A 57,671-nucleotide genomic window follows, 5' to 3' on the forward strand; every position below is an offset into this window, starting at 1 on the left:
GTTTGCCCTTCAGCGTATCCAGCGCCTCGCGCAGGGTCTTGTCCGACGACAGCTTGCGCATGCCGATCGCTTCAACCTTGTTCACCGGCACGCGCAGGGTCATGCGTTCTTTTTCAAAGCGGAGCACATACAGCTCCAGCTTCATCCCTGCGACTTCCTCGTTCTGCAGTTCGACCACCCGGCCGACACCATGCTTTGGATAAACGACGTAGTCCCCAACATCGAAGGCAAGAGCCTTGGCTGCCATTGCATATCCTTTCGACGCGGCGGAACAAGAACGGGTGCGGATACTGGAGCCGATCGCGCATGCCAAAAATGGCATACACGTTGGCGAAGGGGATATCCCGGGCCCTTTGGGGTGAGGTCCGGCAAACGACCGTCTTACGCGCGGCCCAGCGAAACCCAGCGATCCGTTTGCCGTTTGTCCTGCCTGATTCGTGTTGCAACACGCCGGACAAAATCACGAGAATCCGACGCTCGACGCAGCATATAGCAAGCTTGCAGGAAAATTTCCAGTGGGCAGACCACGTGTATCCGGCCAAAATCGGTCATTTCCCGCAAGCCAGGCCTGCGGGAGCACCGATTATGGCGTGTTTTGCGTGACTTGCGCCCGTGGCGGCGCAAACCGCAGATTAATCAGTCGCCTTCGCCGGGTTCGGCTGAAAAGTACTTGTCGAACTTGCCCGTTTCGCCCTTGTGTTCATCGGCGTCGGCGGGTGCATCCTTCTTGGCGGTGATATTGGGCCAATCGGCCGAATACTTGGCATTCAGCTCAAGCCACTGTTCCAGACCGCTTTCGGTATCGGGCAGGATCGCTTCGGCAGGGCATTCGGGTTCGCACACGCCGCAATCGATGCATTCGCTGGGGTTGATCACCAGCATGTTTTCGCCCTCGTAAAAACAATCGACGGGGCAGACCTCAACGCAGTCCATGAACTTGCACTTGATGCAGGCTTCGGTGACGACATAGGTCATGGTGGCGATTGTCCCTCGGATCTTTGCACGGCGTGTGTGATCGCCGTGCTAGAGGCGTCAGGCCCCTGCCGTCAAGCCCGACCGGTCATCCCCGTCGTGCCCGGGCGTGTCGGTGCTGTGTCCATCGATATGGCGATAGCAGGCCCGGGCTTCGGGTGCAGGCCCGCGGCGGTGCGGCAGGGTGATGATCTGGATCACCCGCACCACGCCGTGAACCGGCAGGACCAGAACATCGCCCGGCCGTACGGCGGCGCTGGCGCGCTCTATACGCCGACCGTTCAGCCGGATGTGCCCCGCCATTGCCCATTCGCGTGCAAGATCGCGCGTCGCGGCCAGACGCATGAACCACAGCAGTTTGTCGATCCGCAAACCTGCCAGCACCGTGGATGGCTGCGCCGCCGCCATCAGCGCAGCAGTCCGGCCAATGCGGCAAAGGCCCCGGTCGCTTCGTGCAGGCTGGGCGCGGGCGGCGGTTCTGCCTCCTTGCGCGGCGGACGCCAGTCCCACAGCGGCGGCGCCAGCGGGCCCGATGCGCCATCGGGCAAGGGGCGCGGCATGGCCACCCGAAACCCGCCAACCCGCAACAGCGCGGCATAGCCTGCGGTTGACAGCCCCATCGATCGCGCGCGCGACGGATCCAGAAACACCCTGCGCGCCGTCGTGCCCAGACGCCGCCGATGCGCCTCCTGCAGCAGCTTGTCGGCAAGATCGACCCGCAAGGCTTCGCGGCCCAGCTTGCGATAGCCGACCGGCACATCGCGCCCGGTCAGCGTCGGGGGCAGTCCGTCGGGCGGGGCGATTGCCGCCAGCCCGCGCAAGGTGGCCAGGTGCAGCCACATCCGCACCGCAGCGGGACGCAGCGCAGCCGGGACAAACAGGTCCAGCCCGCCGATCCGCACACCCAGCCGGCGCAGGGCATCGCGCTGGCGCGGCTCGAGCCGATCGAGGCCGGACCCCGCGCGCATCAGCACCCCGCCATTGTCGATCATCCGCAGCAGCATCGCGCGCAAGTCCGGCCCGCTGTCGTGCGCTTCGCTGGCGCGCGCAAGGCTGCGCAACGGAGCCAGCACGCGGTCAACACGCGCGGCAAACCACGCCCCGATCGCGCTGTTGACGGTATCGCGCAGCGTCTGGTGCAAACCGTCAAGCGCCGGATCAAGCCGCAGCCGCGGTTCGAGCAGGCTGCGCCCCGGCTCAAGCCGCGCGACCACGATATCATCCCACACCACGCCGCGTTCGGACAAGGCCAGGCCTTCGGGCTGGGCTGCGGCGGCAATCAGCGTGGCGGCGCGGCGGGCAAACAGGCCGGGCAGGTGGCGGTCGGCTGCGGCCAGCAGCAATTTGCGATCGCTGGCGCGCGCCAGCGGATCGACAACAAAGCGAAATCCCTCAAGGTGGCCGATCGGTTCATCATCGACAATCACCGCGCCTGCATCCGACAGGCGCACCGGCAGGATCTGGGCATCGGCACCGGCTTTGCGCATCAGCACCGTGGTGCGCCGATTGACGAACCGTTCGGTCAGACGGGCGTGCAGTGCATCCGACAGCCGCGTTTCCACTGCGCGTGCCCGCGCCGCCATTTCGTCGCGCGCCAGCACCCAATCGGGCCGCTGCGCGATGTAGGCCCAGCTGCGAATTGCAGCAACGCGGCCCTGCAGCGTGTGGATATCGCCCGACGGATTGTCGAGCTGCGCGATTGCTTGTGCCACGTAGTCGGTGCCGAGATAGCCGTGCCGCAGATCCTGCCACAGCCGGGCGACAAAGCGCGAATGCGTTTCCGCCCCCTGCTGACGAAAATCGGGCAGGCAGCACACCTGCCAGAACCGCCGTACCGACCCGATGCCGCGCACCGATCCCGCCACGTCTGCATCGGCGGTCAGCAGTCGCAGCACCGACAGATCGACGGCGTCGGGCGGGCTCGCCAATTGCGGGCGGGGTGGCGGGCAGGTCAGATCGGCGATCAGCGTGTCGAGCGAGGCAAAGCGCAGATCCGCCTCGCGCCAGAACAGCCTGGTCAGCGGGGCAAAGCGGTGCTCCTCGATCGCATAGACTTCATCATCGGTGAATTCGGCACCATGCGCGCCCAGCCCGGCCAACGTGCCGAAGGTGCCGTCGCGCTGGTGGCGTCCGGCGCGGCCGGCGATCTGCGCCATTTCCGCAGTGGTCAGCCGCCGCTGGCGATGCCCGTCGTATTTGGTCAGGCCGGCAAACGCGACATGGTGAACATCGAGATTGAGGCCCATCCCCACCGCGTCGGTCGCCACCAGGTAATCGACTTCGCCCGCCTGGTACATTGCCACCTGGGCATTGCGCGTCTGCGGGGACAGCGCGCCCATCACCACCGCCGCGCCGCCGCGAAACCGGCGCAGCATTTCGGCCATCGCATAGACCTGCTCGGCGCTGAACGCGACGATCGCGCTGCGCGGGGGTATGCGCGACAGCTTTTTGGGCGCGACATGGCTGAGCGTGGAAAAGCGCGGGCGGCTGATGACTTCGGCCTCGGGCACCAACGCGCGGATCATCGGTTCCAGCGTGGCCGATCCCAGGATCATCGTCTCTTCGCGTCCGCGTGCGTGCAGCAGACGGTCGGTAAACACGTGTCCGCGTTCGGGATCGGCCGACAGTTGCGCTTCATCGATACCGACAAATGCCAGATCGGGGCGGTGGGGCATCGCCTCGGCCGTGCACAGCAACCATCGGGCACCTTTGGGTTCGATGCGTTCTTCGCCGGTGATCAGCGCGACCTGGCTGGCGCCCTTGATCGCCACTACCCGGTCATAGACCTCTCGTGCCAGCAGACGCAGCGGAAAGCCGATTGCCCCGGACGAATGCGCACACAGTCGTTCGATGGCGAGGTGGGTCTTACCGGTGTTGGTTGGCCCCAGCACCGCACGCACCGCGCCGCGTCCGTCGGCGGATCGGTCACCCTGCAAGAACAGCTGCCCGGTCATGATCCGGGATGTGGCGGTGCACGTGGACATGTGCAAGCGGCCACCGGGGCATTATCCCCGGCGGCCGCTTAAAAAGATGCGATGTTGCAAAAGTGGGACGGCGACGGCTCAGCCGTCGTAGTCGGCACCCAGCGAGGTGTTGCGCACCGGTGCCGCGGCGGTGATGCGCAGCGCTTCGGCCGATTGCGACAGCGAGCCGATTTCATCGACGACGTCGTCATCGTCGGGCAGCACGCGCTGCAGCGACTGGATCACGTTTTCCTTCAGAACCGACGGGCGTACGGTTTCCTCGGCGATTTCGCGCAGCGCGACGACCGGGTTCTTGTCACGATCGCGATCGATGGTCAGTTCCGCGCCACCCGAAATCGAGCGGGCACGTTCTGCGGCCAGCAGCACCAGATCGAACCGGTTGGGAACCTTGTCGACGCAATCTTCGACGGTAACGCGCGCCATCAGGGCACTCCGTAAGTTAATTCGGGATGGGGAGACAAGCGCCCGCCATTAGGTCGCCTGCCGCGCGGAGTCAAGTTTTTGCGGGCTAGTTCCCACGCACATCGTCATACAGGTTCATCGCCCAGATATACAATTCCTGGTTTTCGGTGTTGACGAAGCGGCGCAGCAGCGATCCGGCAGTCCATGATCCGATCACCGTGATGGCCAGCGCCCACACCACGTCGAGCGCACCCGAGGCCAGATGCCACAGCGCCAGCACTGCGATCGGCCAGGCGATCACCGCGATGGCCATGCGTAGATAAAGAAAATGTCCCAACGTGCGGAAAATTGCAGCGCTGGCCAGCATGCCGGCGATAGCTGCAATCAAGGGATGCCAGCCAAGCCTGGCCCAGACCCACCAGCCGGTCGCCACACCGCAAGCAAACCCCGGCAGCACAAAGATGACATGCGCGATCTTGCCACGGAGCAGGTACAGCACGACCAGCGCGGTCACGGTCAGCGTGCCGGAGGGGATTTTGCCGAGCAGCGCCACCCACACCTGCAATTGTGGCGCAATCCGGTCAAACATGTGCAGCAGCCAGATGATCATCGCGCGTTCCCCGATTGGCCTGCGCCAATGCGCCGGGGTGTTATCGCCGGGCTGTGCGTGTCGACAGCACAGCCATATCCGCAATGAACCTAATCGCAGGCCCGCGCGATCGTTTCGAACACCAGCGCGGCATGCTCTTTGCGACAGATCAGCAGATCGGGCATATAAGTATCGCGTCCGTTGTAGATCAGCGGCGATCCATCCACCCGGCTGGCGTGCAGCCCGTGCGCCAGTGCCACCGCGACAGGCGCGCACGAATCCCATTCGAATTGCCCGCCGGTGTGCAGATAGATGTCCGCCTGGCCCAGCACGATCGCCATCGCCTTGGCCCCGGCGCTGCCCATCGGGATCAGCTCTGCGTCCAGCGCCTGCGCCACGGCCACCGCCTCTTTCGCGGGGCGGGTGCGGCTGACCACCAGGCGCAAACGTGCCGGTGCGGGGGGCACGACCCCGGGTTGATCGCTGCGCAGCACCAGTCCCGCATCGGGCAGGGCCACTGCGCCATGCGTGGCTGCGCCGTCCACCGTCAGCCCGACATGGACCGCCCAGTCGGCGCGCGCCTCGCCATATTCGCGCGTGCCATCGACCGGATCGATGATCCACACCCGGCGTTTGGCCAGCCGGTCAAAATTGTCCTTTTCCTCTTCGGACAACAGGCCGTCTTCAGGCCGGTTTTCGCGACACGCGTGGCACAGGAACTGGTTGGCGGCGGCATCGCCCGCGCTGCCCAGCGCCTTCATGGTCAGCAGCCCGCTGTCGCGCACGCACAGCAGCAGCCGACCGGCGGTTTCGGCCAGGTCGGCGGCAAGCTGGGCATCGGTCATGGTCGGGTGTTCCATCAAATGACCGGCATCCAGTGGCCGAGGATATGGTTGACGATGCGTTCGGCGGCATCTTCGGCCGCTTCGCGCGTGGTGTCGACCCGGATTTCAGGGTTTTCCGGCGCTTCGTAAGGGCTGTCGATACCGGTGAAATTCTTCAGCGCGCCGGCCCGCGCCTTTTTGTACAGGCCTTTGACGTCGCGCCGTTCGGCTTCGTCGAGCGGGGTGTCGATGAACACCTCGACGAATTCACCGGGTGCGATCATCGCGCGCACCATGTCGCGTTCGGCGCGGAACGGGCTGATGAACGCCGTGATCACGATCAGCCCGGCATCGGTCATCAGCCGCGCCACTTCGCCTACGCGGCGGATATTTTCGATGCGATCCGCCTCGGTAAAGCCCAGATCCTTGTTCAACCCGTGGCGGACATTGTCGCCATCGAGCAGGAAGGTGTGCTTGCCCATGGCGTGCAGCTTTTTCTCGACCAGATTGGCAATGGTCGATTTGCCCGACCCCGACAGGCCGGTAAACCACAGCACATGCGCGGTCTGGCTGTTGAGCGCGGCGCGCGCCTCGCGCGTGACGTCAAGCGCCTGCCAATGCACATTTTGCGCGCGCCGCAGGCTGAAATGCAGCATTCCGGCGGCGACCGTGGCATTGGTGATCTTGTCGATCAGGATGAACCCGCCCAGCGTGCGATTGTCCGCATAGGCTTCGAACACGATGGGCCGGTCGGCGGTCAGTTCGACCACCCCGATTGCATTGAGATCGAGCGTCTTGGCCGCCATGTGTTCCATGGTGTTGACGTTCACGACAAATTTGGGCTGCTGCACCGTTGCCGAAACGGTCTGCGTGGCCAGTTTCAGCCAATAGGCGCGGCCGGGGATCAGTGCTTCGTCATTCAGCCAGACCAGTGTCGCTTCGAACTGGTCGGCCACTTGCGGCGGCGCGGCGGCCGGGGCGATGACATCGCCGCGCGAACAATCGATGGCGTCAGCCAGGCACAGCGTGATCGACTGCCCCGCCACGGCTTCGTCCAGATCACCATCGCGGGTGACGATCCGCGTGACAGTGCTGGTCTTGCCCGACGGCAGCACGCGGATCGCATCGCCGGGACGCACCGAACCGGTGGCGATCAGCCCGGAAAACCCGCGAAAATCCAGATCGGGCCGGTTGACCCACTGCACCGGCAGACGAAACGGCGTGTCGCGATCAAGCGCGGCATTGACGGCAACGGTGTCCAGATGGTCGATCAGCGCCGGGCCGCGATACCACGGCGTGTTGGCCGATCGGGTGGTGATATTGTCGCCCTGAAACCCCGAAATCGGCATCGCGACAAACCGATCGAGCCCGATCGAGCGCGCAAATTCCGCATAGTCGCGCACGATGGCATCGTAAATCGCCTGATCATAGCCGACCAGATCCATCTTGTTCACTGCCAGAACCACATTGCGGATGCCGATCAGGTGGCACAAGTACGAATGGCGCCGGGTCTGCACGAGCACGCCCTTGCGCGCATCGACCAGGATCACCGCAAGATCGGCGGTCGAGGCGCCGGTGATCATGTTTCGCGTATACTGTTCGTGGCCGGGGCAGTCGGCAACGATGAATTTGCGCCGTTCGGTGTTGAAGAAGCGATACGCGACGTCGATGGTGATGCCCTGTTCGCGCTCTGCCGCCAGCCCGTCGACCAGCAGCGCAAAATCGATCGCCTGGCCCTGCGTGCCCTGCCGCTTCGAATCCGCCTCGAGCGCGGCGAGCTGGTCTTCGAAGATCATTTTCGAATCGTACAGCAGCCGGCCGATCAGCGTCGATTTGCCGTCATCGACGCTGCCGCAGGTGATAAAGCGCAGCATCGTCTTGTGCTGATGCAGATCGAGATAGGCGTCGATATCCTGCGCGATCAGGTCGTCGACCACATACGTCTGGTCGGACATCAGAAATACCCCTGCTGCTTTTTCGTTTCCATGCCCGCGCCGCCCGCGTCCTTGTCGATCGCGCGGCCCTGCCGTTCGCTGGTGGTGGTCAGCAGCGTTTCCTGAATGACCTGTGGCAGCGTGCGCGCGGTGCTTTCCACCGCGCCGGTCAGCGGATAGCAGCCCAGGGTGCGAAACCGGATCGAGCGCATCACCGGCGTTTCGCCCGGGCGCAGCGGAAACCGGTCGTCATCGACCATCAGCAGCATCCCGTCGCGTTCAACCGTGGGGCGCATGTCGGCAAAATACAGCGGCACGATCGGCACCTGATTAAGGTGGATATATTGCCAGATGTCGAGCTCGGTCCAGTTCGAGATCGGGAACACCCGGATCGATTCGCCCTTGTTTTTGCGCGCGTTGTAAAGGTTCCACAGCTCGGGCCGCTGGTTCTTCGGGTCCCAGCCGTGGCTGGCGGTGCGGAACGAAAAGATCCGTTCCTTGGCGCGGCTTTTTTCCTCGTCGCGCCGTGCGCCGCCAAAGGCCGCGTCAAACCCCCAGGTGTCGAGCGCCTGTTTCAGCCCTTCGGTTTTCCACATGTCGGTGTGCAGCGCGCCGTGGTCGAACGGGTTGATCCCGCGCGCCCTGGCCTCGGGATTCTGATACACCAGCAGGTCCATGCCGCTGTCGCGCGCCATCGTGTCGCGCAGATCGTACATCGCGCGGAATTTCCACGTGGTATCGACATGCAGCAGCGGAAACGGCGGCGGCGATGGATAAAATGCCTTGCACGCCAGATGCAGCATCACCGCGCTGTCCTTGCCCACCGAATAGAGCATCACCGGGTTTTGCGCCTCGGCCACGACTTCACGCATGATGTGGATGGCCTCGGCCTCAAGCCGGGCGAGATGGGTCAGGGTCAGCGGGTCGGACATGGGCGGTAGGGGGCCTTGCGCAAAGCGGTCTGTGCCAGATCGGCTGTCGCAATACCGCGCAAACCTCCCATATGGGAGCAAAATGATCAGCGCGGCGGACCCGGGCGTAGAATCCGACCCTTTGCACCCGACGTCAAAGTCCTAGCCTGCGGGTCATGATCACCGGCAACCCGCACAAGGATTTCACCATGAAACGCGCAACCATGACCTCTGCGCTGGCTGTGGCTTTGTTGACTGCCAGCCTGGGCCTGTCGTCCTGCATGGACGATCACCCCGATCGTGGCGACCGGCATGGCGATATGCACGATCACGATCATGACCGCGATCATGACCACCACGATCAATAACACCGCCTGACATTCGCACACGGCGCGGGCACAAGCGTGGCTTGACCCCCGGCGGGGTGTGTGACAGCCAGAATCATGGCCGTCCTGCCCGCCGATCATCGCGAACTGTTTCTGCCGCTGATCGAAGGCATCCACGAAAGCCCGCCGTGGGGCGTGTTTCTGCGCAATCTGGTGGCGCGGATGCAGGCGCGCCGCGGGTTCATGGTCATAACGCTGGCCAACGCCGCGCCCGATCAGCCCCCGTCGGTAATCCCGGTGTCCAGCCCGCGCGCCGCGCACGAAGACCCGATCGATTTTCGCGCGCTCCAGGCGTTGCGGCTTCACCCGCATGGCCCGCTGCGGCCAGGCCGGATCTATGCGCTCGACGAAATGCTCGATTACGACGACCGCGCGCAACTGGCGGTGCAGCGCGCGGCGCTGGCCGCGATGGACATCCGCTATGCCCGGTTTTTGCGCGTGTCGGCCGGTGGCGCTGCCGAAGCCTGGCTGGTCCTGGTGCGCGCGCGCGAAGATTTCAGCGGCTCGGCGGTGGCCGTGCTCGACGCGGTGGCAATCCACCTCGCGGCCGGCTTGCGCACGTTGGCGGCGCTGACCGAGCAACGCCTTCAGACCGCGCTGGCCACGGCCGCTTTGAACCGGATGGGGGTTGGGCAACTGGCCTTTGATGCCGAAGCCCGGGTGATGGCGGCCGATCCGTTGGCCGAAGCAATGGTGACCCTGATGCCCGAGCCGGGCGGACGATCGGGTCGGCGCCTGCAACTGCGCCCCGATGTTGCGCGGCGGGTGGATGCCGCCTGCCAAAGCCTGGCGGCCGATCCCACGGCACCGGGTCAGGTGATCCGGATCGATGAGGCGCGCGCGATCGACCTTTTGCTGCGCCGGTCCGATCTGGTGCTGGCCGAACCCGGCGCGCGCCCGGCGGTGATCGGAGTGGTGCGCAACGGCGTTCGCGAAACGGCGCGCGCGGCGATCCATGCCCTGGCTGCGCGGCACGGTCTTTCGCCCAACGAGGCGGCGCTGGCCCATTCGCTGTCGCTGGGCGAAGGACTGGCCGAGGCGGGTGCGCGGCTGAATCTGACGATCGAGACCACGCGCAATTATTCCAAGCGGATCTATGCCAAGACCGGCGCGCGCGGGCAGGCCGACCTGGTGCGGATCGTGCTGACCGGGCTGGCGCCGCTCGCCTAGAGCACCGTGCAAAAAAGCGGGCGCCGGCTTTTTGCAATAAACGTTGCGAAAACAATGAATTCTAAAGCGTGTCGGGTTTCAGCTTAAACGCAACACGCGTCGCTGGCCTGGTCAGTCATCGCCATAGGCGCTGTTGCCCAGTTCCTCGGGCGCCAGGTCGGAAAAGCGGGTGATGCGCGCTTCAAAGCGCAGGCGCACTTTGCCGGTGGAACCGTGGCGTTGTTTGGCCACAATCAGTTCGGCCAGGCCATAGACACGTTCCATTGCCGCGGCCCAGGCGGCGTGTTCTTCGTGAATTTTGGATTCGTCGCCATCGACCGGTCGCTTGGGCTCGCGCGACTGCACATAGTAATCTTCGCGAAACACGAACCACACCATATCGGCGTCCTGCTCGATCGATCCGGATTCGCGCAAGTCCGACAGCATCGGGCGCTTGTCTTCGCGCTGTTCGACCGCGCGCGACAGCTGCGACAGCGCGATGACCGGCACCGACAGTTCCTTGGCGAGCGTTTTCAGGCCACGGCTGATTTCCGAAATTTCGTTGACGCGGTTGTCGGTGCGGCCCGTGCCCTGCAACAGCTGCAGGTAATCGACCACGATCAGGCCGATATCGTGCCGCCGTTTCAGCCGCCGCGCGCGGGCGCGCAGCGCGCCGATCGTCAGCGCCGGGGTGTCATCGATAAACAGCGGCAGTTCGGCCAACCGCTGGCTGGCGAAAGACAGCTGCTGGAAATCCTCGCGGCTGATCCGCCCCATGCGCAACGCTTCGGAACTGATCCCCGACTGTTCGGCCAGAATACGCGTGGCGAGCTGGTCCGCGCTCATTTCCAGGCTGAAGAACGCGACCGCCGCGCCCACCGAATCCTTGACCGTAATGCCGTCGGCCAGATCGCGGCGCAGGCGATCGGCAGCGTTGAACGCGATATTGGTGACAAGGCTGGTCTTGCCCATGCCCGGCCGGCCGGCCAGGATGATCAGGTCGGATTCGTGCAGACCGCCGATCTTTTCGTTGACCGAAGTCAGCCCCGTGGTCTTGCCCGAAATATGCCCGCCCGACAGCAATGCCTTTTCGATCATTTCGAGCGAGGCGCGCGTGGCGGTGGCAAAACTTTGCGCTTCGCTGCCGGTCTGTGCGCCTTCGGCGACGGCATAGAGCGAGGATTCGGCTGCTTCGATCTGGGCCAGTGGCGAAACACTTTCGCTGGTGTCCATTGCCTGTTCGACCAGCGTGCGGCCCACCGTGATCAATTCGCGCAGCAGCGCCAGATCGTAAATCTGTTGCGCCAGTTCGCGCGGCGCCAGCAGGCCCTGCCCGTCGGCGGTCAGGCGCGCCAGATAGGCGGTGCCGCCCAGTTCCTTCAGCCCATCGTCGGTTTCGAAATAGGGCTTGAGCGTGACCGGGGTTACAATCGCCTTGCGGTCGATCAGCGCGGCAATGCGCGAAAATACGCGGCCATGCACCGCGGCAAAGAAATGCTCTGCGGCAAGCGGGCAGGTCATTTCCTCAAGGATGCGGTTGTCGATCAGCACCGCGCCCAGAAACGCGGCCTCTGCCTCGACATTGGCGGGCAGGGTGCGCGCGGGATCGGCTTCGCGCAACAGGATCGGGGCGGTGTTGGACATGCGCCCTTACTGCCCTGTTCATCCCGCACCGACAAGCCGACGGCGCGCGATCACCCTGTGGATAGCGGGCATGGCATATCGCACTTGCAGCATGGTTGACGCCTATGCCATCACGCGACTGTCATGTCCGACCCGCGCATTGCCCATATCGAACTCGATGAAGCGACGATCATCTGGCGCAATGCCGATATCGAGCAGGAACGGCGAATCGCGATCTTCGATCTGATCGAGGAAAACACCTTCAAACCGTTGCGCGCCTATGCCGCGGGGCACCACGGCCCCTATCGCCTGCGCCTTGCGGTCGACGACGGGCGGCTGTCGCTGATGGTGTTCGACGGTGATCAGCAGGCTTTGGAGACGCTGGTTCTTGGCCTTGGGCGGTTTCGTCGGCCGATTCGCGATTACTTCGCGATTTGCGAATCCTATTACCAGGCCATCCGCCGTGCGACCGCGCAGGAAATCGAAACCATCGACATGGCCCGGCGCGGGGTCCACAACGACGCAGCGACGATGCTTCTGGAACGGCTGGAGGGCAAGATCGAAACCGATTTTGCCACGGCGCGGCGGCTGTTCACACTGATCTGCGTGCTCCACATCAAGGGTTGAAGGAATGTCGATGTGGTAAAGGCTGGGCTGAAACGCTGGCTGCTGGTCCCGGTTGCAGGTGTTGCGCTGGCGGCGCTGGCACTGATGGCGTGGTATTGGGCAGGGCACTGGGTGCCCGATCGTGCGCGCTATCCGGTGCAGGGCCTGTGGCTTGATGCCGGCAACGGTCCGGTCGAATGGGCCACGTTGAAAACCAATGGCCCCGCAGGGCATGGCCCCGATTTTGTCTATCTGACCGCCAGCAGCGGTGCGGACATTCGCGACCCCGGCTTTGCCGCAGGGGCCGAGGCGGCACGCGCGGCCGGGCTGCAGGTCGGCGCGGTGCATGTCTATGATGTGTGTCTGCCCGCCGATGGCCAGGCCAGCAACTTTGTCACCACCGTGCCGCGCGACAAACACATGCTGCCGGCGGCGATTGCGATCGATCTCGATCCCAAGCGTTGCCCCGAACCGCCGGGCGAAGCATCGATCGACAGCGAACTGACCACCTTTCTGAACGAAATCGAACGTCATCTGGGTCGGCCGGTGGTGCTGATGCCTTCGGCCGAAATTGAGGCGCGGTATCACCTGGCCGCGCGGATCGACCGCAATGTCTGGGTTGCAGGTGATTATCGCGTGCCCGGCTATGTCAAACGGCCGTGGGTGCTGTGGACGGCGACGCATCGCCTGCATGTGGCGGGCGTGACCACGCCGGTGCGCTGGGTGGTGGTGCAATGAGCGCCGCATCGATCGATCCGGCCGCGCTGGTTGGGGCTGCGCGCGGTGCCATGGCGCAAGCCTATGCGCCCTATTCAAAGTTTCAGGTGGGCGCGGCCCTGGCGTTTGCCGATGGCACGCTGATTACCGGCAGCAATTTTGAAAACGCCAGCTATGGCCTGTCGCTTTGCGCCGAAACCGTGGCGGCAGCCAGCGCCAGCCAGCAGGGGCACCGCGGCGGATTGATCGCAGTGGCGGTGATCGGCGGGCCGGGGGGCATCGTGGATGCGATCGTCACGCCGTGCGGGCGTTGCCGCCAGATCCTGCACGAACTGGCGGCACTGGGCGGCACCGATCCGTTGATAATCGCGACCGGCGCGCACGAAACCGTGGAAATGCGGCTCAGCACGCTCTTGCCACTGGCGTTCGGCCCGGCCAGTCTGGGGTGAATGACGCCGCGCCCTGATTGGCACCGACACAACAGAAAGTCACACTTTGTCCATCCTGTCCGACCGCTGGATCCGCGAAAACGCGCTGTCCCATGGCATGATCGAACCCTTTGTCGAAAGCCAGCGGCGCGATGGCTGTATCAGCTATGGCCTGTCGTCCTATGGCTATGACGCGCGTGTGGCGGATGATTTCAAGATTTTCACCAATGTCGATTCGGCGGTGGTGGACCCCAAGAATTTCGACGCCAATTCGTTTGTGGATCGCAAGACCGATGTGTGCGTGATCCCGCCCAACAGCTTTGCCCTGGCGCGGACGGTTGAATATTTCCGCGTGCCGCGCGATGTGCTGGTGATCTGCCTGGGCAAATCGACGTATGCGCGCTGTGGAATCATCGTCAACGTCACCCCGCTCGAACCCGGTTGGGAGGGGCACGTGACTTTGGAGTTTTCCAACACCACGCCACTGCCTGCCAAGATCTATGCCAACGAAGGCGCGTGCCAGTTCCTGTTTCTGAAAGGCAACGAACCGTGCGAAGTCAGCTATGCCGACCGTGCGGGCAAATACATGGGCCAGCGCGGGGTCACGCTGCCAAGGATTTGATTGCCCAACCCCGCGCGCTGCCTTAACCGTACGTTTAAACGACACGTACGGGGTGAGGATATGGCACGCATCTATGATCTGATCGTCTATGGCGCGACCGGGTATACCGGACGGCTGGTGGCGGAATATCTGGCACACACGCATGGCGCATCGGGCCTGACATGGGCGATGGCCGGGCGCAGCGAAGCGAAACTGGCGCACGTGCGCGATATGATCGGCGCGCCTGCCGATACGCCGCTGGTGATTGCCGACAGCGACGATCCGGCATCGCTGGCGGCGATGGCGCAGTCGGCGCATGTGGTGATCACGACCGTCGGACCTTATCAGCTGTATGGCACCGACGTGCTGGCCGCGTGTGTCGAGGCGGGCACGCATTACGCCGACCTGTGTGGCGAACCGGTGTGGATGCGCCAGATGATCGACCGGTTCGATGCGCGGGCAAAGCAAACCGGGGCGCGCATCGCGTTCTCGTCGGGGTTTGATTCGATCCCGTTCGATCTGGGTGTGCTGTCGTTGCAGGCCGAAGCCATGGCCCGCTTTGGCAGCCCGGCGCCACGCGTCAAATGCCGCGTGCGCGCGATGCAGGGCGGGTTTTCGGGCGGCACCGCCTACAGCCTGAAGGCAACGCTGGCCGCGATCGCCAAGGAACCCGCGCTGGCGCGGATCATGGCCAGCCCGTTCGGCCTTACCCCCGGTTTCACCGGCCCCGACCAGCCACCCGCCAACCAGCCCGAATTTGACGAGGCCACCGGCAGTTGGGCCGCGCCGTTCGTGATGGCGGTCATCAACACCAAGAATGTGCATCGCACCAATCTGCTGCTGGGCCAGCCGTGGGGCACCGATTTCGTCTATGACGAAATGCTGCTGACCGGGCCAGGCGATCAGGGCAAGGGCGTGGCCGAATATCTGGCCAAAACGCCGATGATCGGCACGCCCAACGATCCCAAGCCGGGCGAAGGCCCCAGCCCCGAAGACCGCGCCAGCGGGCATTATGACGTGCTGTTCATCGGCGAATGGCCCGATGGGCGTACGCTGCACTATGGCGTCAAGGGCCGTTACGATCCGGGCTATGGCTCGACCAGCCGGATGATCGCCGAAACCGGGATCGGCTTGCGCCACAGCGATGCCGCCGGCGGCATCGGCACGCCTGGCGCCATTCTGGGTGCCGCACTGGTCAAGCGGTTACGCGATCATGCGGAGATCCGCTTTGCGGTCGAAGATTGACGGCAGGCGGATCATTTTTTCAAAGCGTTGAACCATCGGTCGATCATCCGCAGATGCCATGTGTGGATGCCGACGAAGATCGCGGCCATGAAAAACACCGCCGGAATCACATCGCCCTCCTGCCCGGACCGGGGTGGGACGACCCAGGCCAGCACAACCATGGCCACCAGCACGCTGGTGGCCAGTGCAGGCATGAAGCCAAGGACGAAGCGGCGCGGCGCAAGCGCGTTGACCGTGCCATCGAAAGACCATTGCATCGGCAACTGCTTGGCATCGTAAAAGCGTTGATTGGCGCGGCGCGACGATTCGACCAGCAGCACCGAGGTCAGTATCGCAATCGTTGCAACGAGCAACCCAACCATCGTCAAACGCCTTCACGTGTTGGCTGCATGCCGGTCAGTTCTTGCGCAAGGCCGTGATGCAGGCCGCGCGGTCGACATCGCGGCCATCGCCGCGCCGGGCATCGACGAATGTGGTCGTCGCCTGGCCGCCCTGTGCTGCGGGGTAGAGATAGGCATCCAGAATACAGGCGGTACCCGACCACTGCAATTTGCGCGCATCGCCGTCGTGAATGTCGAGCCGCGGCGCCCCGAACTGGCGGATCAGCGCTTCGGCATCGGCGCCGATCACGCCTGCTGTGGCGGCATCGTGTGGCTGGGCATGATGCACTGCATGCGGCGCAGGCTGGCGCACAGCGACGGCCGGCGGCGCGATTTCGCCCCCGCCACACGCGGCCAGCAAGGGGATCAGGGCAAGGGGCAACAGCGTCCGCATGACACGCCCAGCCATCGCGCGCGCATCCGATCGTGTCAATCAAGCCATCCGGTGTCTGTCCCGGGCCTGCGGCGGCTTGCCGCAAGCCCCGCTTGCGATTAGTCGCCAAGGCATAGCGCTTTGCCCAAGGAACCCCACGCTCGTGACCCAGCCTTCGACGACTGCACCCCGTTTTGACGTCGTCGCCATCGGCAACGCCATTGTCGATGTCATGGCGCCTGCGCATGATGACCTGATCGTCGCGTTGGGGCTGGCCAAGGGCGGGATGACGCTGGTTGACGAAGCGCGCGCGCACGACTTGTATGCCGCGATGGGCCCCGCGCGCGAAATTTCGGGCGGGTCTGCGGCCAACACGCTGGCCGGGCTTGCCGCGCTGGGTTCAGCCTGCGGGTTTATCGGCCAGGTCAGCCAGGACCAGCTGGGCGATGTGTTTGCCCACGATATCCGCGCAGGCGGCATTGCCTTTGATACCCCTGCACGCGCCGGGCAGCCATCGACCGCGCGCTGCCTGATCTTTGTCACCCCCGACGGCCAGCGTACGATGAACACATTTCTGGGCGCGTCGCAGTTCCTGCCGGCCGAGGCGCTGGACGAAAAGGTGATCGCCGATGCCGCGGTGCTCTATCTCGAAGGCTATCTGTGGGATCCCGAAGAGCCGCGCCGCGCGATGCGCCGCGCGATCGGCGCGGCGCGGGCCGCGGGCCGCAAAGTGGCCTTCACCCTGTCCGATGCCTTTGTCATTGCGCGCCATGGCGATGATTTCCGCGCGCTGATCGCCGCCGGCGACATCGACATCCTGTTTGCCAACGAACACGAACTCGCCGCCCTGACCGGGCAGGCCGATTTCCACGATGGCCTGGCCGCGCTTGCACCGCACGTGCCGACGCTTGTCGTCACGCGCAGCGAACAGGGTGCGCATGCGGTCAGCGGGGGCGAACATGCGCATGTGGCTGCGGCACCCGTGGCGCGCGTGGTTGATACGACGGGGGCGGGTGATCTGTTTGCCGCCGGGTTCCTGTTTGGCCATGTGCGCGGGCTGTCCCTGCATACCTGCCTGGCGCTTGGCGCGGCTTGCGCGGCCGAAGTGATTTCGCATTATGGCGCGCGGCCCGAGGCCGATCTGCGCAATCTGGTTGCGCCGCTGCTGTGAATAGGTCTGCGTGACCGGATATATCGGATTTTCAGGTACCGCCGGTTCTGCACGCGGGGTAACCCCTGGCCATGACCACATTTGACCCGACCGATCACCCGCACCGGCGCCGCAACCTGTTGACCGGCCGCTGGGTGCTGGTTTCCCCGCACCGGGCGAAACGTCCGTGGCAGGGTGAAACCGGCGCGGTGGCGGCGCGCGGCGGGCCGTCATGGGATGCGGAGTGCTATCTGTGCCCCGGCAACACGCGCACCGGCGGGGTGGTCAACCCTGACTATCGCGCGACGCTGGTCTTTCCCAACGATTTTCCCGCTTTGATCCCGACCACGCCCGCACCCGACAGCGCAGACGATCTGTTTGTGATGGCCCCGGCGCGGGGCGAGGCGCGGGTGATCTGCTATTCGCCCGATCACGCCAAGACCCTGCCCGATCTTGATACGCCCGCGGTGCGCGCGCTGGTCGACACCTGGGCCGAGCAATCGGCACAGCTGTCGGCGCACTATGCCTATGTGCAGGTGTTTGAAAACAAGGGCGCGATGATGGGGTGTTCCAGCCCGCACCCGCATGGCCAGATCTGGGCGAGCGATTTCGTGCCCAGTGAGCTCGTCGACGAAGATCGCGAACAGGCCGCCTGGCACCAGCGCCATGGCACGGTCCTGCTTGATCAGGTGGTCACGCGTGAACGTGATGCGGGCACGCGCGTGGTATCGGCCAATGCCCATTGGCTGGCGGTGGTGCCGTTCTGGGCGGCCTGGCCGTTTGAAGTGCTGCTGATTGCGCGCGATCCGGTTGCCCGGATCGAGGCGCTGGATGATGCCGCGCGCGATGCGCTGGCCCGCATCCTGCGCGATATCACCGGGCGCTATGATGCGCTGTTCGATTGCACCATGCCGTATTCGATGGGCTGGCACCAGGCGCCGGGCAACAGCGCCGCACCCCACGCCTGGCGGTTGCACGCGCATTTCTATCCGCCGCTGCTGCGATCGGCCACCGTGCGCAAATTCATGGTCGGGTTTGAGATGCTGGCCGAACCGCAGCGCGATCTGACCCCCGAAATCGCCGCCGCGCGGCTGCGCGCGGTCGCGCCGTCAAACGGCGCGCAGGCATGATGCTGGCCGCGCGGCTGCGTGCCGGGTTCGTCGATGCCTATGGCGCGGCGCCGCACATCAACAGCCGCGCGCCGGGCCGGGTCAATCTGATTGGCGAACACACCGATTACAACGACGGCTTTGCCATGCCGATCGCGATCGGGGCGGAAACGCGGGTGGCCTTTACCCCCGTTGCAGGTGCGGATCTGCAAGTCGCTGCGCTCGATCTGGGCGAATGCGACCGGTTTTCGCCCGCCCGGGTCGGTGCCCTGCCGGGTGGCGGCTGGCGCAATTATGTGCGCGGAACGGTCGATGAACTGACGCGGGCCGGCATTGCCGTGCCAGGCGGGATGCTGGCGATCGCGGGGAATATTGCGCGGGGCACCGGGTTGTCGTCGTCCGCCAGTCTGGAGGTGGCCCTGGTCCACGCGCTGCTGGCCGCAGCGGGGGTGGAATGGCCCGCGCTCGATATCGCGCTGCTGGCGCAGCGTGCCGAATGCGGCTTTCCCGGCGTGCGCTGCGGCAATCTGGATCAGATTGCCAGCGCGGCAACGCGGGCCGGCCATGCCCTGCTGATTGATTGCCGCAGTCTGGCGCTGCGGACCATTCGCATGCCCGACGATGTGGCGGTGATGATCGTACAATCGGGGGTGGAACGCGGGCTGGTCGACGGTGAATACAACACGCGCCGCAGCGAATGCGAACGTGCCGCGGCCTTTCTGGGCGTGGCCGCCTTGCGCGATGCGGATGACGCCATGTTGCACGCGGCAATAGGCCGGCTGGATGATCGCGCCTGGCACCGTGCGCGCCACGTGATTGGCGACAATCGCCGCGCGCTGGACGCTGCACGGGCGCTGGCCGCAGACGATCTGATCGCGACCGGACGCCTGATGCGCGATTCGCACCTGTCGCAGGCGCAAGATTTCGGCATTACCGTGCCGCAGACCGACCGGCTGGCCGACCTGCTCAACGCCGCGATTGGCGTCGACGGCGGCGCGCGCCAGACCGGTGGCGGCTTTGGCGGCGCGGTGGTCGGCGTGATGCGGCGCGATCGGGTCGATGCGGTGCGCGATGCGGTCCTGGCGCATTATCGCACCCCGGCCGGGACCCCGCCCGACCTGTGCATCGAAGTACCCGCCGACGGCGCCGGTCTTGTTGCCGGCTGAACCGGGTCCGCTCTATTCGCCGTCTTCGCGCGCGATTTCGCGCCAGCCGATGTCGCGCCGGCAGAAACCCTGGCCAAAATCGATCGCATCGACCGCGCGATAGGCGCTGTCGCGCGCGGCACGCACGGTTTGACCGCGCGCGCACACGTTCAGCACGCGGCCGCCGCTGGCGCGCAGCACGCCGGCGTCGTCGCGCACGGTTCCTGCATGAAACACTTTGGCGCCCTGGGTTTCGGCGCTGGCAAGATCGGCGATCATCCCGCCCTTGACCGGACTGGCGGGATAGCCGGTGGCGGCCAGGACCACGGTCAGCGCGGGTTCGGGCGAAAAGTCGGGGTGAGGGATTGAGCCCAGCCGGTTGTCGGCCACTGCCGACAGCACGTCGACCAGATCGCTTTTCAGCCGCAGCATCAGCACCTGGCATTCTGGATCGCCGAAACGGCAATTGTATTCGATCAGTTTGGGCCCCTCGGACGTCAGCATCAGCCCGGCAAACAGCACGCCCGAATAGGCCATGCCCGCGTCGGCCATCGCCTTGACCGTGGGGGCGATGATCCGCGTCATGACTTCGCGTTCAAGCGCGGGCGTCAGGACGCGCGCGGGGCTATAGGCGCCCATGCCGCCGGTGTTGGGGCCGGTATCGCCATCGCCGACGCGCTTGTGATCCTGCGCCGATCCGAATGCCACGATCGTCGCGCCATCGGTCAGCGCGAAAAAGCTGGCCTCTTCGCCGGTCATGAATTCCTCGATCACCACTTCGGCGCCGGCATCGCCAAACCCGCCGGCAAACATGTCGGCGATGGCATCGCGCGCGTCTTGTGCGGTCTGGGCGATCACCACGCCTTTGCCGGCGGCCAGGCCATCGGCCTTGATCACCACCGGCAGGCCGAACTGCGCCAACGCCGCCAGCGCATCATCCTGGTTCGACGTGCGCACATAGCCGGCGGTGGGGATTCCGGCGCGCGAACAAAGATCCTTGGTAAAGCCTTTCGATCCTTCCAGCTGTGCGGCGGCCTGGTTCGGGCCGAACACCCTGATCGCCGCGGCGCGCAAGCTGTCGGCCAGACCGTCGACCAGCGGGGCTTCGGGGCCGACCACCACCAGGCCGATGGCATGTTCATGGCAGAACGCCACAACCGCGCCATGATCGGACAGGTCAAGCGCGTGGCACCGGGCATGTTCGGCAATGCCCGGATTGCCGGGTGCCGCATGAAGCTTGCCCAGATGCGCGCTTTGGGCCAGTTTCCACGCCAGCGCATGTTCGCGCCCACCGCTGCCCAGCAACAGGATATTCATGAATTCTCACCTTCCCGGCGATGACGCCGCCATGCCTGGCCTGTTAGCGAGGGAAACCGCGGGCGACAACGCCCCGGCGCTGTCGATTTCGGAACTGTCCAATCTGTTGAAGCGCACGGTGGAGGACAGGTTCGGATTTGTCCGCGTGCGCGGCGAGCTGTCGGGGGTCAAGCGCGCCGCGTCCGGGCACCTTTATCTCAGCCTGAAGGATGAAAATGCCCGGCTGGACGGGGTGATGTGGCGCGGTGGCGTGCAAAGGCTGGGGTTTGCGCCCGCCGACGGGATCGAGGTGATCGCCACGGGCAAGCTGACGACCTATCCCGGCCGGTCGAATTACCAGATCGTGATCGAGCGGATGGAAATCGCCGGCGAAGGCGCGCTGCTGGCCTTGCTCGAAAAGACCAAGGCGCGGCTGGCCGCCGAGGGCCTGTTCGATGCGCAGCGCAAACGCGCGATCCCCTATCTGCCGCGCGTGATCGGGGTGGTGACATCGCCCACCGGCGCGGTGATCCGCGATATCCTGCATCGGCTGCGCGACCGGTTTCCCAGCCATGTCGTGGTCTGGCCGGTTCTGGTGCAGGGCCAGGGTGCTGCCCCCCAGATTGCCGCGGCGGTGCGCGGGTTTTCCGAACTGGCCCCCGGTGGCCCGGTACCACGCCCTGACCTGGTGATCGTGGCGCGCGGGGGCGGTTCGATCGAGGACTTGTGGGCGTTCAACGAGGAAGAGGTGGTGCGCGCGATTGCGGGGTCGACCATCCCGGTGATCAGCGCGGTGGGCCACGAAACCGACACCACGCTGGCCGATTTCGCCGCCGACCGCCGCGCGCCGACGCCAACCGCAGCGGCGGAAATGGCCGTGCCGGTGCGCGCCGAACTGGCCGGCACGCTGGCCGAGCTTGAGGCGCGGCGCCTGCGCGCGATCGGGCGGCAACTGGCGCAGGCGCGCGAACGGCTTGACCAGCGCGCGCGGCGCCTGCCCCAGCCGCAGGCTTTGCTGCAGGCGCAGGCGCAACGTCTGGACGATCTGGGCGATCGGCTGCGGCGTTCGCTTGGCCACCGCACCGAACTGGCCAAGGCGCAACTGGCGCGCCATGCCGGCGCGCTGCGCCCGGCTTTGCTCGAGGCGCGCCTGCGGCGCGAAACCGAACGGCTGGGCGCGTTGCGCCTGCGGCCAGAGGCGCTGTTGCAAAGGATCGCCACCGCGCGCGCGCGGGTCGATGCGCTTGACCGGTTGCGCCGATCGCTCGATCCCGAAGCGCCGCTGCTGCGCGGCTATGTGCTGGTGACCGACGCATCGGGGCACGTGATCAAGACGCGCAGCGTTGCACAGGCCGAGGCCGAACTGACATTGAAATTTGCCGATGGCACGCTGGCGGTGACACCGCGCGGCGCCCGCGCCAAAGCGACGCCTGCCACCGCCCCGCAACAACCCAAATTGCTTTGAACGGAAACCTCGCCTAAAATGCTGGATATGCTGACACCTCCCGCCGGCCGCCTTGCGCGGCTTCATTACCTGCCGGGCACCTTTCGCCAATTGTCCGCGGGCGACCATGTGATCTGCGCGGTGACCGCTGCGCGCATCCCGCTCGATGTGCTGCGCTATTGGAGCGCGGAACGGCAGGAGGCCTATGCCAGTGCCGAAATCGCGACAAAGCGCCTGCTCGAACAGGCTTAGGATTTGCGCCTAACCCGTCGCACGGCCCTGGCCGCCGCAGCCGCCTGGGTGGCCGCGCCGGCCTTGGCCGCAGATGACCGGTTCGCATTGCGCGGGCAGCCCACACAGGGTGGCTGGCTGCGCGGGCGTGTGCCGCAAGGGACGACCGCTCTGCGGCTGGACGATCAGGCGCTGGCGTATGCCGCAGACGGCGCATTCCTGATCGCATTTGACCGCGATGCCGTGCCTGTTGCGACGCTGGTGGCCGAAACACCGGCGGGCCCGGTGCGCCAGGCGCTGGGCATTGCCCCGCGCGCCTGGCCGATCGAACACGTTGATACGCCGATGCACCCCGCGGGCATGCCCGATGCCGAATTCGCGCGCCGGCGCGCAGACGAACTGGCCCGGATCCGCACGGCGCGCGCGCACGACACCGGCGCGCAAGGGTGGCGCCAGACGATGATCCACCCGGCGCGCGGGCCGATGTCGGGGCGGTTTGGCGCGCAGCGGGTGTTTCGCGGTGTGCCGGCGGCGTATCACGGGGGCATGGATATCGCGGCAGGCGCGGGCACGGCGATTGTCGCGCCGGCCGATGGCGTTGTCGTGCTGGCCGCGGTGGCCGACCTGTTCACGCTGGAAGGTCATCTGATCATCATCGATCACGGCATGGGGCTGAACAGTGCGATGCTCCACGCCCGCACCGTGTCGATCGGTCAAGGTGCTGCTGTCGCACAGGGGCAGACAATCTGCCAGGTCGGCATGACCGGCCGCGCAACCGGGCCGCACCTGCATTGGGGGCTGACCTGGCATCGCCGCAGGCTGGACCCGCTGCTGTTTTTGCAGGACCGCTGATACGGTCCGCGACCCGACTGCGACAATTGCGTGACACATATGTGGCAAAAACACTACAGTCACGGCAAATCACCGCAGTGACCCAATAGGCAGGTTGCCGCTGCGGCGCTCACCTGCCAGCTTTCGGCCCTTCCGGGGATGTCACGTCGCGCACCGCTGGTTTTCCGGCCGGCGCTGCGCACCTTTTCATGCGTTGCTCTCCGGTCCTGCGCAGGGGCGCCCGAATCGCCGGGCCCAATCTTGAAAAGGGTTCAATCGGTTATGAAGCATGTGAACACGCTTACCACCGGGGTGGCGTCTGCCGCGCTCGGCCTGGCGATGCTGGCGACGCCGGCGCTGGCCCAGCAGGCCGCGCCTGCCACCGCAGCCGACAGCAAGGACGTGATCATCGTTACCGGCTCGGTGTCGAAGAACCCGGCCACCGCCACGGCTTCGCCGGTGGTGGCGATTACCGCCGAAAATCTTGAAAACCGGGGTATCACCTCGGTGGCCGATGCGCTGCAACTGACGCCTGCGAACAATTCGGGCACTTTGACCAGCAGCTGGTCGGTGTTCGGTTTCGCCACCGGGGCCAGTGCACCGTCGCTGCGCGGGTTCAACGATGGCTATACCCTGACCATCTTCAACGGTTTGCGCAGTGCGATCTATCCGCTGGCCGATGACGGCTATCGCAACTTTGTCGATATCAACACGATCCCCGAATCGATCGTCGACAACGTGCAGATCCTGCAGGACGGCGCATCGGCGGCCTATGGCGCCGACGCGGTGGCCGGTGTGGTCAACGTGATTATCAAGAAGGAAATCCAGGGCCTTCACCTCAACATGTCGGGCGGCATTTCGCAGCTGGGCGATGCGGGCGAACGCCGCATCGACGGCAGCTGGGGCATCGGCAGCCTGAAGCGCGATGGCTACAACTTCTACATCAATGCCGAATACCAGAAGAACGATGCGGTCTATGACAGCACGCGCGGCACATCATCGGACCTGAGCCATATCTGCGACGGCATGGGCGATTGCATGACCAATTTCGCCGCCAACGGCATCCAGGCCGATGGCAGCTATCTGGGCTTTCAGACCACCACCGTGCCCTATGCGCGGCCGTGGGATCCGGTCAACGGCGTGGGCACCGGCCAGTTCCAGCTGCTCAACCCGGCGGCCGGCTGCAGTGGCCTGGCCGCCACCCAGCTGAATGCCACGCAGCAGGCCGCGGGCGCCGCGTCGGGCGTGCCGACCAGCGGCGTGGTCTGTCAGCAGGACGGCGCAAAGCAATACAACATGTATGCGCCGCAGATCATCCGCATCGGTGCCAATTCGCGTCTGACCAGAAACTTTGGCGATGCGCAGGCCTATGTGATGGTCAACTATGCCGAAACCAAGACGTTTTCGCAGGCCGGCCCGGTTGCCTATACCGGCTATGTCAACACGATCGCCAACAGCGTCAATTACGTCAACAACATCGTCCTGCCGACGTATGTCTGCCCGGGCGGGGTCGGCGGCGTCGATGGCAACGGCAATTCGACCACGACTTGCGCCGCCGGCAGCGCGGGCGCCAGGCTGAACCCCAACAATCCGTTTGCCGCCTCGGGTCAGTCGGCGCAGCTGTCGGGGCTGTATGATCGTCCGACGCAGACCCTGACCGATGCCAAGACCTATCGCATTTCGGGCGGCATCAGCGGCGCGTTCGCCGGCGACTGGTTCTATGATATCCAGGGCACCACCTCGTGGATCAACCTGGGCCTGACGTATCTGAACTATATCAACGCGCAGGATCTGCTCAATGCAGTGGCGCAGGGCACCTACGATTTCACCAACCCGGGGGCCAATTCGCAAAGCGCGCGCGACCAGATCGCGCCGACCGTGAACGACGTGGCCCGTTCGCGCGAGACCCAGTTCCTGGGCACGTTGAACCACAATTTCGTCAAGCTCCCGGGCGGTGATCTGAACGTTGCGGTGGGCGCCGAATACCGCTTTGAAGCGGTCAACGAACCGTCGGTCCAGTTTGGCAATGCCAACGCCTATGATGGCGCCTATTCGCTGAATCCGGTGTCGGTGATCGGTTCGCGCCACGTCTATTCGGGCTTTTACGAAATCACCGTGCCGATCCTGGAAAGCCTCAAGGTCAAGGCCGATGGCCGCTACGACCATTATTCCAGCGGCCAGCACGCGTTTTCGCCCAAGTTCGAAGCGACGTTCAAGCCGATCAAGCAGTTCGAGCTGCGCGGTACCTATGGCAAGGGTTTCCACATCCCGACGTTCAGCCAGCTCTATGGCTATCCGACCACAGGCTATGTCGGCGAACAGCCGGTTTGCCCCAACCCCGCATATGCCACGTTCTGCGCGTCGCACCCGGGCAACGCGGCCTATACCACAACCGGCTACAACGTCGGTGAAACCAGCCAGGGCAATCCCGGTCTGGCCCCCGAACGGTCGCAGTCGTACACCATCGGCACAGTGCTGCGCCCGACCCGCAATCTGACCTTTACGGTGGATTACTGGCACACCAAGATCGACGGCATCATTGTCAGCGTGGCGCAGGAAGGCACGCCGGTGATCGACGCGATTGCCCAGTATTATGCCAACAACGGCGTGGTGAATGTGCCTGGCGTCACCGTGCTGCCCGGTCAGAAGGACCCGACCAACCCCAATGCGCTGCCGCTGATCGGGTTCATCGTGTCGAGCTATGTCAACGCCCAGTCCGAAGTCGCTTCGGGCTTTGACTTTGGCGCGGACTTGCGCCTGCCGCTCAGCGACAAGGGCGGGGTCAGCCTGCGCAGCGGTCTGAACGTGTCGTATCTGTCAAAGCTGACCCAATATACCTCGGCCGGTGCCGAAGTCTTTGCCGGTACGCTGGGGCCATGCAACATTACCGCGTGTTCGGGCACGCCGCGCTGGCGCGCGGTATGGCAGAACACGTTCGATTTCCACAACCGCACCAATGTGACTTTGACCGGCAATTTCACCAGCGGCTATTCGGAATACAATGCCGACATCGGCTATCTGGCGACCTGGCAGACCGGGCCGAACGCAACGATGCAGGTGACACCGAGCGTGCGTTCGGTGTTTACCGCCGATCTCGACATCCATCACAAGGTCGACGATCACTTCACCATCTATGCCGATGTGAAGAACCTGCTCAACGCCCGGCCGCCGTTCGATCCGGCGGGCGGCTATGGCGACGGCAGCACGTTCTACATGTTCAACCCCGCGTGGGGCGATTCGGGATATATCGGCCGGTTCTTCCGCATCGGTGCCAAGATCGACTTCTAGGCCGATCGAGAGTCCAGCCGGCACAAGGGCGGTCCGCAAGGGCCGCCCTTTTCGTTGGCGTGCCCTTGCCAGGCGATCGGCCACCGGACGCCGCGGTGGCATGTGTCTGGCGGCGCGCGGACATATCGGCAAATCTTGACAGTTCTGACACCGCGTTTCGGAAAATACTTATAAATGCGGCTTTAATACTTCTTCGGTATAATCGTAAAAATACGTAAATCAACCTCTGGGCTGGACGTTTATTTACCAATTTTAATATAAAAATCAGGCGTTTGTGTTGCGAAATGGTTACATTCGCCACAATTCTGCAAATGATATTGGCTGAACACTTTACGAAACCCGCCTGCTGCTGCCAATCGCTGGCATACCGGGGGTTCCAACATTTGCTCAACGGATTGAAGGGATCGGTTCGCGAACGCGGGCCGGGATCAAACTTCGTTTCGAGTGCTGTTGCCTGGTCCTGCGCGGCGCCGACCTATCCAGGTCCGCCACATCACTGGGGGATGATTCTGTAATGAAGCACATCGGCAAATTGAACACGGGTGTCGCCACGGCGGTCCTCGGTTTCGCCATGCTGTCCGCGCCGGCTTTTGCCGACGAGCAAGCGCCAGCCACCACCGACACGTCGTCGACGATCGTCGTTACCGGATCGCTGATCCGCAACCCGAACATCAAGCTGGCCAGCCCGGTCATTTCGACCTCGGCCGCCGAAATCGAACTGAAGCAGGGCACGAACGCCGAAGAACTGCTGCGCGATGTTCCGGGCCTGGTTCCCGACATCGGCTCGTCGGTGAACAACGGCAACGGCGGCGCATCGTTTGCCAACTTGCGTGGCCTGGGTTCGAACCGCAACCTGGTCGTGCTGGACGGTGACCGTATCGTTCCCGCCAACCTCAGCGGCGTGACCGACCTCAACAACATCCCCGTGGCGCTTGTCAGCCGGGTCGATGTTCTGACCGGCGGCGCGGTGACCACGTATGGTGCCGACGCGATCACCGGCGTGATCAACTTTGTTACCAAGAAGAATTTCACAGGCGTTGAACTGGACCTGGGTGATGACATCACCGGCCACAACGACGGCAACAAGTTCCGCGCCGATCTGACCGTTGGCGGCAATTTCGCCGACGGCCGCGGCAACGCGGTGCTGAGCGTGGGCTACCAGAAGGTCGAGGCCGTCTATCAGGGCGATCGCGACTATTCGGAATACAACGTCGGCAGCTATTCGGGTTCGGGCAGCGGCTCGGGCACGGCCGTTCCCAGCCGTTTCTCGCTGCGCACGGTCAACCCGACCACGGGCGCGCCGCACACCGGCACCTATTCGATCGATCCGACCGGCGGCGGGCTGCAGAGCGGCTACACCCCGTACAACTTCAACCCCTTCAACCTGTTCCAGACGCCGTATGAACGGTACAACATGTTTGCCAAGGCAAACTACGAGGTTTCGGACAACCTCGAAGTCTATGCCCGCGGCATGTTCTCGCGCAACAGCGTGGAAACCATCGTTGCGCCGTCGGGCGTGTTCGGTTCGACCGTGTCGATCCCGCTCAGCAACCCCTACATGTCGTCGACGCTGCGCAACCAGATCTGCTCGGGCAGCCTGAGCGGCGTCTATACCGAGTTCTCGCCGCTGAGCCAGGCGCAGTGCAACGCTGCGGCCACCGCCACCAGCCCGTCGAGCCCCGGTTACCAGACCTGGACGACCGTGCTGAAGCGCCGCATGCCCGAAACCGGCACGCGCAACAGCGATTTTGTCACGCAGATGTTCGATATGAAAATCGGCATGGACGGCAAGATCACCTCGACGATCAACTGGGACGTGCACGCTGCCTATGGCCTGAGCACCAACACCCAGTCGGAAACCGGCTATGTGCTGACCGACCACGTGCAGAACGCGCTGAACGCGTCGAACACGACGTCGTGCTTCAGCGGCGTCGGGTGCGTCCCGCTGAACATCTTCGGCCCCGAAGGCTCGATCAGCCAGGCGATGGCCGGGTATCTGACTTCGCCCTCGACCACCACGATCCAGACCTCGCTGGCTCAGGTTCACGGCCAGGTTTCGGGTGATTTCGGCTGGAAAATGCCCGCCGCAGCCAACCCGGTCAGCTTCGCGCTGGGTACCGAATACCGCTACTACCACGCCACGCAGCAGGCCGACATCCTGGCCCAGACGCCTGGCGAACTGGGCGGTGCCGGTGGCGCCGCGCCGACCATCAACGGCGGTTACAAGGTCTGGGAAGGCTTTGCCGAACTCGTTGCCCCGCTGGTTGAAGACAAGCCCTTCATCAAGCTGGCGCAGATCGAAGGCGGCGCACGCTATTCCAGCTACAAGGTTCCTGGCGGCGCGGGTGAAAACACCTGGTCGTACAAGACAGCCTTGACCTGGGCCCCGTCGAACGGGCTGAAGTTCCGCGGCAGCTTTGCCCACGCGGTTCGCGCGCCGAACATCGGTGAACTGTTCACGCCGGCCACCACCGGTCTGACCAACCTGCTGACCGATCCTTGCGCCGGTTCGGCACCCAGCTCGAATGCCAACCTGCGCGCGGTCTGTCTGGCCCAGGGTGCACCGTCGTCGTCGATCGGCAGCATTGCCAACCCCAGCGCGGCGCAGGCCAACGTCACGTCAGGCGGCAACATCAACGTGCGGCCCGAAACGGCCAACACGTTCACGTTCGGCACGGTTGTCGAGCCGGTTCAGGTTCCGCATCTGTCGTTCTCGCTCGATTACTACCGCATCAAGGTCACCAACGCGATTACCTCGCCGACCGCGACCGACCTGATCAACGCCTGCTTCGGCGATTCGTCGGGTTCGGGCGTTACCTCGAGCAGCGCCAGCAACCCGGCCTGTACCGTTATCCAGCGCAACGCGCTGACCGGCGGTCTTGACGGCAGCTCGGCCGACACCCCGGGTCTCTATGGCGTTCTGGGCAACCTTGGCTACCTCTACACCAGCGGCTTTGATTTCAAGGCTGACTATGACCACACCTTCGGTGCGGTGCGCTGGAACGTGGACGTCACGGCCAACCACACGATCAAGCAGCAGTTCCAGGTCACCCCGACTTCGGACGTGCACGAATGCGCTGGCTATTTCAGCGCTTCGTGCGGCTCGATCCAGCCCGGCTGGCAGTGGTCGGTGCGCAACAGCCTGCATTACAGCAAGTTTGATGTGTCGCTGCTGTGGCGTCACCTCAGCGCGATCAACCAGGAAACGCTGGACGTTACCAACAATGGCGCAGCATACAGCGGCGCTCTGCCGAGCGGTCTGGGTTCGTTGAGCGGCGACAATGTGAACTTCGGTCACATTTCGGCGTACAACTACTTTGACTTCAGCCTGCGTTACGCGATGAATTCGCGCCTGACCTTCGTCGGCACGGTTCAGAACATGTTCAACAAGCAGCCGCCGATCGTCGGCAGCACCATCGGTTCGACGTCGTTCAACAGCGGTAACACGTATCCGTCGACGTACGACACGCTGGGCCGTCGCTTTGCCATCACGGCCAAGCTCAAGTTCTGATCCTTCGGGACTTTGCGAACAACGGGGGCGGGCACACCATCAGGTGTGCCCGCCCTTTCGTTTGCAAGGGGTGGGTAGGCGCGATGCGGGGTCCGTACGGCGCCGGCGGCATGGTCCGGCGGGGTTTTCGGGCCTGATTGTGCCGCCTTGCCAAATCGATCAGGAGGGGGTTGTTGACGATCATGACGCAACACAGGTCTTGCCGGGCAAACCGGGTCGCCAACCATGACTGAACCGTTCGATCAGATGGCCGTCCAAGCGCGCGCGATGATCGACGCGGGCACATCCGATCCGATGCCGTACAATATCGTGGCCTGGCAGCATGCCATGCAGGGCGACGTGCAGGCGGGATTGGCGCTTCTGGCGGTTGCGCTGCGCCTGGCACCGCGCGATCCCAACACATTGACCACCACGGCTGCGCTGCTGCGCCAGGCCGGGCGGATGCGCAAAGCCATCGAATATGCCGATGCCGCAATCGCGATCGATCCCGGATTTGCCGATGCCTGGCTGGAACGCGGCGACATTCTGCTGGCCGGAGGGTCGATGACGTCGGCGCGGTCGTGCTATGATCGCGCATTGGTCCTGCAACCCGACACTGTCGGCGCGCTGGCGGGTGTGGCAACGCTTGCCGCGCGCGACGGCGATCTGGGTGTGGCGCGCGATCATGCCGCGCGCGCGCTGGCGCTTGATCCCGCCAATCTGACTGCGGCTGCGGCTGCGGCGCAGGTTGCCATGGAAACGGATGCGCCTGCGGTTGCGCGCGATCTGCTGGCCGGGCGGTTGCAATCGGGGACTGCACCTGCCGCCGACCGCGCGGTGGCCTGGGCGCTGCTGGGCGACGCGCATGCGGCATTGGCCGAGCCGGCCTCGGCCTATGCGGCCTATGCGCGCGGCAAGCAGGAATTTGCCGCAATCCACGCCGCGCAGATTGCCGGTCGCCAGCCGCATCATGCCTTTATCAACACGATTCACGATGGCCTGGCAGCGTTTGCGCCCGACCGCTGGGATCCACCCGCGCCGCAACCCGACCATGCCGCAGCACGGCACATCTTCGTGCTGGGCTATCCACGTTCGGGGCAGACGCTGCTGCTCAATGTGCTGACGTCGCTGCGCGGCGTGACCGGGCTGGAAGAACGGCCCACCACCCGCATGGCCGACCTTGAGTATCTGGCGGATGCCGATGGACTGGCGCGGCTTGACCGGGCCGATCAGGCGCAACTTGCGCCCTATCGCGCGGCGTACTGGGACAAAGTGGCCCAAGCCGGGATTGATGTGGCGGGGCAGGTGTTTGTCGACATGGATCCTTTGAAGGGCATACGCCTGCCGCTGATCGCGCGGCTGTTTCCCGATGCGCGAATATTGGTCATGCGCCGCGATCCGCGCGATGTGGTGTGGAGCTGTTTTCGCACCAGTTTCGCGCTGTCGAACGCGGCGCTGGAATTCACCACGCTGGAAAGCACGGCGCGGCACTACGATGCGCTGATGCGGTTGACCCATGCGGCGCTCGAACGCCTGCCGCTGCAGGTGCAGTTCGTCGACTATCACCGCCTGGTGGGCGATTTCGATGCCACCACCGCGCAGATCTGCGCCTTTGCCGGGCTGGAGTGGAGCGAAGACATGCGCCGGTTTGCGCAGACGGCACGGCGCCGGGGGGTGTCGACCGCCAGCGCGTCGCAAGTGCGCAAGGGGTTGTACGACGGATCGCGCCAGTGGCAGCCCTATGGCGAATATCTGGCACCGGTCATGCCGGTCCTGCGCCCGTGGATCGAACGGTTCGGCTACGCGGTCTGAAGCGGATTGGGCAAAACCAGCGGCACATCGGCCTGACGCGCGACACGTTCGGCCCACACGCAGACTTTGGCGATTTCGTCGGCATAGGCCAGCCGCGCGGCCGCATAGTCCGCTTTGCGCGTTTCGCCGGAAAACGCCGATTGTGATTTCGAATGGCGGGTAAAAACGGGCCCGGCCACGATGTGCGCAATGGCCGCGCGATCCAGCATCAGGCCATAATGCCGCGCCATGGCCCCAAGGCTTGCCGCCGGATCGTCCAGCAGGCGGGTCGTGTCGATCGTGATCAGCCGGTCGGGCCCCAGCTGGCGCGCCAGGCGGGCAAAGATCTGCTGCTGCGCCAGCCAGCCGACCGCGGCCACTTGCAGATCGCTCTGGCGGAAATAGTCATCCGCGCTAAAGCCCAGCTGCACCGCGCCTTCGTGCAGATATCCCGCCAGCAGTTCGCGCGCCCACAGCCGGCAGGCCAGGCCCTTGCGCGCCACCGAAACCAGAAAATCCTCAAGCGGGGCGTGCAGGAATACCGCCCTGGCTGACGGGCGCACGGCCACCAACAGCGGCGCCAGCGGGTTGATCACGTTGGACGGTTTGATCACCACCGCTTCGTCCGGTGCGAACGGACGCGACAGCAGGCGCAGCGACACATCGGCCAGCCGCGCCACCGCCGCCGGCTGCGCGCCGCGACGGCGATACCCGACAACGTCGTTCAACAGCATCGGCTCGCTCAACCCCATCGCCACGCCGGCGCGGTCGAGCGCGCGGACCACCATCGTCGATCCGCAAAATCCCGAATGAAACAGCAGGCCGGTCCGGCCCGCATCGCGCTGCGCCAGGCACGTCTCGATTGGCAGTTCACCGGCAACCTCGGGGTTGCCCAGGTATTCATCGGTGATGAAGGGAACCGCGGCATGGCCGGCGCGGTCCAGCCGGACGAACCGGATGCGGTCGGTGCCTTCGACATGGCGGTGCGCAAGGAACCGCGCATCGTTCAGCAGAGAGGGTGCATCAGACATCGCCCGACGCTTATGGCCTGCGCCGGATCGGCACAAGCCGCTTGCCAAACCGGAAGGCAATGCAATACCCGCTGCGGGGTGACCGACGATGCAACCACCGCCCTGCCGGCGACCGCCGAGCAGCTCAATCGCCACGCACTGACCGCCTTGCGCGAAGGCCGTTTTGACGAGGCTGTCTGCGGATTTCGTGCCGCACTCGCGCTTGATCCACGGGCTGCGCCTTTGTGGCACAATCTGGCGCACGCCTGCCGCCTCAACGCCGACGATGCGGGCGAAGCCGCGGCGCTTGACCGTGCGCTGGCGATCGATCAGCGCGATCTTCTGGCCCATGTGCGGCGCGCCCAACTGTTGCAGCGCTGCAACGATGAAAGCGGCGCCTTTGCCGCATGGAGCGCGGTGCGCCAACTGACGCAGAATGGACCGCCGCTCGCACCCGCGATGGCCGACCAGATTGCGGCGGGCCTGGCCTATTTCGCGGCTCTTGAGCAGCGTCTGACCGGGCGCGTGGAACAGGCCATGGGCCAGCCCGATGCCGCGCTCGATCCCGCCGAACAGCGCCGTATTGCCGCCTTTGTCGACACGGCCCTGGGGCGCAGGCGCACTTACACCAATGTCTGTGCCGGTCTGCATTACCCGTTTCTGCCGGCCGACGAATTCTTTGACCGGCATCATTTCCCCTGGTTTGCGCAGCTTGAGGCCGAGGCGCCCGCCATTCGCCGCGAACTGCATGCGCTGCTTGACGACGGCGACAGCGCGCTGCGGCCCTATGTGCGCATGAGCGAAGGCGCACCGGCGAACGTGTGGTCCGCGCTTGACGGTTCGCTCGACTGGGGGGCCTGTTTCCTGTGGGAATATGGCGTTGCCAATCAGCCGGTGCTCGACAAATGCCCGCGTACGGCCGCGGCACTGGCGGCGGTGCCTGGCACCATGCTGCCGGGCAGGGCGCCCAACGCATTCTTTTCGTTGCTGAAACCGCACACCCGCATTCCGCCGCATACCGGCGTTACCAACACGCGCGCGATCGTGCATCTGGCGCTGGATATTCCGCCGGACTGCGGTTTTCGCGTGGGCGGTGAAACCCGCCAATGGGTCGCGGGGCAGGCCTTTGCGTTTGACGATACCATCGAACACGAGGCGTGGAATCATTCCGACCAGCGCCGCGCCGTGCTGATTCTCGATTGCTGGAACCCGCACCTGTCGGACCACGAACGCGCGGCAATCGCGCGCTATTGCGCGGTGCTGGACGATACCATGCCCAGCGCGCTGGGCCGGATCTGACGCGCTATTGCGTGCGGGCCGGTTGGGTGTGGCAATTTTGTTACATCTGTAATGGAACCCACCCCCCATTTCAAATGCCCCCTTGAAGCCGACCCACGCGGTCTGCCAATCGCGTATTCATCAGGGTTAATACCTAAGGGGGGTGCGGGCTAGGCGACCCGTCAGACAGCCTGTATCACTATGTCGCTTGTCCGGACCTACCCTGGAATTGACCACGCGCTGAACACCGCAGCAATGAGGGACTTTCTTATCATGCCATATTTGAACACGCTGAACGCGGGCGTCGCCACTGTCGCGCTGGGTTTGGCTTTGGCCGCACAGCCGGCTCTGGCACAGCAGGCCCCTGCCGGCGATGCCGTTACCGCCCTGCCCTCCACCGCCAAATCGACCACCGAGTCGAGCGACACCATCATCGTTACCGGCACGCGTATCGCGTCGCCCAACCTGAAGGCGGTTGCTCCCGTTACGTCGGTTACGAGCGCCGACATCAAGATCGCGGGCACGGCCAAGGCCGAAGACCTGCTGAACCAGCTGCCGCAGGTGGTGGCCGCACAGTCCTCGACGCTGTCGAACGGCGCCACCGGCACCGCGACGATCAGCCTGCGCGGTCTGGGTGATACGCGCACGCTGATCCTGATCGACGGTCGCCGCCTGATGCCGGGCGATCCGACCAGCTCGGCCGCCGACATCAACTTCATCCCGCTGTCGCTGGTCAAGCGCGTCGACGTGCTGACCGGTGGTGCATCGGTGGACTATGGTGCCGACGCGGTTGCCGGCGTGGTCAACTTTGTCCTCGACAAGGAATTCACCGGCTTCAAGATCGACGTCAATGACGGCGTCTATCAGGACAGCGCGCACAGCGCGGTCGTGGCCGGCGCTATCGGCACCGCCAATGCTTCGGGCCTGTCGGGCTACAACTATCCTTCGGGCAGCACGGTCAACGGCAACAACTTTGACGCCACGCTGACCTGGGGCACCAAGTTCGCCGACGGCAAGGGCCATATCACGGCCTATGCCGGCTATCGCAGCGCGGCTGCGATCCTGCAGAGCACGCGCGGCTATTCGGCCTGCACACTCAGCAGCGGCACCAAGTGCGGTGGTTCGGCCACCTCGGCCAACGGCAACGCGCTGTATTTCGTGCCTGGTCAGTCGTCTTCGACGATCGGCACGCTGGGTGCGCACACGCTGACCACCGGCGCGCTGACGCGTTACAACTACGCACCGACCAACTATTTCCAGCGTCCAGACCAGCGCGTGACCGCGGGTGCCTTCCTCAACTATGACGCGAGCCCGGCTTTCCAGCCCTACCTCGAATTCATGTTCATGTCGGACCACTCCGAAGCGCAGATCGCGCCCTCGGGCGATTTCGGCAACACGCTGACGATCAACTGCAACAACCCGCTGCTTTCGGCGCAGCAGCAGTCGACGCTGTGCACCCCGGCCAACACCGTGATCGGTTATCTGGGCTCGTATCCGGTGACCACGGCGTTCTCGTCGACGCTGTCGCCGGCCGTGCTCGGCACGCTGACCCCTGCCGCACCCGGCACTGCCTACTTCCAGCTGCTGAAGCGCAATGTCGAAGGCGGTCCGCGTCTCGATGACCTGAACCACAAGGACTATCGCTCGGTGATCGGCGCCAGCGGCGATCTGGGCAAAGGCTGGCACTACGACGCCTATTACCAGTTCGGCGAAGTCGCCTATAAGGAAGCCTATTACAACGACGTCTCGGTCAACAACCTGACCAATGCGTTGAATGTGATTGCCGGCCCCAATGGCCCGGTCTGCGCCTCGGGCGCGGCGGGCTGCGTGCCCTATGACGTGTTCTCGGGCGCGGGCGTGTCGCAGGCTGCGATCAGCTATATCAGCCAGACCGGCACCAAGACCGGGATCAACACGCAGCATATCGTCGACGCCAACCTGTCGGGCGATCTGGGCGAATACGGCATCAAGTCACCGGGTTCGTCGGATGGTATCCTGCTGTCGCTGGGTGGCGAATTCCGCCACGAAAGCGTGTCGCTGAATCCGAATGCGGAATTTGTCACCGGCGATCTTGCCGGACAGGGCGGCCCCACGCTGCCGATTTCCGGCTCGTTCAACGTGTCGGAATTCATTGCTGAAACCCATGCCCCGCTGATCACCGACAAGGGCATCCACAGCCTGAACTTCGACGGCGGTATCCGCTATTCGCATTACAGCTATTCCGACGACCGCGCCTTCAACACGGTGACGTGGAAACTGGGCCTGACGTTCCAGCCGATTTCGGACATCACGTTCCGCGGCGGGATCAACCGCGCAGTGCGCGCCCCGAACATCCAGGACACGTTTGCGGTTCCGCACGTTCAGCTTGATGGCGCGACCGATCCCTGCTCGGGCATCACCATCACGGCCACCGACTATGGCTGTCTGGCGCAGGGTCTGCACGTCGGTCAGTCGACCGCGGCAAACCCGGCCGGTCAGTACAACGGTCTGGTGGGCGGCAACGAAAACCTGCACCCCGAAGTCGCGATCACCAAGACGCTGGGTGTGGTGCTGGCGCCGCACACGATGCCGGGCAATTCGATCAGCTTTGACTACTACGACATCAAGATCCGCGACGCGATCACCTCGATCGGTGCCGACGCCATCCTGGCGGCGTGCGTTTCCGGATCGACCGCGGCGTCGGCATCGTCGCTGTGCAGCCTGGTCAACCGCAACCCTGCGGGCTCGATCTGGCTGACCAACACCGGCTATGTCACCGACGTGACGCAGAACATCGGTGGCGTGCAGACACGCGGCTTTGACATCAACGCCACGGTCAACCACCGCCTGGGCAACTGGGGTCAGCTGACCGGCGCGTTCGACGGCAACATCCTGACCAACTACAACGTCGATAACGGCGTCTCGGCGATCTACAACTGCGCCGGATACTATGGCGTGACCTGCGGCAACCCGCTGCCCAAGTGGCGGCACAAGGCGCGCGCGACGCTGACCACCGGCGGCGTGGCCACCTCGGTCACGTGGCGCTATTATGGTCCGGTCAACGTCGATTATGCCAACCCCAGCCCGACGCTTGCCTCGTCGTACGCGGCATTCGGATCGCACATCGGCCAGCAGAGCTATTTCGATCTGGCCATCGAAGGGCGCGTTACGCAGAACCTGATCCTGCGCGCAGGCATCAACAACCTGTTCGACGTCAACCCGCCGCTGGTCGCGACGGCAGAATGCGCCGGCACGGTCTGCAACGGCAACACCTACCCGGGCACATACGACGCTCTGGGCCGGAACTTCCACGCCAGCGCGACGCTGAAGTTCTGATACGAAACGGCAGCAATGCCGATGGCGGCAGTCCCCACCCGGGGGCTGCCGCTTTTTCGTTGTATGGGTTAGGGCATTTTCTCGGCCCGCCACGGAGAAGACATGTCGCAATCCAGTCCGCCGGACACCATCGCCCGCATCGCTGCACTGGCGCGCAGCGGCCGGATGGACGAAGCCGCAGCGCAGGCTGCGCTCGCCTTGGGGTCAAGCCCCGACGATGTGGCGCTGCTTGCGCTCAGCGGCGCGATTGCCTGCCACCGTGGCGCGTTCGATCAGGCGGTGTCGCCGTTGCGCCGCGCCCAGGCGATGCGGCCCGATGACCCGGTGATCCGCGCCAATCTGGCCGATGCGCTGTTCCGCACCGGCGATCAGGCGGGCGCGCGGCTGCTGTGCGACGAACGCTCTGCGCGCGCCGATCGCACGCTGCGGCTGGCGCGGCTGGGTGCCTATCTGGCGCAAGAGAATGACGATCCCGCGGCGGCGATCGCGTTTTACCGGATCATTCTGGCGCAAGTGCCCGATGATTGGGCGGCCTGGAACAATCTGGGCAATGTCCATTCGGCGCAGGGCGACGCCGATGCGGCGGTCCGCGCGCTGACCGAGGCGGCGCGCCATGCGCCCGATGCGCCACCGATCCGGGTCAATCTGGGCCAGGCGTTGCTCGATGCCGGGCGCGCGGCAGAGGCAGTGGCGGTGTGGCAGGCCGCATCTGCGCACTTTGCCGACGATCCGCATCCCCAGCTGGCGCTGTTTCGCCATTTCAGCACGACCGGCGATGACGAAGGCGCCTATGCCGCGCTGACCGAAGCGGCTGCGCGCGCGCCCGATCGCGCCGACATACAGGCCGATTTTGGCCATATTGCCGGGCATCGCAACGAATTCGTGCGGGCCGAAACCGCGTTTCAGCGTGCGCTTGCCGTGTCGCCGGGCTTTACCCCCGCCATCGTCGGGCTTGCCGCGGTGCTCGAACGCGTCAACCGCGAGGATGAGCTCGATGCCCTGCGCAGCCGCGCGCTGGCTGAAGGGACCGATGCGCCCGGGATCGCGTTCATCGATGTGCTGCTGCTGAAACGGGCGGGGCAATTCGACGCGGCGCTGGCCGCGCTTGATACCGTTGGCGATGCGGTGATCCCGTCGCGCGGCTGGCAATTGCGCGGCCAGTTGCTCGACCGGTTGGGCCGCCGTGACGAGGCTTTTGTCGCGTTTGCCGCAATGAACCAGGCCTGGCTTGACGATGCCAGCGCCCCGCAGGCGCGCGCCGCCCATTATCGCCGCGATATCGCCGACGCATTGGCGCTGCTCACGCCTGACTGGCTGGCCACATGGACACCCGCGCCGTCACAGCGTCGGCCAAGCCCGATCTTTCTGGTGGGTTTTCCACGTTCGGGCACGACGCTGCTCGATACCATGCTGTTGACCGTGCCTGCGGTCCGCGTGCTGGAAGAAGAACCCTTCATCACCGATATCGAAACCGAACTGGGCGGGATCGCGGCACTGCCGGGCCTGTCGGCAGCGGCGATCGAGGCGGCGCGCGAACGGTATTTCGCGCGTGTTGCCACGGTTACCGACCTCGACGATGCGACGATCGTGATCGACAAGCACCCGATGCATCTGAACAAAGTGCCGGTGATCCGCCGGCTGTTTCCCGATGCGCGGTTCATCCTGGCGCTGCGCCACCCGTGCGATGTGCTGCTCAGCTGTTTCATCACCAATTTCCGCCTGAACGACGCGATGTCCAATTTCCTCGTTCTGGACGACGCGGCGGCGCTGTACGACCTGACGTTCCGCAACTGGCAGGCATCCACCGCGCTGTTTGGCGTGACGCCCGAAACGATCGTGTATGAAGATCTGGTTGCCGATCCCGAAGCGGTGCTGCGCCCGTTGTTCGATGCGCTGGCGCTGCCGTGGGCCGACGGGCAGTTCGATCACCGCGATGCGGCGCGCGCGCGCGGCGTGATTCGCACCGCCAGCTATGCCCAGGTGACCGAACCGATCTATCGCCATGCCGCCGGCCGCTGGCACCGCTATGCCGGCCATCTGGCGGCAATTCTGCCGGTACTGGAACCGTGGATCAGACGCTGGGGTTATGCGCCGCCGGCGTAATTCAATCGAGCGCGCCGCTGGCCTGTTCGGCGGCGATCACTTTGGCCACGCAGTCGCGCTCTGCGTCCGACAAATCGGGGTGCCACACGTCAAAAATCAGCACGACGCGCATCTGGTCGGTGGGATTCAGCGCCTCGTGTTCGATCGTGTCGTCGAATACGAAAGCCTGGCCTTCGTGCCACAGCCGCGTTTCGGCGCCGACACGGAACCAGCAACCGGCCGGCACATCAAGCGGCAGATGGCACACCAGCCGTGCATTGCACACACCCACATGCGCAGGTATCGCGGTGTGCGGCGCCAGCAGCGAAAACATCGCGTTGGGTGATGTTCCGGGGATGTCCGGCTGGGGCAAACGGGCCAGCACCGCCATCGTTTCCGGGCAATGGTCGGCATTGGCATCGATGCGCTGCCCGTTTTGCAGCAGGTGCATCGCGCTCCAGTCGGGATTGTGGTTGAGCGGCCGCCACTGGTCGAGCGTCTGGTGTTCGCCATATTGGATATAAGGCACGCGCTCGGCCTCGCGCCGCGCCAGCAGTGCCTCCATTTCCGCGCGGATCGCGGGTGTGGCCGCTTCCAGCTGTGCCAGCCACGGAAACGATGCCCGCGGGTGGTATTCGCGTTCGCACAGGCCCGGATAGAAGAATGCCACCGGTTCGCTGTGATAGGCGCGCGTCTTGCCCAGCGTGTTGTCGCAGAACCGGCGCATGCGCCAGCCTTCGTCTTCAGGCGCGTGGGCCGAGGCCGCCTGCGCGACCACGCTCAGCTGCGTCTCACGCGCGGCCAGCCACGCGGCGTGGGCCTGTTCGCCCATCGCCACCGCGTCGGCCAGCGGTTTCGGCAGCGCGGTTTCGGGCCGTTGCAGCAGTGCGCGGTGCCACGCCGGGCCGGCCTTGTCGGGGGCGATGCGATCGATGATCGTGGCCCGCATGACCAGCGCCATGAAATCGCGCGGCGCCAGCGCCAGGGCCCGATCCACCGCGGTCAACGCGCGATAGGGTTGGCGCAGCATGCGGCGCAGTCCACCCAGTTGCATCCACGGCATGGCCAGGTCGGCCATTGCCGGTTCGTCGGTCAGCCGCCGTTCGAGCAAATCGGCGGCCGCGGCGATCTGGCCTGCGGCAACCAGCGCATCCACATCGTGCAGAGCGGGGGCGGCCGCCACGGCGTCACCCCCAATTGTCGTGTTTATCCCCATCGATGCCCCCCGGCCTGATGCGACAGACGCTAAACCCCGAACACCGGCGTGACCAGCGGAACATCAAACCCTTTTGCGGTGCCTTGGGGCGATGCCGATCATCCCTTTCGCGCGGGCGCTGCGTCCGGTATAGGGCGGGCATGTCATCCATTCGTCCCTGGCGCGATATCGCGCGTCGTCAAAGCCGCCAGATCATGGTCGGCAGTGTTCCCGTTGGCGGCGATGCCCCGATCACGGTGCAGACCATGACCAACACGCCGACCGAGGACGCGGTGGCGACGATCGACCAGATCCGCCGTTGTGAAGACGCCGGCGCCGATCTGATCCGCGTATCGTGCCCCGATGAGGCAAGCACCGCGGCGTTGCGCCAGATCGTGCGCGCGGCGCGCGTGCCGCTGATTGCGGACATCCATTTCCACTACAAGCGCGCGCTCGAGGCCGCCGATGCGGGTGCTGCGTGCCTGCGCATCAATCCCGGCAACATCGGCAGCGCCGACCGCGTCGCCGAAGTGGTGCGCGCGGCCAAGGCCAATGGCTGTGCCATCCGCATCGGTGTCAACGCGGGCAGCCTGGAAAAGGACCTGCTGGAAAAATACGGCGAGCCCTGCCCCGAGGCGCTGGTCGAATCTGCGCTCGATCATATCAAGCTGTTGCAGGATCACGATTTTCACGAATACAAAGTCGCAGTGAAGGCGTCGGACGTGTTCCTGGCGGTCGCGGCCTATATGGGGTTGGCCGATGCGGTTGATTGCCCGTTGCACCTGGGCATCACCGAAGCTGGCGGTCTGATCGGCGGCACGGTCAAATCGTCGATCGGGCTGGGCAATCTGCTGTGGGCTGGCATTGGCGACACCTTGCGCGTGTCGCTGTCGGCCGAACCCGAAGAAGAAGTGCGCGTCGGCTTTGAAATCCTCAAAAGCCTGGGCCTGCGCACGCGCGGGGTGCGCGTCGTGTCATGCCCGTCGTGCGCGCGGCAGGGGTTTGATGTGATCCGCACGGTCGAGGCGCTGGAAAAGCGGCTGCAACATATCAAGACGCCGATTTCGCTGTCGGTGCTGGGCTGCGTCGTCAACGGCCCGGGCGAGGCGCGCGAAACCGATATCGGCATCACCGGCGGCGGCAATGGCAAACACATGGTCTATCTGTCGGGGGTGACCGACCACCATGTGCAGTCGGCCGACATGCTCGATCACATTGTCGAACTGGTCGAAGCAAAAGTGGCCGAGATCGAGGCCGACCGGGCCGAACTGGTCGGCTGATCGCCAGGTGTTGCAGCGCGCGGCGATCTTTGCAGTGGGATTGATCGCGCTGGTGCTGTTTCTGGCCCCCTCGCTCGACCGGATTGCGTCCAACAAGGCGGCGGCGCCGGCGATGTCCAGCCCCGTCGCCGCTGCGCCGACGTTGAATGCGCAGGGCAGTGGCTTTGCCATCGATCGCGACACCCGCGGTGAGTTTCACATCCAGGCCATTGTCAACAATCAGCCGCTGCGTCTGCTGGTCGACACCGGCGCCGACGGCCTGGCGCTGAGCGAGGCCGATGCGAACACGCTGGGCATCGCGCCCGATCCTGCGCGATATGCCCAGATCGTAACCACCGCAGCGGGGCCGGGCTATGGCGCGCATGTCCATGTCGACCGGCTGGAAGTGGCCGGTCGCGATCTGGGACCGAGCGATGCCGTGGTGGTGCGCGGGCTTGGCACCAGCCTGATGGGTCGATCGGTGCTGCGCCGTCTGGGGCCGGTCACCCTGTCGGGTGATCGCCTGGTGATTGGCACCTGAAATGCAGCGCCGCACGGTTCTGGCAGGCGCGCTGGCGGCGGGGCTGACGCCCCGGCGCGTCTTTGCGCAAGGCTGGCAGATCAGCGAACAGCACCGGCGCATTCTCGATCTCGCGCGCGATCAGGTCGAACGCGTGCGCACCCGGCTGTGGCGCAGCGATGTCGTCGGGATTGCCGATTTCGCGTTGCCCTCGTCATTGCCCCGGCTGCATTTCGCCGATCTGGAAGGCGGCATGGTCCATTCGTTTCTGGTGGCGCATGGCAAAGGGTCGGACCCCGAACACGACGGGTTCTGCAAACGCTTTTCGAACGTGGTCAACAGCGAGGCGACCTCGCGCGGGGCCTATATCACCTACGAATGGTATGACGGCAAATATGGCCCCTCGATCCGGCTGGGCGGGCTGGACGACGACAACAGCAATGCCGCCACGCGCGCGATCGTGATGCATCCGGCGTGGTATGCCGATCCCGCGATGCTGGAAAAATGGGGCAAGCTGGGGCGCAGCGACGGTTGTTTCGCGATGGCACCGGGCGATTTCCGCATGGCGCTGTGGCACCTGGCCGCCGGTCGGCTGCTGTTCGCCGACCGGCTGGGCCTGGGGTAACGCCTAGAGCGGGTTGTCGAGTTTGATCACCGTCTCGCTGCTCTTGCGCTGGCTGGTGTGCAACTGGCGCGGCTGGGCAAAGCTGGCCAGCACCGCCGGATCGCGCCCATAGATATCGGGAAAGCTGCGCATCAGGCCGTTCACATCGCGCGCCACGGTGAAATAGGCGATGTAGACCGGGAAGGGCTTGGCCATCGGCACTTTGGTATATTTGCCCGACAGGTTGTATTCGATCGCGGTTTCTGGCGGCAGCTCGGCCCCCAGGATGGCCATTGTCATCGCCAGCTCGGTGGCGTGTTCGGCGCGCACGCAGCCGTGGCTCAGCGCGCGGGCGGGCAGGGCAAACAGGCTGCGATTGGGCGTATCGTGGATATAGATCGCATGCTCGTTGGGCATGTCGAGCTTGACCCGGCCCAGCGAGTTGGTGTCGCCCGGCTGCTGCACCACGGTGATTGTGCCATCGCCGTTGCGCGTGGCGACATAGCCTTCGCGTCTGGCCTTGGCGGGATTGTCGATCAGCTTTGCACCCAGGCCTTCACCCACCACGATCGATTGCGGCACGGTCCAGGTGGGATTGAACACCACATTCTTGACCTGTTCGGCCAATTGCGGCGTGGCGGTCTTGCCCGGGCGGCCGACAATTGCGCGATAGGTGTGAATGATCTTGTTGTTGACCGTCAGGCGCAAGACCTGTTCGGGCACGTTGATCATCAGATATTGCAGGCCCAGATCGCGCCCCAGCCAGCGCCAGCGGTCCATGTTGGCACGGATCATCGCGATCTGTTTGGGGTCCTTGGCCCGGGCCAGCGCATCCTTCAGCAGCGCATAGTCGGGGTGCGTGGGCGTCAAGGAGGCCAGCACGCCCGGCACGTCATGCAATTCGGTCGCTTCGGACAGCAATTGCGCGTTGGGATGCAGGTCCTGGTCGGGATCGACCGCAAACCATTGCTCGCGCGCCACCATCGGTGTGCGGCCATCGCGCAGATCTTCGGCCAGCCAGATGAACAGGTGGCTGGCCAGCGTGTCGAGATCGGGCCCCTCGCCCTTGGCGATCTGGGCCGCCAGCGCGGCCGGCTGGTAATCGCGCGCGAACAGGCCATCGGCACCGACGCCCCTGATCGCCACCAGCAAGGCCTGCGCATCGTCCAGCGTCCAGGTCGCCACGGGCAGCGATTCGGGCAATTCCACTTCGAACTGCGCGGCGGCAGCGCCTGTCGCCGTCGCCGAAGCCGGGCGCAGCGCGGGTTTGGGCGCCGGCACCTTTGCCGCGCCGGTTTTTGGCGTGGCAGTCTTGGGTGTCGCGGTGTTGGGCGTACCGGTCTTGGGCGTGGCGGTCTTGGCCCCGACCACCTTTGGCGCGGCCGGCCTGACGTGCACCTGGGTGGTCAGGTCGGTCGGTCCCTGCGACTGGGCGTCGGCCGCAAACGGCACGGTCAATGCGCCGGTGGCGATCATTCCGGCACAAAGGGCGATGGCAATGGGAGACAGGACGGTCTGGCTGGCCCTGTGGCGTGCGCGCATGTCTGGCGTTTCCCTGGGGTGGGGGATGGATCTTACCGGGCCCGATGCAAATGATCTTGCCCACATGCTCCCTGCCCCAGCAGCCCTGCGCAATCAAGCAGGACGCTGGAAAAGATCGGGTTGGCCGCGCTTTGCCACGCGCGGCCATTGCGGCTATGCCCCCGCCATGCCGCCGCGTTCGCTCCTGATCCCGATCTGTGTGACATTGGCGGGGCTGTGCAGTTTCAGCGTGATGGACGGGGTGATGAAGGCTGCCTCGATCATGATCGGCGCCTATGCCGCGCTGTTCTGGCGCAATGTGTTCGGCCTGGTGCTGATGACGCCGGTGTGGATTACCGTGCGGCGGCGCAACGGCGGCGGCTGGCTGCCGCGCACGATGGTGCTGCGGCTGCATCTTCTGCGATCGGCGCTGTCGGGGGTGATGGCCGGACTGTTTTTCTGGGGCACGATCCATACGCCTTTGGCCGAGGCGATGGCCCTGTCGTTCATCGCCCCGCTGATTGCGCTGTTTCTGGCCGCCGCGCTGCTGGGCGAACGCATCGATCGGCGGGCTTCTGCCGGCTCGATCCTGGCTTTGGCGGGCGTGGGCGTGATCGCCGCGGGCAAGTTCGGCGGACAATATACCCCCGATGCCGTGCACGGCATGGCCGCCATCCTGGCCTCGGCAGTGCTCTATGCGATCAATCTGGTGGTGCAGCGCCAACAGGCCCAATTGGCCGGGCCCGACGAAATCGCATTTTTCCAGAATCTGTTCATCAGCCTGCTGTTTGCGCCGGGGGCATACTGGCTGGCGGCGATGCCCACCGGCCCACAGGCGTTGCTGCTGTTTGCAGGCGCCGTGCTCGCGGTCGTGTCGCTGATGCTGATCGGCTGGGCCTATGCCCGGGCGCAGGCGCAAGTGCTGGTGCCGCTGGAATATACCGCGTTCATCTGGGCGGCGCTGGTCGGGTGGTGGATGTTTGCCGAGCCGGTCACATTGCGCACCTGCGCAGGCGTCGCGCTGATTGTTGGCGGCTGCCTTCTGGCCGTTGCCACGCATAGCGTGCCCAGCGACAACGGTCAGCCCACACCCGCCTAATTGCAATTGCGTCGCAATACTTGCGCACAACGCCGATATTCTTTCCGATCGGGCCGGATCCGGCGTTTTTAGCCGTTTGCTGCCCTTGACGTGGCCTTGCCAAACGCGCATCGGGCAAACCGCTTCGCAAGGCATGTCCTGTCTCGCGCTCCGGTCTTGTCCCTTGATGGATGATGCCGGGTCCCCGGGCGGTGCAGCAGGTATGCAGCCACTATAAGGGAATCCGCATTGCCATGACCCAGGTTGGACAGGACACGCTCGGCGCCCGCAGCACGCTTACCGTCGCTGGCAAGACTTTCGCCTATTATTCGCTGGCCAAGGCGGCCGCGAAATATGGCGACATTTCGCGCCTGCCGTTTTCGATGAAAGTGCTGTTGGAAAACCTGCTGCGATTTGAAGATGGCGGCTTCACCGTTTCAACCGACGACGTCAAGGCGCTGATCGACTGGCAGAAAAGCCCGGTCGAATCGCAGAGCGAGATCCAGTATCGCCCCGCGCGCGTGCTGTTGCAGGATTTCACCGGGGTGCCATGCGTGGTCGATCTGGCCGCGATGCGCGATGCCATTGCCAAGCTGGGTGGCGATACCAGCAAGATCAACCCGCTGGTGCCGGTCAATCTGGTGATCGACCATTCGGTCATGGTCGACGAATTCGGTACCCCGCAGGCGTTCGACCAGAATGTCGAGATCGAATATCATCGCAATTTCGAACGCTATGACTTTCTGAAATGGGGTTCCAAAAGCCTCAACAATTTCTACGCCGTGCCGCCGGGCACCGGTATCTGCCACCAGGTCAATCTGGAAAACATCGCGCAGGCGGTGTGGACCAGCACCGATCAGGACGGCGTGACAGTGGCCTATCCCGACACCTGCGTCGGCACCGACAGCCACACCACGATGGTCAATGGCCTGGGTGTGCTGGGCTGGGGCGTCGGCGGGATCGAGGCCGAGGCCGCAATGCTGGGCCAACCGGTGTCGATGCTGATCCCCGAAGTGGTCGGGTTCAAGTTCGTCGGCGAACTGAAGGAAGGCGTGACCGCGACCGACCTCGTGCTGACCGCAACCAACATGCTGCGCAAACACGGCGTGGTCGGGCGGTTTGTCGAATATTACGGACCGGGCCTGGCCGGGCTGACCCTGGCCGATCGTGCGACGCTGGCCAATATGGCGCCCGAATATGGCGCGACGTGCGGCTTTTTCGGCATCGATGACAAGACGATCGACTATCTGCGCCTGACCGGCCGCGAAGAGGACCAGATCGCGCTGGTCGAAGCCTATGCCCGCGAACAGGGTTTCTGGATCGACCCGTCGGTCGAACCGATCTTCTCGTCCACGCTGGAGCTTGACTTGTCGACCGTGGTGCCTTCGCTGGCAGGGCCCAAGCGCCCGCAGGACAAGGTGACGCTGCCCAATGTCGACGACGTGTTCAACAAGGACCTGGCCGACGTCTACAAGAAGACCCAGACCCGCGTCCCGGTTGATGGCAAGGGCCATGACATCGGCGATGGCGATGTGGTGATCGCCGCGATCACCAGCTGCACCAACACCTCGAACCCCAGCGTCCTGATCGCGGCCGGGCTTGTCGCCAAAAAGGCCGACGAATTCGGCCTGAAGCCCAAGCCCTGGGTCAAGACCTCGCTCGCGCCCGGATCGCAGGTGGTTACCGACTATTTGATCAAGGCCGGGCTGCAGGTGCATCTCGACAACATCGGGTTCAACCTGGTCGGCTATGGCTGCACCACCTGCATCGGCAACTCGGGGCCATTGGCCGAACCGATCAGCAAGGCGATCAACGAACACGGCATCGTCGCCGCCTCGGTGATTTCGGGCAACCGCAATTTCGAAGGCCGCGTCAGCCCCGACGTGCGCGCCAATTTCCTCGCCAGCCCGCCGCTGGTGGTGGCCTATGCGTTGAAGGGCACGGTGATCGAGGATTTCACCACTACCCCGATCGGCACCAGCACCGATGGCGTCGATGTCTATCTGAAGGACATCTGGCCAACCAATGCCGAAGTGGCGCACGTCATGGCAGGGGCGCTGGATCGCGCGATGTTCCGGGCGCGCTATGCCGATGTCTACAAGGGCGACAAGCACTGGCAGGCGATCAACGTGGCGGGATCGGAAACCTATCAGTGGCGCGCGGGTTCGACGTATGTCGCCAATCCGCCCTATTTCGATGGCCTGACCATGACACCCGAAGCAGTGCAGGACATCATCGATGCCAAGCCGCTGTTGATCCTGGGCGATTCGATCACCACCGATCACATCAGTCCGGCCGGCAATATCAAGGCCGACAGCCCCGCCGGCGAATGGCTGCAGGAGCATCAGGTCGCCAAGGCCGATTTCAACTCGTACGGCGCACGCCGCGGCCACCACGAAGTGATGATGCGCGGCACCTTCGCCAATATCCGCATCAAGAACGAAATGGTGCCCGGCACCGAAGGCGGCCTGTCGCGCTATGGCGCGGACGTCGGCTCGGTCTATGACGTGGCGATGCAGCAAAAGGCCGATGGCGTGCCCACCGTGGTGATCGCGGGCAAGGAATACGGCACCGGTTCATCGCGCGACTGGGCGGCCAAGGGCACCAAGCTGCTGGGTGTACGCACCGTGATCGTCGAAAGCTTTGAACGCATCCACCGGTCGAACCTGGTGGGCATGGGCGTGCTGCCGCTGCAGTTCAAGAACGGCGACACCCGCCTGTCGCTGGGCCTGACCGGCGATGACACCTTCACCATCACCGGTGTCGCCAGCCTGAAGCCGCGGCAGGACGTCGACGTGGTTGTCACCCGCAAGGACGGCACCAGCTTTACCTTCACCGCGCTGTGCCGCATCGATACCGCCAACGAAATCGAATACTTCAACAACGGCGGCATCCTGCAATACGTGCTGCGCAAACTGGCCGCGTGAACCGGCAGGACACATCGATCGATTAGCGCAACACGCGGGTGGGACCGTTTGGGCGCCGCCCGCGTGTTGTGGGTCTGGATACAAAAAGGGCGGCGCTCCACGCGGAGCGCCGCCCTTTTTGCCGAACCGCCCGCTGGAGACGGGCGCTATGCGACAAGATCAGGCTTTGGCCACGGGCTTGCGGCGTTGGCGCACCACCAGCGTGGCGGCACCCATGCCAAACAACATGACCATCGATGGTTCGGGCACGTCGGTGCCACTGCTGGTGCCGTTCGATGAGGTGGCGTTGCCCGAGGTGGTCGACACGTTGCCCGACGTTGTCGACGTCGACGTGACATTGCCCGATGTGGTCGAGACATTGCCCGACGACGTCGAGGTCGAAGTGATATTACCCGAAGACGTCGTGGTCGAGGTCGACGTGACATTGCCCGACGTCGTCGAGGTCGAGGTGACGTTGCCCGATGTCGTCGAAGTCGAAGTCACGTTGCCCGACGAAGTCGACGATGTGACATTGCCCGACGTTGTCGAGGTCACATTGCCCGAAGACGTCGACGTGATATTGCCTGATGTGGTCGACGTACCGCCAGTGGTGGTGGACGATACCACGACATTGCCGCCGCCCCCGCTGCTGCCGCCGCCAAAGAACCCGCCGAAGAAACCGCCGCCAAAGCCGCCGCCACCGCCGCCTTCGACCACAACCTGGCCGCCCGCGCCACCGGCAAGCGTCTGGGGTGGTGCCGGCGGCATATAGGGCACAGGCAGCATCGCCAATTGCTGCGGCTGCTGGCACGAACGGGTTACCGTGGTGCGCACGATACGGCGCGCCGGGTGGTGGATCATGTGGGGCACGGCTTTGACCGCCATGCGCGGGCCTTTGACATGCTTGATCTTGATCGGCTTGACGTGATGGAGTTCCGAGGCCGAGGGCGCTTCGGAGATGTGCACCGCGCCGCCGCCGAGCGCAGCGCCGCCAGCTGCCACAGCCGCCAGTTTTGCCAATGCCATACGAACCGACATGATTGCCGCCTTATCCTCCAGTCACGCCATGAACCGACCGGGACCATGGCGAGCGGGACACATGTCCCTGCTCGAACAAGCGCAGATACGGCGGCACAGGGCAACGCAATTAACCAGTTTCGGACTGGCCGAATGCGGTCATATCGGGAATGACTGTCAGATCGGTTAACTCTGTGCCGAAACGGGACCGAATCTGCGGCATCGGTTACTGTACGCGGCAAGGGCCGGGTATTACCGGCCGGGTATCATGATTCGGGGTCGAACAATCCGGTCTGGACCCCGGTCTGTTGCGGCATGGGCAGGCCGAGATGGTGCCAGGCGCGATCGTTGAGGCAGCGGCCGCGCGCGGTGCGCGCCACCAGCCCGAGCTGGATCAGATAGGGCTCGATCACTTCCTCGATCGTGTCGCGCGGTTCGGACAGGCCCGCGGCCAGCGTCTCCACCCCGACCGGGCCGCCCTTGTAGATGTCGGCGATCATCATCAGGTATCGCCGATCCTGCAGGTCAAGCCCGATCGAATCGACTTCAAGCCGGGTCAGGGCCGAATCCGCCAGTTCCTGCGAGATCGATTCCAGGCCAGCCACTTGCGCAAAATCGCGCACCCGGCGCAGCAACCGCCCGGCCACGCGCGGGGTGCCGCGCGCGCGCCGCGCAATTTCGCGCGCGCCGTCGGGGTGAATGCCGATGCCCATCAGCCCGGCGCCGCGCGTGACCACGCGTTCCAGTTCGGGCACGGTATAGAACTGCAACCGCACCGGAATGCCGAACCGGTCGCGCAACGGCGTCTGCAACAGCCCCTGCCGTGTGGTCGCCCCGATCAGCGTGAACGGCGGCAGATCGATGCGCACCGACCGCGCCGACGGCCCTTCGCCGATGATCAGATCGAGCGCGCGGTCTTCCATCGCCGGGTACAGCACTTCTTCCACATTGGGATTGAGCCGGTGGATTTCGTCGATGAACAAGACATCGCCCGATTCCAGATTGGTCAGAAGCGCGGCCAGATCGCCCGCCTTGGCAATCACCGGCCCCGACGTGGCGCGGAAATTGACGCCCAGTTCGCGTGCGATGATCTGCGCCAGCGTGGTCTTGCCCAGGCCGGGCGGACCGAAAAACAGCACATGGTCCATCGCCTCGCGCCGCGCCTTGGCACTGGTGATGAACACTTTGAGGTTTTCGCGCGCGGTTTCCTGGCCCACGAATTCGGCCAGCGTCTTGGGACGCATCGCCGCGTCGGCATCTTCGATCTGGGCCTGGGCAGACAAAAGCGGGTTGTCGGTCATGCTGTCGCCCGTTTCAGCGCCACGCGCACCACATCACCCAGCGCCGCATGCTCGCCCAGTTGTTCGAGTGCCGCGGTTACGGCCGTGGCCGCGACGGCAGGTTTGAAACCCAGATTTTGCAAGGCCGATACCGCATCGCCGCTGATCGACCCGGGCGGGACAAACACGTTTTCCGCCGCAATCCCCGCGCCGCCGGTCATGCCGGCCAGGCCCCCGGCCTTGTCCTTCAATTCGTTGACAATCCGGCTGGCCAGTTTCGGACCCACGCCGTTGGCCCGCGCCACCATGGCGGCATCGCCCCCGGCGCAGGCACGCTGCAGTTCATCAACGGTCAGTGCCGACAGGATCGCCAGCGCGACCTTTGATCCCACGCCCTGGACCACGGTCAACAGGCGAAACCAGGCGCGTTCGGCCGCGCTGGTAAAGCCGATCAGGCGCATGTCGCTTTCGCTGACCTGCATTTCGGTGTGGATGACCACGCGATCGCCATGGTTGCCCAGATGCGCCAGCGTGCGCGCCGAAGCCTGCACCAGGTAACCGACGCCGCCGACGTCGATCACTGCCCAGTCGGGGCCGCTGTCATCAAGGATGCCGGTCAACTTTGCGATCATGGTTTGTTCTCTAACCGCGATCGCGCACGAGTGCCACCCCGTTCGTGATGGCTTATCCCAGCAGCGAACTCAGGATGCCCAACTGAAACGATCCCCCCAGAAACGCGTTCAACCCCATAAATATGCCGAACGCGCCAAAGCCCCAGGCCGCCCACAACAGCGCGACCGCCTCCATCAGCGCCGCCACTGCCGCCAGCGAAATCGCAGTGGCCACGCCGGCATCGGCGGCGTTGAACTGGTCATGACGAAACCGCAGGGTGTCATATGCGCGTTCCTGCGCCTCGGCCTTGCCCGACAGCTGCGGGCTTTGCGCCTTGTATTTGGCGATATCGGCATCCAGCGCGGCAATGGCCGCCTCGGCTTTGCCAGGCGGGGCCAGCACCGCCAATTGCACGCGGGCGTTTTCGGCCAGGTGCTGTTTGGTCTTGTTGGCCTGGTATTCGTTCCAGGTGTCGATGGCGTGCGCTTCGCTGCGCTCCATCCCCTGAACGGTGTTTTCATCCTTGATATGACACAGCCCGACAAACACCGACAGCACCACCACCGTGATCGCGATGCGCCGATTGAGCGCCTTGTCTCTGGATTGGGCAGAAACCTCGAGTTCCATCGTCACGCATTCCTTTTGAAGTACACCGCTGGGTAGTGCGCTTTCGCGCTTGCCAACAGCCCCCGCCAATGAAAAACCCGCGTGGTCTGGCTGCGAAGGGGACTGGCTTGTGGCAATGTGGGATGCCGATCTGACCACGCGCATGGGTGCGCAAACCGCCGCGCGCACCGGTGCGATCGCCGCGTTTGTGTTTGCCGGGCTTGGCCTGCTGGGTGCGGTGCTGGCGGCGGCCTTTGCGATGCGCACCAATCCGCCGCTGGCGATCGGCACGATCATCGGCGGTCTGCTCGAGGCGCTGGTCGGTGTTGTTGCCGGGTTTCGCCTGCGGTCGGGCAAGGGGATGGTCTGGGGCGGTGTAACCGCGGCGCTGGCAACGCTGGAACTGATCGGGAAAGTGGTATCGCTGCAGTTTGGCGGGCTGCTGATCGGCGGGGTCGTGCTGGTCTATCTGGTCAATGGCGTGCGCGGCGCTGCGGCGTTGCGGCGCGGGCCGTTCGCCGACGACGATGCAGAGACCTTTGCCTAGCGATGACTGCCCAGCATGTTGGCATGGGTGATTGCCACGGCCAACGCGTCGGCGGCGTCTTCGCCGGCCAGTTTCACTCCGGGCAACAGCACTTTCAGCATCGCCTGAACCTGGGTCTTGGCCGCGCCGCCGGTGCCGACCAGCGCCTTTTTGATCACCTTTGTCGGATATTCGGCCACCGGCATTCCGGCGCGGGCCAGCGCCACCATGGCCACGCCGCGAGCCTGCCCCAGCTTGAGCGTTGATTGCGGGTTGACGTTGACGAACACTTCTTCGACCGCGCCGGAATCCGGGCGATGGGTCAGCAGGACGTCGGTCAGCACCGCATCCAGTTCGACCAGCCGTTCGGCCATCGACAAGGTGGTGTCGGTGCGGATCTGGCCATTGGCGACATGGCTCAGCCGGCTGCCCGCCTTGGCGATCACGCCCCAGCCGGTGCAGGTCAGGCCAGGGTCGATGCCGATGATGATCATGCCATCCGGGGGTTAACCCAGCTTCTCCATCACGTCGTCGGGGATTTCGTAATTGCCCCAGACCGTCTGCACGTCGTCATCGTCGTCCAGCGTGTCGATCAGCTTCAGCAGCGTGGCGGCGGTGTCGGCATCGACGGTGGCCTTCAGCGAAGGACGCCAGGCCAGCTTCACGCCTTCGGCTTCGCCCAGCACTTTTTCCAGTTCGCGCGCGACCGGATGCAGGTTTTCGATCCCGACCCAGATCTGGTGCGAATCCTCGTCGCTTTCGACATCTTCGGCACCGGCCTCGATCGCGGCTTCGAGCACTTTGTCCTCGTCGCCGACCGTGCCTGGATATTCGATCAGGCCCAGCCGTTCGAACCCGTGGCTGACCGCGCCCGATGCGCCCAGATTGCCGCCGTTTTTGGCAAAGGCCGTGCGCACATTGGTGGCTGTGCGGTTGCGGTTGTCGGTCAGTGCCTCGACGATGATGGCCACGCCGCCGGGGCCATAGCCTTCGTAGCGCACCTCTTCGTAATTATCGCCGTCGCCCTTCGATGCCTTGTCGACTGCGCGCTGGATATTGTCCTTGGGCATCGATTGGGCCTTGGCCGCGTTGATCGCGGCACGCAGGCGCGGGTTCATGTCGGGATCGGGCATGCCCATTTTGGCCGCCACGGTGATTTCGCGCGACAGCTTGGAAAACATCGCCGAACGCTTTTTGTCCTGCGCGCCCTTGCGGTGCATGATGTTCTTGAATTTGGAATGGCCTGCCATGGTCGTGCTGCTTGATGTCACCTGTGGGCGCGCGCCGCGCGCGGAATGGTTCGCGCCCTAGCGCGTTGCGCGGCCCGGGGCAATGTTTGGCGCGAAAGCATACCCCGCCTTAACCCGCCGCATGGCAAGGCATGGGTCATGCTGCGACACACGCTTGCCGATTTCTGTCAGTTTCTGCGCGCGCCGCAGCTTTGCCCGCCTGCGCCCTTGTGCCAGGGCCGGGGCCGCTGGGCGATCATGCTGGGCACATATCTGGCCGGGCTGGTCGTGATGGGTGTGGCGCTGGCCTTGTGGCAACGCGCGTTCCATCTGCCTGCGCCCGAGGCGTTTGGCGGCTATCGGCTGCCTGCGCTCGTGGCGATCTCGGTGCTGGCCGCGCCCCCTGGCGAAGAGGCGCTGTTTCGCGGCTGGCTGACCGGGCGTCCGCGCGCGCTGTGGTTGCTGGCCCTTGCGCTGGTCGCGGTGGCGTTGTTGGCGGCGATCACGGTGAAATGGCACGAGATTGCGGCGGTGTTCGGATTGCTGGCGCTGGTGATTGCAGCGCCCGTCGGCTGTTACCGCCTGCGCCGACTGGACACACCCGGCTGGTTTGCACGCGGGTTTGGCGTATGGTTCCATCTGTCGGCGGTGGTGTTCGGCCTGATGCACCTGACGAACTATCCGCGCCTGTCCTGGGCGCTGGTGCCGATGGTGCTGCCGCAAATCTGGGCCGGATTGGTGTTCGGCTATTTGCGGATGCGCAGCGGATTGCGTGGCGCGATACTGGCGCACGCTGTCGGCAACGCGGCGACGCTGGCCGCCGCGTTGCTGGCCGGGCATTAGTCGATGCCGAGTGCGTTCTTGTAGGTTTCCAGAACCGCTTCCATCTCGCGCCGGTCATCGGGCTTCATTTTGCGCAGGCGCACGATCTGGCGGATGATCTTGGCGTCATAGCCGGTGGCCTTGGCTTCGCTGTAGACGTCCTTGATATCGTCGCCGATGCCCTTCTTTTCTTCTTCAAGGCGTTCGATACGCTCGATCAAAAGGCGCAGGCGGTCGTCGGCGGAATCGGCCATCGGTGTAAGCTCCAGGTCAAATCGGAAAGAGCCGCGCCTTAGGACGGTTGGGCCGATTCGTGCAAAATCCAACCTGTGGAAACAATCAATCCCCACGCCCCTTGAAGCCTTGCGCGATCACGTACCATTCCGACGAATCCTTGCGGCTGGCAGGCGGCTTGGCATGTTTCACCGTGGTGAAATTGCGTTTCAACAGCGCCAGCAGCGTGGTGTCGGTGCCGCCGGCAAAGACCTTGCCCACAAAGGCCCCGCCCGGGGCCAACTGGGTAATCGCGAAATCGACCGCGGTTTCAACCAGGCCCATCGTGCGCAAATGGTCGGTCTGTTTGTGCCCCACGGTGTTGGCGGCCATGTCCGACAGGATCAGATCGGGTGCGCCATCCAGCGCACCCGACAGCGCGGCCGGTGCGGCATCATCCATGAAATCCATCTGGAAGATGGTTACGCCCTCGATCGGATCGGTGGGCAACAGGTCGATGCCGACGATTTTTGCCTGGGGCACCTGTTTGCGCACCACCTGGCTCCATCCGCCGGGCGCAATGCCCAGATCGACCACGCGCTTGGCGCCCCGCAACAGCGCGAATTTCTCGTCGAGTTCGATCAGCTTGTATGCAGCGCGGCTGCGCCAGCCTTCGGCGCGGGCCTTTTGCACATACGGATCGTTGATCTGCCGGGTCAGCCAGCGGGTCGATGACGCGGTGCGGCCCTTGGCGGTCTTCAGCCGGGTGCCAGGATCGCGGCCAGAACGGGTCATGTCATGTCCTTGAATGTGCCATCGCGCCGGCGGAGCGCCAGGCGCGCCTTTTCGGCATCGCTGGCGGTGGCCATCAGGCTGCGCAGGATGCCTTCGCGAATGCCGCGATCGGCAATGCCCAGACGCTCTGCGGGCCAGATGTCGAGAATGGTTTCCAGAATCGCGCAGCCCGCCACCACCAGATCGGCGCGCTCGCGCCCGATGCACGGCACGGCGATGCGTTCGGTGGGTGAATAATGCGCCAGCCGCTGGCTGATCGCGCGCATCGATGAGGCGGGCACGATCACGCCATCGACCGCGCTGCGATCGTATTGCGGCAAGCCCAGGTGCAGGCTGGCCAGCGTGGTGACGGTGCCGCTGGTGCCCAGCAGGCGGATCGCGGTGCGATCCTGATGCGCGGCGTGTTCGTGCGCCACGCGTTCGGCAAAGCTGGCAAAGCCTTCATGCACCAGGCGGCGCATCTCGGCATAGGCGGCGGCGCGTGCCTCGGCGCTGTCGGCGACGGTGCCGATCACTTCGGTCAGCGAAACAACGCCCCACGGCACCGATTGCCAATCCAGAATGCGCGGCACCGGGTCGGTGGTATCGACCAGCACCATTTCGGTCGATCCGCCGCCGATGTCGAAAATCATCGCGGGGCCTTCGCCATGTTCCAGCAGGATATGGCAGCCCAGCACGGCCAGCCGCGCCTCTTCGCGCGCGGTGATGATGTCCAGCCGGATCCCGGTTTCGTTGCGCACGCGTTCGATGAATTCAGCGCCATTGGTGGCGCGCCGACAGGCCTCGGTTGCCACCGAGCGCGCCAGATGGACATTGCGGCGGCGCAGCTTGTCGGCACAGATATGCAGCGCGGCCAGCGCACGATCCATCGCCGCGTCCGACAGCCTGCCCGATTGCGCCAGCCCTTCGCCCAGCCGCACCACGCGGCTGAACGCGTCGATCACCACGAAATGATCGCCCGAGGGCCGCGCAATCAGCAGCCGGCAATTGTTGGTGCCAAGGTCGATTGCGGCATAGGCCTGACGGTGGAACGGCAGCGGACGGTTGGCAGGATTGCCGCGCCCGGCAATGGCCTGCGGTGGCGCAGGCGCCGCGGCCGCGGGATCGGCCTGCACCACGGGCGCGTCTGCGGGCACCGAAAGGGGCGGGATCTGCTCTGCCCGGGCGGCTTGCGCACCGGTCACGGCAGGGCGGGCGGGGGTCTGTATCGCGGTTGCCCTGGCAGAGCCGGGCTTTCGCCGCCGCTTCCGCCCGGGCCGCTTGCCCGCGTGTCCTGCCGACGCATGGATGTCGGCCATTGCTTGTCAAATTCGCTTATGTTTTCCCATCGCCGGAACATACCGGCCGGGTACTTGGACCAATATGTAGCGCTGTCGTGACAGACCTGCAAGGCATGCCGCCGCGTCCGTCTTGACACCTGCGGGCCACCCGCCTAATTGCGCGCCTCCATTGCCCCGTCGTCTAATGGTAAGACAACGGATTCTGATTCCGTTTATCGAGGTTCGAATCCTCGCGGGGCATCCGGTTTTGCACCGGTTTGCAACAGGTTTTGGCCCTGTTGCGTGACAGGGCCCGTTTGCCCCCGGCGCCAACTTTCAAACCAGCATTGACGCTTTTGCGCCGCCGGGACATCATTGGCCGATGTTCCGCTTTGCATACGCACATTTTCTCGGCAGCCCGGGTGGGGCGCTTGCGTGGCGCGCCATCGGTGATTTGGTGCGCGACGTATATGGGGATTTAGGCGGCGTGGACAAATTTGGGGTTCTCAATCATCGAGCGTCACAAGCAGGCACGCCCGAAAGGTGCCTTCCGCAGTGTCCTGCCGGTGCCAGATTTTGACGACGTTATAATACTCGAAAAAGCCTTCCGTATCTCGGGCAAGGTGTTCGCCAACGCGCGGCAGG

52 protein-coding genes and 1 tRNA gene (2 of these 53 running past the window's edge) are annotated in these 57,671 nt (G+C 64.7%); 27 read left to right on the top strand and 26 right to left on the bottom strand.

Translation table 11 applies throughout. The features are described from left to right. From G404_RS0109080 to cysD, 9 genes are all read right to left on the bottom strand, one after another. Positions 1-247: the start of a CarD family transcriptional regulator gene (locus tag G404_RS0109080; protein ID WP_028640796.1), read on the bottom strand. 278 nt of this gene lie to the left of the window's left edge; only the first 247 of its 525 coding nucleotides appear in the window; the start codon lies at positions 245-247; its stop codon lies off the left edge, out of view. A 389-nt stretch (positions 248-636) separates the two neighbouring features. Further along, positions 637-975: a ferredoxin FdxA gene (gene fdxA / locus G404_RS0109085; RefSeq protein ID WP_028640797.1), complete on the bottom strand. Its 339-nt coding sequence runs from the start codon at positions 973-975 to the stop codon at positions 637-639. 57 nt (positions 976-1,032) lie between these two features. Continuing rightward, positions 1,033-1,380 carry a S4 domain-containing protein gene (locus G404_RS0109090; protein ID WP_051280433.1) on the bottom strand — a complete coding sequence of 116 codons (348 nt, stop codon included), beginning with the start codon at positions 1,378-1,380 and terminating at the stop codon, positions 1,033-1,035. Further along, entirely contained in the window at positions 1,380-3,926 is a 2,547-nt protein-coding gene (locus tag G404_RS0109095; protein ID WP_036520881.1) for a helicase-related protein, read from the bottom strand. Before G404_RS0109095 ends, G404_RS0109090 begins: the two co-directional genes overlap by 1 nt. A 108-nt stretch (positions 3,927-4,034) precedes the next feature. Continuing rightward, on the bottom strand, positions 4,035-4,379 hold the full coding sequence (gene rpoZ / locus G404_RS0109100) for a DNA-directed RNA polymerase subunit omega (protein ID WP_028640800.1): 345 nt from the start codon (positions 4,377-4,379) through the stop codon (positions 4,035-4,037). Between the two features lie 85 nt (positions 4,380-4,464). Then, a complete protein-coding gene (locus G404_RS0109105) occupies positions 4,465-4,968 on the bottom strand; it encodes a hypothetical protein (RefSeq protein WP_028640801.1) in 504 nt (167 codons plus the stop codon). An 89-nt stretch (positions 4,969-5,057) separates the two neighbouring features. Continuing rightward, on the bottom strand, positions 5,058-5,792 hold the full coding sequence (locus G404_RS0109110) for a 3'(2'),5'-bisphosphate nucleotidase CysQ (protein ID WP_028640802.1): 735 nt from the start codon (positions 5,790-5,792) through the stop codon (positions 5,058-5,060). A gap of 14 nt (positions 5,793-5,806) precedes the next feature. Then, positions 5,807-7,726, bottom strand: a complete 1,920-nt coding sequence (gene cysN / locus G404_RS0109115) for a sulfate adenylyltransferase subunit CysN (RefSeq protein WP_028640803.1) — start codon at positions 7,724-7,726, stop codon at positions 5,807-5,809. After that, positions 7,726-8,637, bottom strand: coding sequence for a sulfate adenylyltransferase subunit CysD (cysD, locus tag G404_RS0109120; RefSeq protein ID WP_028640804.1), 912 nt, complete (start codon positions 8,635-8,637; stop codon positions 7,726-7,728). Before cysD ends, cysN begins: the two co-directional genes overlap by 1 nt. A gap of 188 nt (positions 8,638-8,825) precedes the next feature. Between cysD and G404_RS0109125 the strand changes: the two genes are divergently transcribed. Together G404_RS0109125 and G404_RS0109130 are read left to right on the top strand one after the other, a co-directional pair. Next, positions 8,826-8,984 carry a hypothetical protein gene (locus G404_RS0109125; RefSeq protein ID WP_156906253.1) on the top strand — a complete coding sequence of 53 codons (159 nt, stop codon included), beginning with the start codon at positions 8,826-8,828 and terminating at the stop codon, positions 8,982-8,984. A gap of 75 nt (positions 8,985-9,059) precedes the next feature. Beyond that, positions 9,060-10,172 carry a helix-turn-helix transcriptional regulator gene (locus tag G404_RS0109130; RefSeq protein WP_028640806.1) on the top strand — a complete coding sequence of 371 codons (1,113 nt, stop codon included), beginning with the start codon at positions 9,060-9,062 and terminating at the stop codon, positions 10,170-10,172. A gap of 111 nt (positions 10,173-10,283) precedes the next feature. On the opposite strand, the gene G404_RS0109135 is transcribed toward G404_RS0109130, so the two are convergent. Beyond that, the gene (locus G404_RS0109135) at positions 10,284-11,795 is read right to left on the bottom strand and encodes a replicative DNA helicase (protein ID WP_028640807.1); all 1,512 of its coding nucleotides are present in this window, start codon (positions 11,793-11,795) and stop codon (positions 10,284-10,286) included. Between the two features lie 123 nt (positions 11,796-11,918). Here G404_RS0109135 and G404_RS0109140 point away from each other — a divergent pair, with 123 nt between their 5' ends. From G404_RS0109140 to G404_RS0109160, 5 genes are read left to right on the top strand one after another with little or no spacing between them, the layout of a single operon-like run. Continuing rightward, positions 11,919-12,401, top strand: coding sequence for a UPF0262 family protein (locus G404_RS0109140; protein ID WP_028640808.1), 483 nt, complete (start codon positions 11,919-11,921; stop codon positions 12,399-12,401). Between the two features lie 12 nt (positions 12,402-12,413). Continuing rightward, on the top strand, positions 12,414-13,118 hold the full coding sequence (locus tag G404_RS0109145; protein ID WP_036520886.1) for a glycoside hydrolase family 25 protein: 705 nt from the start codon (positions 12,414-12,416) through the stop codon (positions 13,116-13,118). Beyond that, positions 13,115-13,546, top strand: a complete 432-nt coding sequence (locus G404_RS0109150; protein ID WP_028640810.1) for a cytidine deaminase — start codon at positions 13,115-13,117, stop codon at positions 13,544-13,546. The genes G404_RS0109145 and G404_RS0109150 overlap by 4 nt, the downstream gene beginning before the upstream one ends. A 46-nt stretch (positions 13,547-13,592) precedes the next feature. Then, positions 13,593-14,147: a dCTP deaminase gene (dcd, locus tag G404_RS0109155; RefSeq protein WP_028640811.1), complete on the top strand. Its 555-nt coding sequence runs from the start codon at positions 13,593-13,595 to the stop codon at positions 14,145-14,147. Positions 14,148-14,207: 60 nt separating this feature from the next. Then, on the top strand, positions 14,208-15,371 hold the full coding sequence (locus G404_RS0109160; RefSeq protein WP_028640812.1) for a saccharopine dehydrogenase family protein: 1,164 nt from the start codon (positions 14,208-14,210) through the stop codon (positions 15,369-15,371). Positions 15,372-15,382: 11 nt separating this feature from the next. Here the strand turns inward: G404_RS0109160 and G404_RS0109165 are convergent, their stop codons facing one another. Then, on the bottom strand, positions 15,383-15,691 hold the full coding sequence (locus G404_RS0109165) for a hypothetical protein (protein ID WP_156906254.1): 309 nt from the start codon (positions 15,689-15,691) through the stop codon (positions 15,383-15,385). Positions 15,692-15,767: 76 nt separating this feature from the next. Continuing rightward, the gene (locus G404_RS0109170; RefSeq protein ID WP_245584467.1) at positions 15,768-16,160 is read right to left on the bottom strand and encodes a hypothetical protein; all 393 of its coding nucleotides are present in this window, start codon (positions 16,158-16,160) and stop codon (positions 15,768-15,770) included. 196 nt (positions 16,161-16,356) lie between these two features. Between G404_RS0109170 and G404_RS0109175 the strand changes: the two genes are divergently transcribed. The 3 genes from G404_RS0109175 (at position 16,357) to galK (ending at position 19,549) form a co-directional block, all read left to right on the top strand. Further along, positions 16,357-17,295, top strand: a complete 939-nt coding sequence (locus G404_RS0109175) for an adenosine kinase (RefSeq protein WP_084601214.1) — start codon at positions 16,357-16,359, stop codon at positions 17,293-17,295. Between the two features lie 71 nt (positions 17,296-17,366). Further along, positions 17,367-18,404: a UDP-glucose--hexose-1-phosphate uridylyltransferase gene (locus tag G404_RS0109180; RefSeq protein ID WP_028640816.1), complete on the top strand. Its 1,038-nt coding sequence runs from the start codon at positions 17,367-17,369 to the stop codon at positions 18,402-18,404. Continuing rightward, positions 18,401-19,549 carry a galactokinase gene (galK, locus tag G404_RS0109185; RefSeq protein WP_028640817.1) on the top strand — a complete coding sequence of 383 codons (1,149 nt, stop codon included), beginning with the start codon at positions 18,401-18,403 and terminating at the stop codon, positions 19,547-19,549. The genes G404_RS0109180 and galK overlap by 4 nt, the downstream gene beginning before the upstream one ends. Positions 19,550-19,561: 12 nt before the next feature. Here the strand turns inward: galK and purD are convergent, their stop codons facing one another. Beyond that, positions 19,562-20,845 (bottom strand): phosphoribosylamine--glycine ligase, encoded by a 1,284-nt coding sequence (purD, locus tag G404_RS0109190; RefSeq protein ID WP_028640818.1) that lies wholly within the window; start codon positions 20,843-20,845, stop codon positions 19,562-19,564. Here purD and xseA point away from each other — a divergent pair. The 6 genes from xseA (at position 20,844) to G404_RS0109220 (ending at position 31,920) form a co-directional block, all read left to right on the top strand. Next, entirely contained in the window at positions 20,844-22,289 is a 1,446-nt protein-coding gene (gene xseA / locus G404_RS0109195) for an exodeoxyribonuclease VII large subunit (RefSeq protein ID WP_028640819.1), read from the top strand. The two genes, purD and xseA, sit on opposite strands and share 2 nt — an antisense overlap. Before the next feature lie 27 nt (positions 22,290-22,316). Then, positions 22,317-22,520 (top strand): DUF2093 domain-containing protein, encoded by a 204-nt coding sequence (locus G404_RS0109200; protein WP_028640820.1) that lies wholly within the window; start codon positions 22,317-22,319, stop codon positions 22,518-22,520. Between the two features lie 3 nt (positions 22,521-22,523). Then, positions 22,524-23,351, top strand: coding sequence for a M23 family metallopeptidase (locus tag G404_RS0109205; protein WP_051280437.1), 828 nt, complete (start codon positions 22,524-22,526; stop codon positions 23,349-23,351). A gap of 261 nt (positions 23,352-23,612) precedes the next feature. Then, positions 23,613-26,618 (top strand): TonB-dependent receptor plug domain-containing protein, encoded by a 3,006-nt coding sequence (locus G404_RS0109210; RefSeq protein WP_051280439.1) that lies wholly within the window; start codon positions 23,613-23,615, stop codon positions 26,616-26,618. A 514-nt stretch (positions 26,619-27,132) separates the two neighbouring features. Next, positions 27,133-30,129, top strand: a complete 2,997-nt coding sequence (locus tag G404_RS0109215; RefSeq protein ID WP_028640823.1) for a TonB-dependent receptor domain-containing protein — start codon at positions 27,133-27,135, stop codon at positions 30,127-30,129. Between the two features lie 225 nt (positions 30,130-30,354). Next, positions 30,355-31,920 (top strand): tetratricopeptide repeat-containing sulfotransferase family protein, encoded by a 1,566-nt coding sequence (locus G404_RS0109220; protein WP_028640824.1) that lies wholly within the window; start codon positions 30,355-30,357, stop codon positions 31,918-31,920. Here the strand turns inward: G404_RS0109220 and G404_RS0109225 are convergent. Then, positions 31,908-32,930 (bottom strand): hypothetical protein, encoded by a 1,023-nt coding sequence (locus G404_RS0109225; RefSeq protein WP_036520891.1) that lies wholly within the window; start codon positions 32,928-32,930, stop codon positions 31,908-31,910. The genes G404_RS0109220 and G404_RS0109225 overlap by 13 nt on opposite strands. 78 nt (positions 32,931-33,008) lie before the next feature. Here G404_RS0109225 and G404_RS0109230 point away from each other — a divergent pair, with 78 nt between their 5' ends. The 3 genes from G404_RS0109230 (at position 33,009) to G404_RS18665 (ending at position 39,605) form a co-directional block, all read left to right on the top strand. Beyond that, complete coding sequence (locus G404_RS0109230) at positions 33,009-34,208, top strand: aspartyl/asparaginyl beta-hydroxylase domain-containing protein (RefSeq protein ID WP_036520894.1); 1,200 nt, start codon at positions 33,009-33,011, stop codon at positions 34,206-34,208. A 252-nt stretch (positions 34,209-34,460) separates the two neighbouring features. Next, entirely contained in the window at positions 34,461-37,502 is a 3,042-nt protein-coding gene (locus G404_RS0109235) for a TonB-dependent receptor domain-containing protein (RefSeq protein ID WP_028640826.1), read from the top strand. Between the two features lie 102 nt (positions 37,503-37,604). Next, positions 37,605-39,605, top strand: a complete 2,001-nt coding sequence (locus tag G404_RS18665) for a tetratricopeptide repeat-containing sulfotransferase family protein (RefSeq protein WP_036520897.1) — start codon at positions 37,605-37,607, stop codon at positions 39,603-39,605. A gap of 1 nt (position 39,606) precedes the next feature. Here the strand turns inward: G404_RS18665 and G404_RS0109245 are convergent, their stop codons facing one another. Continuing rightward, positions 39,607-40,767: an aspartyl/asparaginyl beta-hydroxylase domain-containing protein gene (locus G404_RS0109245; protein ID WP_028640827.1), complete on the bottom strand. Its 1,161-nt coding sequence runs from the start codon at positions 40,765-40,767 to the stop codon at positions 39,607-39,609. Positions 40,768-40,940: 173 nt separating this feature from the next. On the opposite strand from G404_RS0109245, the gene ispG reads away from it, so the two are divergent. The 3 genes from ispG to G404_RS0109260 are packed head-to-tail and all read left to right on the top strand — an operon-like array spanning position 40,941 to position 43,183. Then, positions 40,941-42,059 (top strand): flavodoxin-dependent (E)-4-hydroxy-3-methylbut-2-enyl-diphosphate synthase, encoded by a 1,119-nt coding sequence (ispG, locus tag G404_RS0109250; RefSeq protein ID WP_028640828.1) that lies wholly within the window; start codon positions 40,941-40,943, stop codon positions 42,057-42,059. 7 nt (positions 42,060-42,066) lie between these two features. Then, entirely contained in the window at positions 42,067-42,579 is a 513-nt protein-coding gene (locus G404_RS0109255) for a retropepsin-like aspartic protease family protein (protein WP_051280441.1), read from the top strand. Between the two features lies 1 nt (position 42,580). Further along, positions 42,581-43,183 carry a murein L,D-transpeptidase catalytic domain-containing protein gene (locus G404_RS0109260; protein WP_028640830.1) on the top strand — a complete coding sequence of 201 codons (603 nt, stop codon included), beginning with the start codon at positions 42,581-42,583 and terminating at the stop codon, positions 43,181-43,183. A gap of 3 nt (positions 43,184-43,186) precedes the next feature. Here G404_RS0109260 and G404_RS0109265 read toward each other — a convergent pair whose 3' ends face one another. Continuing rightward, complete coding sequence (locus G404_RS0109265) at positions 43,187-44,704, bottom strand: L,D-transpeptidase family protein (RefSeq protein ID WP_028640831.1); 1,518 nt, start codon at positions 44,702-44,704, stop codon at positions 43,187-43,189. 166 nt (positions 44,705-44,870) lie between these two features. Here G404_RS0109265 and G404_RS18670 point away from each other — a divergent pair, with 166 nt between their 5' ends. Together G404_RS18670 and acnA are read left to right on the top strand one after the other, a co-directional pair. After that, complete coding sequence (locus G404_RS18670; RefSeq protein ID WP_036520970.1) at positions 44,871-45,782, top strand: DMT family transporter; 912 nt, start codon at positions 44,871-44,873, stop codon at positions 45,780-45,782. Positions 45,783-46,015: 233 nt separating this feature from the next. Then, positions 46,016-48,688: an aconitate hydratase AcnA gene (gene acnA / locus G404_RS0109275; RefSeq protein WP_028640832.1), complete on the top strand. Its 2,673-nt coding sequence runs from the start codon at positions 46,016-46,018 to the stop codon at positions 48,686-48,688. A 159-nt stretch (positions 48,689-48,847) separates the two neighbouring features. Here acnA and G404_RS19830 read toward each other — a convergent pair whose 3' ends face one another. The 4 genes from G404_RS19830 to G404_RS0109295 form a co-directional block, all read right to left on the bottom strand. Then, a complete protein-coding gene (locus G404_RS19830; RefSeq protein WP_028640833.1) occupies positions 48,848-49,705 on the bottom strand; it encodes a PEP-CTERM sorting domain-containing protein in 858 nt (285 codons plus the stop codon). A 245-nt stretch (positions 49,706-49,950) separates the two neighbouring features. Beyond that, complete coding sequence (ruvB, locus tag G404_RS0109285; RefSeq protein WP_028640834.1) at positions 49,951-50,985, bottom strand: Holliday junction branch migration DNA helicase RuvB; 1,035 nt, start codon at positions 50,983-50,985, stop codon at positions 49,951-49,953. Then, on the bottom strand, positions 50,982-51,596 hold the full coding sequence (ruvA, locus tag G404_RS0109290; protein WP_028640835.1) for a Holliday junction branch migration protein RuvA: 615 nt from the start codon (positions 51,594-51,596) through the stop codon (positions 50,982-50,984). The genes ruvB and ruvA overlap by 4 nt, the downstream gene beginning before the upstream one ends. A 52-nt stretch (positions 51,597-51,648) precedes the next feature. After that, the gene (locus tag G404_RS0109295; RefSeq protein WP_028640836.1) at positions 51,649-52,203 is read right to left on the bottom strand and encodes a DUF4337 domain-containing protein; all 555 of its coding nucleotides are present in this window, start codon (positions 52,201-52,203) and stop codon (positions 51,649-51,651) included. 109 nt (positions 52,204-52,312) lie between these two features. On the opposite strand from G404_RS0109295, the gene G404_RS0109300 reads away from it, so the two are divergent. Continuing rightward, positions 52,313-52,729 carry a hypothetical protein gene (locus G404_RS0109300; protein ID WP_156906255.1) on the top strand — a complete coding sequence of 139 codons (417 nt, stop codon included), beginning with the start codon at positions 52,313-52,315 and terminating at the stop codon, positions 52,727-52,729. On the opposite strand, the gene ruvC is transcribed toward G404_RS0109300, so the two are convergent. Then, on the bottom strand, positions 52,726-53,202 hold the full coding sequence (gene ruvC, locus G404_RS0109305) for a crossover junction endodeoxyribonuclease RuvC (RefSeq protein WP_028640838.1): 477 nt from the start codon (positions 53,200-53,202) through the stop codon (positions 52,726-52,728). The two genes, G404_RS0109300 and ruvC, sit on opposite strands and share 4 nt — an antisense overlap. A 12-nt stretch (positions 53,203-53,214) precedes the next feature. Continuing rightward, a complete protein-coding gene (locus G404_RS0109310; RefSeq protein WP_028640839.1) occupies positions 53,215-53,958 on the bottom strand; it encodes a YebC/PmpR family DNA-binding transcriptional regulator in 744 nt (247 codons plus the stop codon). Positions 53,959-54,096: 138 nt separating this feature from the next. Between G404_RS0109310 and G404_RS0109315 the strand changes: the two genes are divergently transcribed. Next, complete coding sequence (locus G404_RS0109315) at positions 54,097-54,780, top strand: CPBP family intramembrane glutamic endopeptidase (protein ID WP_156906256.1); 684 nt, start codon at positions 54,097-54,099, stop codon at positions 54,778-54,780. Here the strand turns inward: G404_RS0109315 and G404_RS0109320 are convergent. The 3 genes from G404_RS0109320 to G404_RS0109330 all read right to left on the bottom strand — a co-directional run bounded on the left by G404_RS0109320 (position 54,777) and on the right by G404_RS0109330 (position 57,065). Further along, entirely contained in the window at positions 54,777-55,013 is a 237-nt protein-coding gene (locus tag G404_RS0109320) for a DUF2312 domain-containing protein (protein ID WP_028640841.1), read from the bottom strand. The genes G404_RS0109315 and G404_RS0109320 overlap by 4 nt on opposite strands. 85 nt (positions 55,014-55,098) lie before the next feature. After that, positions 55,099-55,767 carry an RlmE family RNA methyltransferase gene (locus G404_RS0109325; RefSeq protein ID WP_028640842.1) on the bottom strand — a complete coding sequence of 223 codons (669 nt, stop codon included), beginning with the start codon at positions 55,765-55,767 and terminating at the stop codon, positions 55,099-55,101. After that, on the bottom strand, positions 55,764-57,065 hold the full coding sequence (locus tag G404_RS0109330; protein WP_028640843.1) for a Ppx/GppA phosphatase family protein: 1,302 nt from the start codon (positions 57,063-57,065) through the stop codon (positions 55,764-55,766). The genes G404_RS0109325 and G404_RS0109330 overlap by 4 nt, the downstream gene beginning before the upstream one ends. Before the next feature lie 152 nt (positions 57,066-57,217). Between G404_RS0109330 and G404_RS0109335 the strand changes: the two genes are divergently transcribed. Next, positions 57,218-57,288 (top strand) — tRNA-Gln (locus G404_RS0109335). A 244-nt stretch (positions 57,289-57,532) separates the two neighbouring features. Here G404_RS0109335 and G404_RS0109340 read toward each other — a convergent pair. Then, positions 57,533-57,671, bottom strand: the 3' portion of a protein-coding gene (locus tag G404_RS0109340) for a hypothetical protein (protein WP_028639520.1). Its footprint extends 68 nt past the window's final position; only the last 139 of its 207 coding nucleotides appear in the window; its start codon lies off the right edge, out of view; it ends in the stop codon at positions 57,533-57,535.

It is taken from the genome of Novosphingobium acidiphilum DSM 19966 (genome assembly GCF_000429005.1).
Taxonomy (GTDB): Bacteria; Pseudomonadota; Alphaproteobacteria; order Sphingomonadales; family Sphingomonadaceae; genus Novosphingobium; species Novosphingobium acidiphilum.

Bases quoted from the DNA above. Each gene is read 5' to 3' on its own strand.
- G404_RS0109220 (WP_028640824.1), top strand. From the start codon at position 30,355: ATGACTGAACCGTTCGATCAGATGGCCGTCCAAGCGCGCGCGATGATC.
- G404_RS0109315 (WP_156906256.1), top strand. From the start codon at position 54,097: ATGCTGCGACACACGCTTGCCGATTTCTGTCAGTTTCTGCGCGCGCCG.
- rpoZ (WP_028640800.1), bottom strand. From the start codon at position 4,379: ATGGCGCGCGTTACCGTCGAAGATTGCGTCGACAAGGTTCCCAACCGG.
- G404_RS0109125 (WP_156906253.1), top strand. From the start codon at position 8,826: ATGAAACGCGCAACCATGACCTCTGCGCTGGCTGTGGCTTTGTTGACT.
- G404_RS0109170 (WP_245584467.1), bottom strand. From the start codon at position 16,160: ATGGCTGGGCGTGTCATGCGGACGCTGTTGCCCCTTGCCCTGATCCCC.
- G404_RS0109320 (WP_028640841.1), bottom strand. From the start codon at position 55,013: ATGGCCGATTCCGCCGACGACCGCCTGCGCCTTTTGATCGAGCGTATC.
- G404_RS0109110 (WP_028640802.1), bottom strand. From the start codon at position 5,792: ATGACCGATGCCCAGCTTGCCGCCGACCTGGCCGAAACCGCCGGTCGG.
- G404_RS0109265 (WP_028640831.1), bottom strand. From the start codon at position 44,704: ATGCGCGCACGCCACAGGGCCAGCCAGACCGTCCTGTCTCCCATTGCC.
- ruvB (WP_028640834.1), bottom strand. From the start codon at position 50,985: ATGACCGACAACCCGCTTTTGTCTGCCCAGGCCCAGATCGAAGATGCC.
- G404_RS0109180 (WP_028640816.1), top strand. From the start codon at position 17,367: ATGACCACATTTGACCCGACCGATCACCCGCACCGGCGCCGCAACCTG.
- G404_RS18670 (WP_036520970.1), top strand. From the start codon at position 44,871: ATGCCGCCGCGTTCGCTCCTGATCCCGATCTGTGTGACATTGGCGGGG.
- G404_RS0109210 (WP_051280439.1), top strand. From the start codon at position 23,613: ATGAAGCATGTGAACACGCTTACCACCGGGGTGGCGTCTGCCGCGCTC.
- G404_RS0109090 (WP_051280433.1), bottom strand. From the start codon at position 1,380: ATGGCGGCGGCGCAGCCATCCACGGTGCTGGCAGGTTTGCGGATCGAC.
- acnA (WP_028640832.1), top strand. From the start codon at position 46,016: ATGACCCAGGTTGGACAGGACACGCTCGGCGCCCGCAGCACGCTTACC.
- G404_RS0109160 (WP_028640812.1), top strand. From the start codon at position 14,208: ATGGCACGCATCTATGATCTGATCGTCTATGGCGCGACCGGGTATACC.
- G404_RS0109225 (WP_036520891.1), bottom strand. From the start codon at position 32,930: ATGTCTGATGCACCCTCTCTGCTGAACGATGCGCGGTTCCTTGCGCAC.
- G404_RS0109330 (WP_028640843.1), bottom strand. From the start codon at position 57,065: ATGGCCGACATCCATGCGTCGGCAGGACACGCGGGCAAGCGGCCCGGG.
- G404_RS0109095 (WP_036520881.1), bottom strand. From the start codon at position 3,926: ATGACCGGGCAGCTGTTCTTGCAGGGTGACCGATCCGCCGACGGACGC.
- G404_RS0109310 (WP_028640839.1), bottom strand. From the start codon at position 53,958: ATGGCAGGCCATTCCAAATTCAAGAACATCATGCACCGCAAGGGCGCG.
- G404_RS0109135 (WP_028640807.1), bottom strand. From the start codon at position 11,795: ATGTCCAACACCGCCCCGATCCTGTTGCGCGAAGCCGATCCCGCGCGC.
- G404_RS0109325 (WP_028640842.1), bottom strand. From the start codon at position 55,767: ATGACCCGTTCTGGCCGCGATCCTGGCACCCGGCTGAAGACCGCCAAG.
- G404_RS18665 (WP_036520897.1), top strand. From the start codon at position 37,605: ATGTCGCAATCCAGTCCGCCGGACACCATCGCCCGCATCGCTGCACTG.
- ispG (WP_028640828.1), top strand. From the start codon at position 40,941: ATGTCATCCATTCGTCCCTGGCGCGATATCGCGCGTCGTCAAAGCCGC.
- G404_RS0109200 (WP_028640820.1), top strand. From the start codon at position 22,317: ATGCTGACACCTCCCGCCGGCCGCCTTGCGCGGCTTCATTACCTGCCG.
- G404_RS0109150 (WP_028640810.1), top strand. From the start codon at position 13,115: ATGAGCGCCGCATCGATCGATCCGGCCGCGCTGGTTGGGGCTGCGCGC.
- purD (WP_028640818.1), bottom strand. From the start codon at position 20,845: ATGAATATCCTGTTGCTGGGCAGCGGTGGGCGCGAACATGCGCTGGCG.
- G404_RS0109130 (WP_028640806.1), top strand. From the start codon at position 9,060: ATGGCCGTCCTGCCCGCCGATCATCGCGAACTGTTTCTGCCGCTGATC.
- G404_RS0109215 (WP_028640823.1), top strand. From the start codon at position 27,133: ATGAAGCACATCGGCAAATTGAACACGGGTGTCGCCACGGCGGTCCTC.
- G404_RS0109235 (WP_028640826.1), top strand. From the start codon at position 34,461: ATGCCATATTTGAACACGCTGAACGCGGGCGTCGCCACTGTCGCGCTG.
- ruvC (WP_028640838.1), bottom strand. From the start codon at position 53,202: ATGATCATCATCGGCATCGACCCTGGCCTGACCTGCACCGGCTGGGGC.
- G404_RS0109175 (WP_084601214.1), top strand. From the start codon at position 16,357: ATGGCGCCTGCGCATGATGACCTGATCGTCGCGTTGGGGCTGGCCAAG.
- xseA (WP_028640819.1), top strand. From the start codon at position 20,844: ATGAATTCTCACCTTCCCGGCGATGACGCCGCCATGCCTGGCCTGTTA.
- ruvA (WP_028640835.1), bottom strand. From the start codon at position 51,596: ATGATCGCAAAGTTGACCGGCATCCTTGATGACAGCGGCCCCGACTGG.
- cysN (WP_028640803.1), bottom strand. From the start codon at position 7,726: ATGTCCGACCAGACGTATGTGGTCGACGACCTGATCGCGCAGGATATC.
- fdxA (WP_028640797.1), bottom strand. From the start codon at position 975: ATGACCTATGTCGTCACCGAAGCCTGCATCAAGTGCAAGTTCATGGAC.
- cysD (WP_028640804.1), bottom strand. From the start codon at position 8,637: ATGTCCGACCCGCTGACCCTGACCCATCTCGCCCGGCTTGAGGCCGAG.
- G404_RS0109295 (WP_028640836.1), bottom strand. From the start codon at position 52,203: ATGGAACTCGAGGTTTCTGCCCAATCCAGAGACAAGGCGCTCAATCGG.
- G404_RS0109105 (WP_028640801.1), bottom strand. From the start codon at position 4,968: ATGATCATCTGGCTGCTGCACATGTTTGACCGGATTGCGCCACAATTG.
- G404_RS0109140 (WP_028640808.1), top strand. From the start codon at position 11,919: ATGTCCGACCCGCGCATTGCCCATATCGAACTCGATGAAGCGACGATC.
- G404_RS0109260 (WP_028640830.1), top strand. From the start codon at position 42,581: ATGCAGCGCCGCACGGTTCTGGCAGGCGCGCTGGCGGCGGGGCTGACG.
- galK (WP_028640817.1), top strand. From the start codon at position 18,401: ATGATGCTGGCCGCGCGGCTGCGTGCCGGGTTCGTCGATGCCTATGGC.
- G404_RS19830 (WP_028640833.1), bottom strand. From the start codon at position 49,705: ATGTCGGTTCGTATGGCATTGGCAAAACTGGCGGCTGTGGCAGCTGGC.